This is a genomic window from Pectobacterium quasiaquaticum, assembly GCF_014946775.2.
Classification (GTDB): Bacteria; Pseudomonadota; Gammaproteobacteria; order Enterobacterales; family Enterobacteriaceae; genus Pectobacterium; species Pectobacterium aquaticum.
Window position 1 is genome coordinate 1035849 of the sequence record NZ_CP065177.1, and the last position, 57671, is coordinate 1093519.

A 57671-nucleotide genomic window follows, 5' to 3' on the forward strand; every position below is an offset into this window, starting at 1 on the left:
AGGGTTCGCCAACCGGACGCTGGGCTATCGTCTGCCATCGAAGAAGCTGAAAGACGGTGCGGCCATCCGAGCGCAGTTGCAGGCCATCGGGGTGATGCGTTCATCCGGCCATGAGCATCTGGCGGGTTCATTAGTCGTTCCGGTTATCGACCTTAACGGTCAGGTGCGGGAGTTATATGGCCGCAAGGTGGGCGACCGTCTGCGTGCCGGCACACCGAATCATCTGTATCTGCCGGGGCCACACGGCGGGGTGTGGAACGAGCAGGCACTGGTTGCAAGTAAGTCGGTCATCTTATGTGAGTCGTTACTCGATGCGATGTCGTTCTGGGTAGCGGGCTTCCGCAATGTCACCGCCGCCTATGGGGTGAACGGGTTCACAGAGGAAATGCGCCAGTCGCTTATCCGTCACGGCGTAAAACAGGTGCTCATCGCGTTCGATAACGATGCGGCAGGGGATGAGGGCGCGGTGAAACTGGCTGAGTCCTTAGCGGCTGACGGTATCGTGCCGTTCCGGGTGGTGTTCCCGGCGGGCATGGATGCGAATGAATACCTGTGTAAGGTCTCGGAGCCTGAACGGGCGTTCCGTGCGGCGGTAGAAGGCGCCATGGCGATGGGGGAAGCGGTGAGTGCTGAACCTGAATCCGTGCCACAACGGAAAGCTGCGCCACAGCCTGAAAAGCCGTCTCAACCTGCTGCTTCCTTAGCTGCGGGTGTAGTGGTTGAAGCCCTGCCAAACGGTGAGCTTGATATCGCGTTGTCCGGCCAGCAGTGGCGCATCCGGGGCATGGCGTCGGTGAAAGCGGGTAGCGGCGTGATGAAGGTGAACGCGCAGGTACTGGATACGGAAAGCGGCGTGGTGTTCGCCGACAGCATGGACATGATGAGCGCCCGTAGTCGGGTAGGTTATGCGCGGTTAGCGGCCAGTGAGTTAGGGCTGGCCGAAAGCGACATCAAACGCAGCTTAGGCCGTGTGCTGCTGGCACTGGAAAGTCATCTGAGCCAGCCGGAAATCCACGGTGAAACTGCGCAGGATATTACCGATGAACAGCGGAATGAGGCGCTGGCGTTGCTGCAAGACCCGAATCTTATCGGCAGGCTGACGGATGACCTTGCGGCCTGCGGCGTGGTCGGCGAATCGACCAACTTAGTGGCGGGGTATCTGGCGGCGGTGTCGCGCAAGCTGGACAGGCCGTTAGCGGTGTTAATCCAGAGCAGTTCGGCGGCGGGAAAATCCTCGCTGATGGATGCGGTGCTGAACCTCATCCCACCGGAAGAGCGGTTGCAATACTCAGCCATGACCGGGCAGAGCCTGTTCTATCTGGGCGAAACCAACCTGCAACACAAGATACTGGCAATAGCGGAAGAGGAAGGCGTGCGGCAAGCCGCCTATGCGTTGAAGCTGTTGCAGAGTGATGGGGAACTGACCATTGCTTCAACGGGCAAGGATGATGCGACGGGAAACCTCGTCACCAAACAGTACACGGTAAAAGGCCCGGTGATGCTGATGTTAACCACTACGGCCATCGATGTGGATGAAGAGCTGCTGAACCGTTGTCTGGTTCTCAGCGTAAACGAATCCCGCGAACAGACGGAAGCTATCCACGCCTTGCAGCGCCACAAGCAAACGCTGGAAGGCTTGCTGATGGAGAACGAGAAGGGCTATCTGACGGAGTTACACCAGAATGCGCAGCGGCTGTTACGCGCGCTTAAGGTCGTGAATCCGTTCGCCAGCCAGTTGACGTTCCTGAGCGATAAAACCCGCACCCGCCGTGACCATATGAAATACCTCACCCTGATACAGAGCATCGCCCTGTTGCACCAGTACCAGCGGGAGGTTAAAACCGTCTCGCACCGTGGACAGGTTATCGAGTATATCGAGGTGGAACGGTCGGATATCGTGCTGGCGAACCGGTTAGCACACGAGATATTAGGCCGGACGCTGGACGAGATGCCGCCACAGACGAGCAAGCTGTTGCGGCTGATACAGGGGATGGTGAACCAGTTGGCGCATACGCAGAGCAAAAAACCGAGCGAGGTGCGCTTTACCCGGCGGGATATCCGCGATGCGACGCAGTGGAGTGACAGTCAGCTTAAGCTGCACTGCCTGCGACTGGCTGAAATGGAATACCTGCTGGTTCATGGCGGGAGCCGTGGGCATCTGCTGCAGTACGAACTGCTGTGGGATGGCACCGTGCCGGAAGGGGCGCACCTGTGCGGGTTAATCGAGCCGGAACTGAATGAAAAAGACGGGTACGACTCGGGCAAGTCTGGGTCTGGAAATGGCAAGTCGGGGTCAAGTCTGCCCCAAGTCGGGGCTAAGTCTGGGTCAACAAAACCGCGCCAAGCCGCAGTCGATAAGGGTTCATCTGTCGCAAGTCGGGTTAACGGTAAAAGCACGGTTCCGGCAAAGCCAGCTAAGCGCATCACATCGTAGTTCCCTTCTTCTCACTCCGCAGGACGCGCTGCCATGACCCGACCCAAACCACCCAGTCCCGAAGCCACTTATCTTAGCGGCCTGTCACAGGCGCTGCGCCAGTACACCACGGCGTATCTTGAACACCTGACGGCCACAAACCACAGCCCGCGCACAATCGAATCCTACAGCGAACGGCTGCGCCCGTTCGTGACGTGGTGTGAAGAGCGGGGACTCACGCAGGCGGCACAGGTGAGCCTGTCGGTGCTGGAAGCGTACCAGCGGCATCTGCACGGCTACCGCAAAGCCGACGGGAAACTGCTGGCACAGGGTGGACAGCTTAACCGTCTGACGGCCATCCGTATGCTGTTCCGCTGGCTGCTGCACCGGCATCATATCCTGTACAACCCCGCCGAACAGATGGCGCTGCCGAAAGCGGAAAAGCGGCTTCCGGCACAGATACTGAGCGAGGAAGAAACCGAGGCGGTGATGGCCGCGCAGGACACGGAAACGCTGACCGGACTGCGTAACCGTGCCGTACTGGAAATGCTGTGGAGCACGGGGCTGAGGCGGTCAGAGCTTGCCGGGCTGATGCTGGCCGATGTGGACGTGGGGCGCGGGGTTCTGGTGGTGCGGCAGGGCAAGGGGAACAAAGACCGGGTGGTGCCAGTGGGGTTGCGGGCGCTGGTCTGGGTACAACGCTATCTGGATGCGGTACGGCCACGGCTGACGACAAAGCACGACAGCGGCTATCTGTTCGTCACGATATGGGGCAAGCGGCTGGGACGGTCAACGCTGACGATACTGGCAGGCCGGGCGATACGGGATGACGCGCACCTGAAGAAAGCCGGGGCGTGTCATGTGTTCCGGCACAGTATGGCGACGCAGATGCTGGAGAACGGGGCGGACACGCGACACATCCAGGCTATCTTAGGCCATGAAAAGCTGGAGACGACGCAGATATACACGCGGGTTGCTATCGGGCATCTGAAACAGGTGCATGAGAAGACGCATCCGGCAGAGCGGAAGCCGAAGTCACGCCGAAAGAAAGCAACGCGGGTCGCCCCTGACAAGGGATAAAAGAATGAGTATGATTAAATCCTACTTGGCGGGAGAAAGGGGTTACCAATGAGAACGACACAGCAGATGAGCATCACGTTGCCGAATGAGATGGCGGCACTGGTCAAAGCGCGTGTTGCCAGCGGCGAATATGCGTCGGAAAGCGAAGTTATCCGAGAAGGACTTCGGGCGCTGCTGGCGCGTGATAATGCGGTGGAGAAGTGGTTGCAGGAGCAGGTTGTTCCGGCATGGAATGCGCTGCAACGGGGTGAAACGGACAGCCTCAGCGGTAACGACATAAGAAACCGACTGAAATCCGAGCATAAGAAGGCGACCGGAGAGTCATAATGGAGTATCAGGTGGTGTTCGCACCCGAAGCGGAAGATCAACTTGCCGCGTTGTATGGTTATATCGCGGAGGCGGCGACACCGAATACGGCGCTGAGCTACACGGAAAGCGTGGTTGATTACTGTGAGTCACTGGCGCTGTTCCCGGAGAGGGGAAACACCCGTAATGACCTTCTGGCGGGGCTTCGCGTGACGAACTACCGTAAAAGAACGGTCATTGCCTTCATGGTGGAAGAAGACAAAAGGACGGTAACGGTGCTGGGCATCTGGCACGGTGGTCAGGACTATGAAAGCGACCTGCTGACGGATGATGCTGACTGAACGCAGACAGTCACAAAAAGTAGCTCACTCTCTTCAACATCGCAGGACGGTGCAGGGCAAACGGTGCGCCGTCCATGGCGCACCGCTTGCCTTATGTGGTCAAGGCGCTCCGGCGGTAAATGCCGCCCGGCCAGCGCTCACCGTCATCACTCTCTGCAACAATCGTTGCTGGCCTGTCGTCATTCAACATAATGTGGCATTACGCGAAAGCCGCTGAACGCGGCCAACGCGTAACACACATTATGTCTGCGCCGGTCGGGTAATGGGCGCGCTGCGGTTACTTCCACATCGGTGTGCGGCTGGCCGCCGGGGTTGTGCTCCTCAGAACAGCGTGGCGCACAGGGCTGCGCCCTCTGCTGTCGGCATCGCGCCCGTTCTTCGGCTTCCACGGTGTGGCCGCCCTCCCTGGCGGCGCAGGCTGCTGCGTCAATCCTCGACCAACGTCAACCCCAAAGCAGAAGCCGTTCCTTCGTCACGGCGCTTAACGGCTTCATGCCCGCCCGGCTGCGTCTGGCTGCGCGGGGTCGCAGTCGCAGGCTCCTTGCTCCTTCCCCGCTCGCCAGCTTCCGCAACCCGCCCAGTGTGGCGTGGTCATGCAAACCTGCGGTTCCCTCCGGCACTGTGCACCAGAGCGTCGCAGGCCGACGCTTGCGGACTCTTTGCCGCCCGCACCCGCAGAACCCGCACGGCTTCCCCAAGCGAGTTGCGGAAGCCGTGCGGGTTGAGGGGGTAAACCCAAAAGGCGAAACGACTAATGGCAGCGGCTGGCGCCGCTGCTATGATGTGACTTATGCAGACAGGGAAGTCACAGCATGGCGGTAGCGTGTTCGGGGCTAAAAGTGCGCGTCGGGGTGTTGGGGTTAATGTGGTGTTAAGTTGGCGAAAAACGCGACTTAAAAAGGCCGTTGCTTCAATGGGTTAAGTGCGCTAAAAAGTACGACCGTGTCAGGATCGTCCCTATGACCCGATAGGGTTGCTGGGTGGTATCCGGCCTCAAGCCTACGTTCACAATCCATTGGAGTGGGTAGACCCGTTGGGGTTGGCTGAATCTGCATGTGAACAGCGGCAGAGAGTGCTTGATAATATTGAGGCAAGTCGGAGAGCTAGAGAATCATCAAATCTTGGAGGAGCCTCACCTACTCCTGAAAGCCGAACAAGAGAAGGCTTCATGAAAGATCATGTATCTCCAGACTCTGAAACGACACTGCATACTAAATCTCCCGGTTTTAATACTGGTAAGAAAAATAAAGATGGACAATTTAAGCGTTACGGATTGGATTCTCACGGGGGGGCACGTATTCAATATGTAGATCAGGTCATTGCAGATAATGTTCACGCTCGATGAATGTGCCGATTATCTTGTCATGCATTTCCACTGATTTTGAGTACCCGATAGTTTTACGATTCAGTCGTTTTAACCGGTTGCGAAGATTCAGATTTTCACGTTCAATCCGCTGCGTGTAAAGCTTGCCAGTTATATGCTTTTTATCCGGCAACATCTCATAAGCACTGAAGTTATCCGTACACCAGAAAGCTATGCTGAAGCCTGAAAGCAATCCCAGTAATTTGCGCAACGTCTTTTTGTTCCGACGCCCAACAGCATGAGCAACAATACGTTTGAGACGAGGCTCCCATGCATACCACAACCAGCGTTGTTGCTTGTTGTTGCCAACAAACGACCACATTTCATCAACTTCGCAGATAAGCTGAATCTGGAGATTGTCCAGCGGAAGCGTGGTTACACATCGCGGCGCGAGTTTTTTAAGGTGCGTACAACGGCATTAATACTGATATGCAGCGCGCGTGCGGTATCGCGGATACCGGCATTGTTCATGGCAAGGTCAACAATTTTCTCTTTCATACCCTGCTGACAGGCACGATATTCATACTCAAGCTGAAAACTTCGACAACAGGTCTGACAGCGGAAGCGCTGATGACCGGTGCTTCCCAGTCCATGTTTTTTAACCGAGTCTGTTTGCTCACAAAACGGGCATTTTACCTCAACCGTTGCCATCAGGCTCTTCTTCTAAATATTTAGGAAAACAGATGAACATTCTACCTGACGATCACCGAGTTGAATGCGTGACCTAAAATCGAAATAAGTTCTCTATTTCAATAAGTAAAGTGGGATCCCGCCCTGCCCTGGTGGTTGATTAGCTTTTTCTGGGTAGTTCAATTTCCATTATAATTATTTCCTCTTTATTCATGGTATTGCCGGTGTTGTTAATGGTGTCTGCTGCATGATTATTTTCAATGCACAAAGGTGCTCTATTTTTTCTATATTAATTTTATGATCGGATTTAATTATTAGCAATGTAAATAAAAATACTGAATATGTTATTCAGTATTTTCTTTGTACGCATGGATGGTTTTTATTCTATTGTTTGTGCGTCGTAGCTATGTGGTTAATTCCATTTTTAAATTAATGTAAATTAATAAGGTTTTTTTGATATGATAAATAATGAATTAGTTTCATCGCTAATATTAAGTGAATTAATTCAATACCGACGTCGATTCACTCACTCGACGAAATCAGTGAATGAAGAAGAATCTCTGGTGACTCAGGTTCAATTACCCAGAATTCGTGCTTTTGTTGACGAAGGTCGTCGGATTGAGCTTATTCTGCCAGCGTTTCCCGTTAAATCTCCCAGCCCTTATAAAGTACTGGGGAGAATGCCAGACATGGCTGAGCGCTTGTCCCTGATATTTCTGAATTCGTTATGTCAGCGTATCCAGCTTTATTATGCGCCTGGCGCACATATCCGTATTTGCTCGGATGGGCATGTATTTGGCGATCTGATTGGGACCAGCGACGAAACCATTAATACCTATCAGGATGAGATCGAAAACTTATTGCATGAACTTGGAGCGGTTCATCTCAGCGTCTTTAATCTTAAGGATGTAGAGAATATGGCGGCACTCACCGCTGACTATGATCATCTTCGCCAACGGCTGGTTGAGGATTACGCCGAATCAGAAGAGGAGATTAAGGAGCAACTTATGCAGAGCGAAGAAGGTTTGCAGCTTTATCGTTCAATAACTCGCTTCCTCTATGAAGATAGCCTGCGGCCTGACTATACTGGCTCTAATACAGCCTTACAGAAGGATGCTAAAAAACGCGCATGTGGCGTTATTCAACGTAGCTGGGCGTGGGGCAATCTGCTTGCTGAGAATTTCCCAGACGCTATCCGTTTGTCTATTCACCCTCAACCTGCGGACAGCCTAAAACTGGGCATTCATATGATGCCCACCAAAGATGACTGGTTGACGCCTTGGCATGGTGTTGCCGCCAATGTTAATGGGCAGTTTGTGTTAATGAAGAATATAGAAGCACAGCAACTGGATGGCGAAATCGTGGAAATCCGCGGTATGCCTAGCCATTACTTAGTTAAACAGCCTGATCTGGCATAAGCGCGCTGTTCTCGCCTTATCGTTCACCGAGACATCGATATTGTCATCTTATAAAGGAATATACAGGGTGGAAAATAGCATGGACCGTCGCATTAAACCGCTTTCCCCTTTTGGTACGCTGCCGATCGAAGGTGTGTGCTTCCTTAATCAGCATGCGCTGGAATATCATCATGTCATGCCGGAAACGCAAAGCGCGTTTAGTAAGACGTTACGGCAAAATAACGCCTGAAATCCGTCACGCGTTATGGGGTAAAAGCGTGCCCCATAACGCTATTGCGAACCGTGTTTTTAAAATAAAATACGCGCATGGATGTTCTATCGCAGGGTTGCAGTAAATGAAGCTATTTTTGGCCGTGATTTTTTCAGTATTGATGATTCCCCAGACCGGTTTTTCAGCAACAAAAACGGATGCGCTGACGCTGCTGAAACATTTGGATGTGACTACTTTCCGCAGTTCTTTTGGACCAAAACATTTCCCGAAGGGGACGTTGCTGAAAGATACCGGTGATTATGTGTTTAGCCAGGAAAAAGACCGGGCAGAAGCAACAGACACAGATGGCAGTTGGACGTATTCGCTACGTATTATCTCGGAAAATGAAAAGGAGATCATTGCCTGTTTCGTGGATGATGCGAACATTGGGAGCTATTTTTCGACAAGTCCTTTCCTGATAAAGAAAACGAAAAATGCTCAGTCGTATTCGGTGACTGAGCTTGAGCACGACGTAGAAGGGTGTGAACTTTATCCCAAGGATCAATAATCCTGATTGATATGGGTAAATGAACGACGTTATCCGAACGTTGCTAAAAATAAGGAGCCGCTATAAGCCGCTCCTTTGTTGTTTCTATCTTGCCGTTTTACAGCGCTTTATCGGTCAACAATGCGACCTTGCTGGCTGTTGAGACACGATCAAGGTACGCCTGAACGTGAGGGCCAAATTGCACGCCTTTCACGATCGTGAGCGATAATAAAATAGGGAACAGAATAAAATCGGTGGTGGAAATGGCGCTGACGTTTGCCAGACGCGGTTCCAGCGCCTCGAGTTTCTGCTCCACTTCCGCAATCAATTCCGGTGTTTTCGCGAGCAGTGCATCCAGATCGCCGAAGGCTTTTTCTTCGCGCAGGATGTAGGCATGGCGCGCCTCCGGTGTGGAAAGCTCTTTGAAATCGACTTTCGTAAAACGGGGAACCGCAAGGTTAAACACCGCGCTGGAAACGGACTTACACCAGGCTTCAATCTCAGCATCAACCGGTTTATCGGCGATTAACGGCGCTTGCTTGCTGTCGACATAGTGGACGATATCCATGCTTTCCGGCATGAAGCTGCCGTCTTCTTTCTGCAGGATCGGCACCACTTTGCGGCCTACCATGCGTGTTGGCGTGTCGATGTCGCCTTCCATAATCACAGATTGCTCAACAGGCAGATCCTTCAGGCCAAAAATCATTCTGGCTCTGACACAGAATGGGCAGTGTTCGTAAATGAATAGTTTCATACATCGCCTCGTAATATTTTGAAAAAGGCGGCAAAAATTTGCCAGCCCTGTCATGACAAGTCATGGCATCAGAGTAATACCTGATGCGGTCGGCGGTAAAGTGAATGTGCCTGAAGAAGGCGATGGCAGGGAAAGGAAGGGCACGGTGTGAATCGCGTGACCCACACCAGATTACTGCATGATGCTGGGCAACCCGCGGTGTTCAAAGCCATCATGCAGCTTGAAAATCAGTTGGCAACGCCGCTTCTGCTTCGCTCTACCCGAGGCCTGACGTCGACAGAAACCGGGCAGAATTTTTATGAGCAAATCGCCCCGCGTTAAAGGTACTGGGGGATGCTCAAGAGCATGTGGTTAGCGGGAGGGGGCAATCATGGCGCTGCTGGTTGTGCTGATGAAACTCCAAAAAGCGCCATTGCGACCGAGGGAAAGCCAACTGAAATAGTCAGATAGGGCGGCCGGGAAGTCTCACCAATGTTGTTTTACAACCGATAGATTAACCTTACTTGCTGATGACAATACTATACATTTGACTTGCTATAGTCCTTACATCCCTTGTCAGTACCTCACATCCCTGTGAGTGTTGTGTTAGTTAACCATCCCTGTCATTAGAATGACCTTGGCCCGCCTTGCGCGGGTTTTTTTTGCCTGTATTCCCGCTTGTTGGATTCGTGTTGAGCGTGCCTATTCTGTGTCATGATTAACTGAGGCTATTTTGATAACGACTCGGCTTCTGCCTTCATACTCGGCCTGATAGAGGGCCTCGTCCGCGATTTTCAAGACGCTATCGATCTGCTCCGTTCCCAGAATAAAACAGGTGACGCCTAATGAAATCGTGATGGTTTCAGGAATCGGCAGTGGCATTTTTTCCACTTTTTACGCAACCATTCAGCAATATCAGCGGCCTGCGTCATGTCCGTATCGGGCAGAAGTGCGAGGAATTCCTCTCCGCCAGTACGGTAAATCAGATCGGATGCGCGCGAGCCCTGTTTTATGTTTTCTGCCAACAGCCTGATGACGTCATCGCCGATATTGTGTCCGTAGGCATCGTTCACGCATTTGAAATGGTCGATATCATTCAGATTTCCCGTAACGGGAATATAAGAATGGCTGATTAATGACTTTTGTTCCACGAGCGTCTGCTTGCTGGCATCAGAGGTCAGCGTACTTCCTTTCATGTTCAGCAAGGTTGGGTAGAACGCGTGTCTCTGATTCTGGGTATCTGCAACGAAAATAGAATTAAAGCTTCAACTTAATGCAGGGAATGTACGATCTCCAGCGTACCGTTAATGATGAACTGTACGCCCATGCACACCAGCAGGAACCCCATCAGTCGTGAAATGGCTTCAATGCCGCTTTTTCCGATAAGACGCATAATCAGACCCGAACTTTTCAGACTGAGCCAGACGATCAGGCTGATCAACATAAACGTGAGTACGGGGGCAACGGTAATCACCCATGGCGTGATATCGACGCCGCTCTTGATTTGTGAGGCAGAGCTAATGATTAGGGCAATGGTTCCTGGCCCTGCGGTGCTGGGCATCGCTAGCGGCACGAAAGCGATATTGACCTCATTGGCGGAGAAACTGTCGTTGATTTCTTCTTTTTTGCTTTTTACTTCAGGCGCATGCTCTGGCTTTTGCTGAGGAAAAAGCATGCGAAACCCGATAAATGCGACGATGAGCCCGCCGGCAATGCGCAATCCGGGAATGGATATTCCGAAGGTATTCATTACGACCTGACCTGCGTAGTACGCGACAGTCATAATGATGAAGACGTAGAGCGAAGCCTGAAAGATCTGGCGATTTCGTTCCCCCTGGCTCATGTTGCCGGACATCGCTAAAAATACCGCAACCGTTGTCAGTGGGTTCGCGAGTGGCAGGATTAACACGAGACCAAGACCAATGGTTTGAATCAATTCCAGCATTCTACGTTCCTTTTATTGGGGCGCTTTCGTTAGTTCAGGAAAACGGTCAATAGATGACCTGTCGCTACGGCGTTTGGCGCGGTTTAGGTCAGTTCATCCTCCGCTAATTTTTTAAAACGATAGAGTGTCTTTGTCAGCATATCGCGAGAAAACATATCAAACATTTGGCCGATTTTTTTCCCGATCAAGCCCCCAGGTGGGTTGTAGCGAATGGTCAGCGTTACGGTTGTACCCGCTTCCGATGTGGCCGGTTGAAAAGAAAGCCGGCCTTCATTCGGAACCCGCGCCCCTTCCAGCGAACGCCAGTGGATATACTCCCCCAGTTTTTCATCAATAATACGAGCCTGCCACTCAATGAGCGCGCCAATCGGCGTGTTAATCCGCCAATTAGAGTCGGTATAGTTTAGTATCTCGATACTGGCGAAGTGGCCCATCAGGATCGGCAACGTTTCCGGTTTGCGCCAGAGATCAAACAAACGTTCTGCTGGGCGATTGATCGTAATGCTGCTACTGATTTCATTGGCATAACTGCCGTTTTTCGCTGCGGTTCTTCTTAAGAAAGAGGGAAACACCCGTCATTCTCCCTAATGGATTATTACCCCTTTATGGGCATGTTCACGCCATTCTGACCGATCTCGACCAACAAGCAAAGCGGAGACGGTGGTGATAGGGTTGGCGCAGGCTATCACAGCAATCGTCAGAATCTTTATGCGCCTAATGTTGCGTTAATGTTCGTTCGGTAGTGTAAGAATCAGACAGAAGCCGAATGAAGTGCCGCAAAACACCAGGGTTTTTTACATAACGATAATAGCAGTACCCCGCCCACTATTTTTAGTGGGCTTTTTTTATTTGTACTTCTCTGTTTAGATATTTCATTGCTATATAAATTGATATTTATCAAGTTATCGTTAATGGTTTTGTACCTATTAAGATGTAATAAAATGGTATCCCTATTTTCTATTATTTAAATGGCGAGATGGTTGTGTGTAATTTACTTTATAGACATGTCGTGATACGTTTATAATCAGCTTTCATGCTGGTAGGAATAAATATGAGTAACCCATTTATTGCGAGGTGGAGCCGTAATGGTAACCTGCTTTGCCACGGTCACTGGTTAATATCTTATAAAGAAAACGATTTCACGTTACCGGAAAAATATAAAGAAAATCATATGGGAACGATGGGGATCTACTCTATCATCGATCCTGATGATGAAATGTACCGAGACGGACTCGATGAGGATGATTGGATTCTGGAAAATATCGACTGGTTGGCCGATAGCTTTGAAGAAAATAATGTCCCTATCGAAGAATGTTATTTCAGATATTTCTTTCAGGCTATAAATAAGCAGGACTGGCGATGCACCAGTTGTGCAGGCTGTATGTAAATTGCTCCATCATTATTAATTACTCCTATTCCTCTCTATTCCTGCTAGCCGACGATCTATTCGCGTCGTGCTATTTTCTCCCTGATTATTCGTCAGCGTTTAATGCGATTTCCCTCGATTTTCATCTTCTTTGCTATGCGCTTCGCATACCGCGCAGCGGAGCGTCTTTTTCAGGGAAAAGTGTTACCCTGACCCAACAATCCTTGATTAAGATGAGGCGGCAATGACGGAAGCTGACATTCTGCGGTTAAGTACTTTGGTGGGCGAAAAACTGAAGGCGCGTGGTGCCACGCTGACATGTGCGGAGTCCTGCACCGGAGGCTGGTTGGCTAAGTCTATTACCGATATCGCGGGTAGTTCTGGCTGGTTTGACTACGGCTTTGTGACATACAGCAATCTGGCCAAGCAGCGTCTGGTTAACGTGAACGCAGAGACACTGGAACAGCATGGTGCGGTGAGTGAAGCCGTCGTCAATGAGATGGCCGCAGGGGCTTTGCAGGCCGCCGATGCAGATTTCGCCATATCGGTAAGCGGCGTCGCTGGGCCAGACGGGGGAACCGAAGAGAAGCCTGTCGGCACGGTATGGTTTGGCTTCACAGACAAACAGGGTGGGGCATTCGCTCAGACAATGTGGTTCAGTGGAGACAGAAACGCGGTGCGTCTGCAATCGGTCCATTTTGCGCTGCAAACGTTGCTCGACACGTTTCTGAAAAAATAACCTTGATGCTGTATACGCATACAGTATAATGTCAGTAATTATTCGGCAATTCATGATTAAGCAGCCGCGTAGAGACAGCAGCTTTACGCCGCATGACAGGAGCAGAAATGGCTATTGATGAGAACAAACAAAAGGCACTTGCGGCAGCACTGGGTCAAATCGAAAAGCAATTTGGTAAAGGTTCTATCATGCGGTTGGGCGAGGATCGCTCAATGGATGTTGAAACCATTTCTACAGGCTCTTTGTCTCTAGATATCGCCTTGGGCGCCGGTGGTTTACCAATGGGGCGTATCGTTGAGATTTATGGCCCAGAATCTTCCGGTAAAACAACGCTGACCTTACAGGTTATTGCTGCCGCTCAACGCGAAGGCAAAACGTGTGCGTTTATCGATGCTGAGCATGCGCTGGACCCGATTTATGCGAAAAAGCTTGGTGTAGATATCGATAACCTGCTGTGTTCTCAGCCGGATACCGGCGAGCAAGCGTTGGAGATCTGTGATGCATTAACGCGCTCTGGCGCTGTTGACGTTATCATCGTCGACTCCGTTGCGGCACTGACGCCGAAAGCAGAAATTGAAGGTGAAATCGGCGACTCTCACATGGGGCTGGCTGCTCGTATGATGAGCCAGGCTATGCGTAAATTGGCGGGTAACCTGAAGCAAGCCAATACGCTGCTGATCTTCATTAACCAGATTCGTATGAAAATCGGTGTGATGTTCGGTAACCCTGAAACCACTACCGGTGGTAACGCGCTGAAGTTTTATGCTTCTGTTCGCTTGGATATTCGTCGTACTGGTGCAATCAAGGAAGGCGAAGAGGTTGTCGGTAGCGAAACCCGTGTGAAAGTCGTGAAGAATAAAGTGGCAGCACCGTTCAAACAGGCTGAATTCCAAATTCTGTACGGCGAAGGCATCAATATCCACGGTGAGCTGGTCGATCTGGGTGTGAAACACAAGCTGATCGAAAAAGCGGGTGCCTGGTACAGCTATAACGGCGACAAGATCGGTCAGGGTAAAGCAAATGCCTGTAATTTCCTGAAAGAGAACCCAGCGATTGCTGCGGAACTGGATAAGAAATTGCGTGAAATGCTGCTGCACAAAGGCAATGAGCTGGTGCCAGCCACAGCGGGAAATAGCCGTGACGAAGATGAATTCGCTGGTGAAGGTAACGAAGAGTTTTAATGGTGGCTGAATTATCGCCGACAGAGTATTTCAGCGGGTAGATGGATGAATAAACCATTACGCTATGCGATGAATGTGCTTTCTGTTCGCGATTATAGTGAAACCGAAATACGCCGCAAATGTGCGGCGTATTTATATAAGTCAGAAAGCGCAGAAGATGAAGCAGATGAAGCTACAGCCCGAGCTGCGGTGAAAGATGTGGAAGCGGCGATTGCGTACTGCAAGGAACATGGTTGGCTGGATGACGATCGCTATGCTCGCCGCTATATCAGCAGTCGGAGCCGCAAAGGCTACGGTGCTCAGCGGATCAAAATGGAGCTAAGCCAGAAAGGAATCGATAAGACAACGTTAGCCACTGCATTAAACGAGAGTGATATCGACTGGTGTGCGCTGGCGAAATCGGTTGTGGAACGAAAATTCGGGCATCCTCTGTCCGATGAATGGAAAGACAAAGTCAAACATCAGCGATATCTGCTCTATCGTGGCTTCTTTCATGAAGAAATCCAGTCAATTTATACGAATTTTTCAGATTGAACGCACACGGGATTTTACTTCCCATCGAAGAAAATTTATCTTATTCCCACTTTTTTGTTCGTGAGTTGCTCGGTAACGTCAGCATGCTGAACTAACCTTGCCCGCGATCTGTTCTTCTAGCTTGATTCCAGGACAATTATGAGCAAGAGCACCGCTGAGATCCGTCAAGCGTTTCTCGATTTTTTCCACAGTAAGGGACACCAGGTTGTTGATAGCAGCTCTCTGGTGCCGAACAACGATCCGACATTGTTATTCACCAATGCGGGTATGAACCAGTTCAAAGATGTGTTCCTCGGGCTGGATAAACGTAGCTATGTCCGAGCGACGACCTCGCAGCGCTGCGTACGTGCCGGTGGTAAACATAATGACCTGGAAAACGTAGGTTATACCGCACGTCACCACACCTTCTTTGAAATGCTGGGTAACTTCAGCTTCGGTGACTATTTCAAGCATGATGCGATTAGCTATGCGTGGGAATTGCTGACGTCTCCTCAGTGGTTCAATCTGCCGAAAGAAAAACTGTGGGTAACGGTATACGCAACAGATGATGAAGCCTACGACATTTGGGCTGACGAAGTTGGCGTGCCGCGCGAAAGAATTATTCGTATTGGCGATAACAAAGGCGGACCTTACGCCTCTGATAATTTCTGGCAGATGGGCGAAACGGGGCCATGTGGTCCGTGTACCGAGATTTTCTACGATCACGGTGAGCACATCGCAGGTGGCCCGCCGGGAAGCCCTGATGAAGACGGCGATCGCTATATCGAAATCTGGAACCTGGTGTTCATGCAGTTCAATCGTCAGGCTGACGGCACAATGCTGCCACTGCCAAAACCGTCCGTCGATACTGGCATGGGGTTAGAACGCGTTTCTGCCGTCTTGCAGCACGTCAATTCAAACTATGACATTGATTTGTTCAAAACGCTGATTGAGGCGGTAGCGAAAGCCGTCGGAACGACGGATTTAACCAATAAATCACTACGTGTTATCGCCGACCATATCCGCTCTTGTGCGTTCCTGATTGCCGATGGCGTGATGCCGTCTAATGAAAACCGTGGTTATGTTCTGCGCCGTATTATCCGCCGCGCTGCGCGTCACGGTAATATGCTGGGCGCTACGGATGCTTTCTTCTACAAACTGGTTGCGCCGCTGATTCATGTCATGGGGCCAGCAGCTGAAGAATTGAAAAAACAGCAGTCTGTGGTTGAGCAGGCGCTGAAGACGGAAGAAGAGCAGTTTGCCCGCACGTTGGAACGCGGTTTGTCTCTGCTGGACGAAGAAATTAAAAACCTGAAAGGGGATACGCTGGATGGCGAAACAGCCTTCCGCCTGTATGACACCTATGGTTTCCCTGTCGACCTCACTGCGGATGTGTGCCGCGAGCGCGGACTGAAAGTCGATGAAGAAGGTTTTGAAGCTGCGATGACGGCCCAGCGCCAGCGTGCGCGTGAAGCCAGCGGATTTGGCGTAGATTACAACAGCCTCATCCGTGTGGATGAAAACACGCCATTCTGCGGCTATGAAAAAACGCAGCAACAAGCGAAGGTTATTGCGATTTATCACAATGGAAACGCGGTCGATCAGATTGTAGCCGGTGATGAAGCGGTTGTGATTCTGAATGAAACGCCATTTTATGGTGAATCCGGTGGTCAGGTTGGCGATCAGGGTGAACTGAAAAATGCGGGCGTCAGCTTTGCCGTTCAGGATACTCAGAAATACGGTCAGGCAATTGGCCATGTCGGTAAACTGACTCAGGGCACGCTGCGTGTTAACGACAGTGTCGATGCAAACGTTGATAGTCAACGCCGCGATCGCATTCGTCTGAACCACTCTGCGACGCACTTGCTGCATGCTGCGCTGCGTCAGGTTCTGGGCGATCATGTCGCGCAGAAAGGCTCTCTGGTTAACGATAGCTATCTGCGTTTTGACTTCTCACATACGGAAGCGATGAAGCCTGAGCAGATTCGTCAGGTTGAGGATATCGTCAACGCTCAAATCCGCCGTAACCTTACCGTGCAAACGGATGTCATGGCGCTGGACGATGCGAGAGCGAAGGGCGCAATGGCGCTGTTCGGCGAGAAGTACGATGACCATGTCCGTGTTCTGACAATGGGGGATTTCTCGATTGAGCTCTGTGGGGGCACGCACGCAAGCCGTACTGGTGATATTGGCCTGTTCCAGATCATTTCTGAATCAGGTACTGCTGCCGGTGTGCGTCGTATTGAAGCGACCACGGGTGAGAATGCGTTGTCTGCACTGCATCGCCAGAGCGACGTTTTGCAAGACATTGCGCAACTGCTGAAAGGGGATAGTCACAACCTGACGGATAAGGTACGCTCTGTTCTGGATCGTGCCCGCGCGTTGGAGAAAGAGCTTCAGCAGTTGAAGGCTCAACAAGCGGCGCAGGAAAGCTCGTCGCTGTCCGGCAAAGCAAAAGAGATTAACGGTGTGAAGTTGCTGGTTACGCAACTGGACAACGTGGATCCTAAACTGCTGCGCACGATGGTTGATGACCTGAAGAATCAGCTTGGATCTGCTGTTATCGTCCTCGGAACGGCGGCAGAAGGCCGAGTTAGCTTGATTTCTGGTGTAACGAAAGATCTGACTGACCGCGTAAAAGCTGGTGAACTGATTGGGTTTGTTGCCCAGCAGGTTGGCGGTAAAGGCGGTGGTCGCCCAGATATGGCTCAGGCTGGTGGTTCAGATGTGTCTGCACTGCCAACTGCGCTGGCAAGCGTTGAATCTTGGGTTGCTGCTAAGCTGTAAAACGACAGATAACGTTTTATTCGCGTTATCCGACAAAACGCCATAACTTTCTGGTTGTGGCGTTTTTGTCTGCGGAAAAGGATCCGGCAAGCAGGATAGAAAGTGTGTTACCTTCAGATATTCTGAAGCTTTACATGCTCAGGCCTGTTGTTGTGATAACAAAAGCACGAGCTACTGATATCGACTAAACTAACAAGTAGTGACAAACCGGATTGTGATGGTGTGGTTATACCATCGTCTAGGTTTACGTTTTCACGACACATGATGGATAATGGCGGGGAGACAGAGAGACCCGACTCTTTATAATCTTTCAAGGAGCAAAGAATGCTTATTTTGACTCGTCGAGTTGGCGAAACCCTCATGATTGGCGATGAGGTAACGGTTACCGTATTAGGAGTGAAAGGCAACCAGGTGCGTATTGGTGTTAATGCGCCTAAAGAGGTTTCTGTCCACCGTGAAGAGATCTATCAGCGTATCCAGGCCGAAAAATCTCAACCGACGTCATATTGATTGACAATGCGTCTCGTGTTCGCGGGACGCAATTGTTATTTCCTGTTTTTCCCCCACACATTTATCGATATATCCATTTTTCCTATGCGCTACCTTTGGCAAGGTAACCACCTGTTTTTCTGTCGATAAAATAGACTTTTTGTTGTGAAAGTGCTCGTCTTGGGTGCGAATTGTTCAAACGAACACAAGGTGGGAAAAATTGTTTGACTTATAAGTCTGGGAAAGTAATATGTGCGCCACGCAGTACCGGTGAGCACTAACAAGAAGTTCTTAGTAGCAAATCAGGTAATGTAAGGTGAGGTGGCCGAGAGGCTGAAGGCGCTCCCCTGCTAAGGGAGTATGCGGTCAAAAGCTGCATCGAGGGTTCGAATCCCTCCCTCACCGCCATTTAATATGCATCCGTAGCTCAGCTGGATAGAGTACTCGGCTACGAACCGAGCGGTCGGAGGTGAATCCTCCCGGATGCACCATTAAATACCGCCTTTGCAAGGCAAGTAGTATTAGTGAAAGCAAGTTTTGTTGCAGATGAAGAATTATCAATGCATCCGTAGCTCAGCTGGATAGAGTACTCGGCTACGAACCGAGCGGTCGGAGGTTCGAATCCTCCCGGATGCACCATATTTCGATATGGGTAAGGTTGTTATCTTGTTCTTATAATCAGCTTATGCGGCCTATAAGTACAAGGGAGGAAAACGTTGCTTTAGCAACAGCCCGAAGGGCGAGGCGAAGCCGAGTAATCCTCCCGGATGCACCATTCTTAAGTATCTCGTTTAATTGCTCACCCCATTTATTTCTGCACCACACTCTGCATCCGTAGCTCAGCTGGATAGAGTACTCGGCTACGAACCGAGCGGTCGGAGGTTCGAATCCTCCCGGATGCACCATATTTCGATGTTAAATAAAATTCTTACCTTGGCGCGAACCAATAAGCGTAAGAATAACCGTGCTTTAACAACGACTCAAAATACTAAGCAAGAGACATAATTTTCTCCGATACGCATTTCTGTTTTACCCATCGCTTTCTACCCTGTTTTGTGCGCTCTAGCGGAACAACCTTCTATTTTTCTGATATCAGAACGATATTTTCTCATCACTTCTGTGTATTAATTCTTACCCCTCCCTTGCCTATATATTGAGATTACGCTGAAGCGTAAATGAAGGCTACCTACTACTATGGAGGTAATAACCTGTTTTTTATAAGGTTATTGAATAAGCGACAACGTTTTCACTTTACGATAAAGTAAGCTCTCTTTTCAGTGATCATGGAGTCATGATGTACGATCGCTATCAAGGGTTGATCTTTGATATGGATGGCACCCTGCTTGATACTGAACCAACGCACCATAAAGCGTGGGATCAGGTTCTTGCCCGATATGGTATGAAATATGATGCCAGTGCTATGGCTGCATTGAACGGCTCGCCCACCTGGCGTATTGCACAGCGTATTATCGACAGTCATCAGGTTGATATTGATGCTCACCAACTCGCGGCGGAAAAAACCGCTCTGGTTGAGGAAATGCTGCTGGATACCGTAAAACCACTGCCGCTGATTGATGTTGTTAAGCACTATCGCGGACGGCGTCCTATGGCAGTTGGTACGGGTAGCACGCATGGCATGGCTGATAGATTGCTAACGCATTTAGGGCTGCATGATTATTTTGATGCAATCGTTGGGGCTGATGATGTTATACAGCATAAGCCTTTCCCCGATACCTTTCTGCGTTGCGCTGCATTGATTTCTGTCGCACCAGAACACTGTATCGTGTTTGAAGATGCAGACTACGGCATTGAAGCCGCTAAGCGCGCTAACATGGCTGTGGTTGACGTTCGTATATCGTGAGTGAGTTCTGGGCCGCTTTTTCTCTTTTCTGGAGTAGCCTGCTCAGTGCAACACTGCTGCCTGGCAGTTCGGAAGTGCTGCTGGTAACGTTATTGCTTGCTGATAGCGCAAAACCCTACCTGTTGGTTGCTGTGGCAACGGTAGGAAATACGCTGGGCGGGTTAACAAATATTTTTATAGGGCGCTTACTCCCTCAGCCAAAACAACAAGCTGGGTATACGGTGGCCATGCACTGGTTACAGCGCTATGGCTGCGCTGCGCTGTTATTTAGCTGGGTGCCGGTAGTAGGCGATTTATTGTGCGTGTTAGCGGGTTGGCTACGCATGCCCTGGGTGCAATCGGCGGTTTTCATCGGTATTGGAAAAGCGCTGCGGTATATCGTATTGGCAGGTATAACGTTACAGGGGATGGCGTGGTGGTCTTAACCAGATGGCAATGCGAACTGGTGAGTGCTGCTGAGTTTCAATTATGCTTACAACCATTACATTTTAACAACGGGAGGTCGATTTGATCCCGGACATTTCAGAAGCACTTTCTTGGCTGGAAAAACACCCACTGGCAGTGAAGGGTATTCAGCGTGGAATTGAACGCGAAACATTGCGCGTAACAGCAAACGGACATCTTGCTACAACAGGACACCCAGAAATATTGGGCTCGGCGTTGGCACACCCGTGGATCACGACAGACTTTGCTGAAGCGCTGTTGGAGTTTATTACGCCAGTCGATAAAGATGTCGATCACCTACTGACGTTTCTGCGCGATATTCATCGTCACGTTTCCCGTAATCTGGGTGATGAGAGGATGTGGCCATTTAGCATGCCGTGTTTTATCGACAGTGAGCAAAATATCGAGCTGGCGCAGTATGGCTCATCAAATGCTGGGCGCTTCAAAACGCTTTATCGTGAAGGGCTGAAAAACCGCTATGGCGCGTTGATGCAGACTATTTCCGGCGTGCATTATAACTTCTCTCTTCCGCTGTCATTCTGGCAGGCGCGAGAGGGTATTGCTGATGAAGAAAGCGGGAAAAAAGCCATTTCTGCGGGATACTTCAGACTGATCCGCAACTATTATCGCTTTGGCTGGGTGATCCCTTATCTGTTCGGTGCTTCTCCTGCGATCTGCTCTTCGTTCCTGAAAGGGCGGGAAACCGCGCTGCCGTTTGAGCGTACGGAAAAAGGCATGCTTTATCTTCCTTATGCAACCTCTCTGCGGCTTAGTGATTTAGGCTATACCAATAAATCACAGAGCAATCTGGGGATTACGTTTAACGATTTGGATACCTATGTCGCCGCGTTAAAGCGCGCGATAAAAACGCCATCTGAGGAATATGCCGAGGTTGGTATGAAGAAAGAGGGTCGTTATCTACAATTGAATACGAACGTCTTGCAGATTGAGAACGAGCTGTATGCGCCGATTCGTCCGAAGCGTGTGACGCGTGCGGGTGAAACGCCATCTGATGCGTTGTTGCGTGGCGGAATCGAATATATCGAAGTGCGTTCATTGGATATTAATCCTTTCTCTCCGACTGGGGTGAGTGAAAGCCAGGTGCGTTTCCTGGATTTATTCCTGATCTGGTGTGCGCTGGCTGATGCGCCTGAAATGAGCGCGGATGAGCTACTGTGTACGCGTAAAAACTGGAACCGAGTGATCCTGGAAGGGCGTAAACCTGGTCAAACCGTGGGTATGCGGTGCGAAACCATCCAGCAGCCAATTGCTGAGGTGGGAAAATCTCTGTTTGCGGATTTACGCCGTGTTGCGGAAGTGTTGGACGCGGAAAACGATCAACCGCACTATCAGCAGGTATGTGACGAGCTGCTTGTTGGTTTTGACGATCCAGAAACGACGTTCTCTGGTCGACTATTAACGTTGATGAAGCAAGAAGGCAATGGTAGCGTGGGGCTGAATTTAGCGGAAGAATACCGCAAAATGCTCAGCAGCGAGCCGCTGCAGGTGTTGACGGAAAAACAATTGGCTGCTGCTAGCGAAAACTCCTGGCAGCGTCAACGTCAGATTGAGTCTGAAGATACGATGACTTTTGACGACTATCTGGCGACGCATTAAAAAGAAAAGGCCACAGAAACTGTGGCCAAATAAACATCTCTAATGGGGATGATGATAATAAATGCGCGTCTTTCAGTAAGTCAGACTCGCATAAAAAGGAAAAGTTCTCGGAAACGAGAAAAAATGAATTTTTTCTTTGAGGAGGTGGAATTATGCCGTTACTAGACAGCTTTACCGTTGACCATACTCGTATGGCCGCACCCGCAGTTCGGGTCGCTAAAACCATGAAAACCCCTCATGGCGACAATATCACAGTATTTGACCTGCGCTTCTGTCGTCCGAACATTGAAGTCATGCCAGAGCGTGGTATCCACACGCTAGAGCACCTGTTTGCGGGCTTTATGCGCGATCATTTAAACGGTGATGGCGTTGAAATTATCGACATTTCTCCGATGGGATGCCGTACGGGTTTCTACATGAGCCTTATTGGTACGCCGGATGAGCAACGTGTTGCTGATTCCTGGAAAGCGGCGATGGCTGACGTTCTGAAAGTGACCGATCAGCGTAAAATTCCTGAACTGAACGAATTCCAGTGTGGCACCTATGAGATGCACTCACTGAAAGAAGCGCAGGAAATTGCTCAACACATCGTGGATCGCGATATTGGTATCAACCAAAATGACGATCTGGCGCTGCCGAAAGATAAACTAGCCGAGCTACATATCTAGTTTCCTGGATATGCACAGATAAAAAAAGAGAACCGAAGTGGGTTCTCTTTTTTTTATGCTCGTGAACGCAGTCAGACTGCGAGAAAGTGCTGTATAACCCGGCTGCCAAAGTAGGACAGCGTCAGCATAAGGGCGCCGATCAGGCTGAACCAGACGACGCGTCGTCCCCGCCATCCTTCATGATAATGTCCCCAGAGCAACAGAATATAGATGAACCAGGCAAACAGGGAGAACACGGCCTTGTGCAGATTCTCTTTGTTATCGATCAGGTCATCCATATAGAACAAACCGGTACAAAGCGTTAATGTGAGCAGAATGGCGCCAATCTGCGTAATGTGAAACATCTTGCGCTCAATACCCATCAGCGGCGGCATGTCAGCGGCAAATCCCAGTTTTTTATTCTTGAGCAGATAATCAAGCCAGGCGAGCTGAAGCGCATAAAGGGCAGCAATTAGCAGCGTTGCATAGGAGAAAAGGGCAAGTCCGATATGGATCATCAAACCCGGTGACGCTTCCAGATGTGTAATAAATTCACTCGGCATTAAGCTGGCGAAGGCCAGATTGATCAGCGCAAAGGTATAGACGATAGGAAGAATAAACCAGCCGCGATCGCGCGCGGCGACAATAGTCATAACCGTGCAGATGATGAGGCTGACAAGCGAACCAATATTCAGCAGGCTCAGGTTTTGGCCGACCTGAACATCAAAAATGCGTTGATAGAGCGCCACTGCATGACAAATTAGCGCAGCGCTGGCCGAGAGTATTGCCAGCCGACGATATGCACTGTTCTTGCGTAGCAGACTGGGGATAATCAGTCCAAGGCTGAGTGTGTAGGCGACAAGCGCCACAATAGCGAAAACAGACATACAAATAGGCTATTAAATATCAACTAGGTAAAATAGAGAATCAGTATAGCGTTAGTCGCCGTGGGCACCAACAGTTCTCCGTCAGCAGCGCTGAGATCGTTGTCGCTTTTGTGTATAATCTCTTCCATTCGTGTCGCGCTGGCGGCCTGTCTTACGTTGAGCATGAGATATGTTTGAAAATTTAACCGATCGACTCTCGCGCACATTGCGCAATATCAGCGGCCGCGGGCGGTTGACTGAAGAAAACATCAAAGAAACGCTGCGTGAAGTGCGTATGGCATTGCTGGAAGCCGACGTCGCGTTACCCGTGGTGCGTGACTTTATCAATCGCGTGAAAGAGCGCGCTGTCGGACATGAGGTCAACAAAAGCCTGACGCCGGGCCAAGAATTCGTCAAGATTGTTAAAAATGAACTCGTTAGCGCAATGGGTGAAATCAACGCCGAGCTGAATCTTGCCGCGCAACCGCCTGCGGTTGTTCTGATGGCCGGTCTGCAAGGTGCGGGTAAAACGACCAGCGTAGGTAAGCTGGGTAAATTCCTGCGCGAAAAGCATAAGAAAAAAGTGCTGGTGGTATCAGCTGACGTTTATCGCCCTGCGGCGATAAAACAGTTGGAAACGTTGGCAGAGCAGGTAGGTGTCGATTTCTTCCCGTCAGACGTGCAGGAAAAGCCACTTGCTATCGTAGAACGTGCGTTACAACACGCTAAGCTGAAGTTCTACGATGTCTTGTTAGTCGATACCGCAGGTCGTCTCCACGTTGACGACGCGATGATGGACGAAATCAAGCAGGTTCACGCGGCGATTAAGCCGGTTGAAACGCTGTTTGTGGTTGATGCCATGACGGGGCAGGATGCGGCGAATACGGCGAAAGCCTTTAATGAAGCGCTGCCGCTGACCGGTGTGATCCTCACTAAAATTGATGGTGATGCCCGTGGCGGTGCGGCGTTGTCTATCCGCCATATTACTGGCAAGCCAATTAAATTCCTCGGTGTTGGCGAAAAAACCGAAGCGCTGGAGCCATTCTACCCTGAGCGCGTTGCCTCGCGAATTCTCGGTATGGGCGATGTGCTTTCACTGATTGAAGATATTGAAAGCAAGGTCGATCGTACACAGGCAGAGAAGCTTGCTAATAAACTGAAGAAGGGCGATGGGTTTGATTTGACCGATTTCCTGGACCAGCTCAAGCAGATGCGTAACATGGGCGGCATGGCAAGCATGATGAGCAAAATGCCGGGCATGGGCCAACTGCCTGATAATGTTAAATCACAAATGGATGACAAGGTGTTGGTGCGTATGGAGGCGATCATTAATTCGATGACGCGTCAGGAGCGTGCCAAACCTGAGATTATTAAAGGATCGCGTAAACGTCGTATCGCGCAGGGTTCCGGCATGCAGGTACAGGACGTGAACCGTCTTCTGAAACAATTCGATGATATGCAACGAATGATGAAGAAGATGAAAAACGGCGGTCTAGCGAAAATGATGCGCGGTATGAAAGGGATGATGCCACCTGGATTCCCAGGGCGTTAATCACCGAAATCGATGATGTAGAGAAACTCTTGGCGTGATTATACGCTTTAGATTGCTTTTTGCGCCAAAATGAGTAAAATTTTCGGGCTTTTTATATGACATACTGGGCTCCGTTCCTCGATGGGGCCCAGTTGTTTTATTCACTAAAGAGGATGTTATGGTAACAATTCGTTTGGCACGTGGCGGCGCGAAAAAACGCCCCTTCTATCAAGTAGTCGTGACCGATAGCCGCAATGCGCGTGATGGTCGTTTCATCGAGCGCGTAGGTTTCTTCAACCCAATCGCATCTGGTCAAGCAGAAGCCCTGCGTCTGGATCTGGACCGTATCGAGCATTGGCTTGGTCTGGGTGCAACTGTGTCTGATCGCGTATCTTCGCTGATCAAAGACGCTAAAAAAGCAGCATAACCTGTTGCGGTGGTGATAATGAGCAATCAACTCAGCCCAAAACCTCCCGTTAACCCGATTGTGATGGGGAAGATAGGATCGGCATATGGCATCCGAGGTTGGCTCAGAGTGTTTTCATCCACCGAAGATGCCGAGAGCATTTTTGATTATCAACCTTGGTTCATCCAGAGTAAAAGCGGTTGGCAGCTTGTCGAGATTGAAGGCTGGAAGTATCACAATCAGGATCTGATCATCAAAGTGAAAGGTGCTGATGACCGTGATGCGGCTAATTTACTGACCAATTGTGAAATTGTCGTAGATTCGTCACAACTGCCCGATCTGGGCGAAGGTGATTATTACTGGAAGGATCTTATTGGCTGTCAGGTCGTGACCGTAGCCGGTTACGAGTTAGGTAAAATCATCGATATGATGGAAACCGGCTCGAACGATGTGATGGTAATAAAGGCCAACCTGAAAGATGCCTTCGGAGTCAAGGAACGGCTGGTTCCGTTCCTCACCGAACAGGTTGTTAAGCGCGTCGACCTTTCTGCTCAAATTGTTGAAGTAGATTGGGATCCTGGTTTTTGAACTCTGAATCGATCAGTAGTACCCAGCGGTACGAGACTATGTGGATTGGGGTGATTAGCCTGTTTCCAGAGATGTTCCGTGCGATTACTGATTACGGAGTCACTGGCCGGGCAGTTAAAAATGGCCTGCTGAACGTACAGTATTGGAGTCCTCGCGATTTCACTTACGATCGGCATCGCACCGTGGACGATCGGCCTTATGGCGGCGGCCCCGGAATGTTGATGATGGTGCAACCTTTGCGGGATGCGATCCACGCAGCAAAAGCAGCGGCAGGCGAAGGCGTGAAAGTGATTTATTTATCACCTCAGGGCCGTAAATTAGATCAGCAAGGCGTACATCAACTCGCTACGAACCAGAAAATGATTCTGGTCTGTGGACGGTACGAAGGGATTGATGAGCGCGTAATTAAAACCGAAATCGATGAAGAATGGTCGATAGGGGATTACGTACTCAGCGGTGGGGAACTGCCAGCGATGACCCTGATTGACTCCGTCGCCCGCTTTATACCGGGCGTTCTGGGACATCATGCTTCAGCAGAAGAAGATTCTTTTGCCGATGGGTTGCTGGACTGTCCTCATTTCACTCGCCCTGAAATACTGGAAGGCATGGACGTTCCGGCAGTGTTATTGTCTGGCAACCATGCGGAAATACGCCGCTGGCGATTGAAGCAGTCGCTGGGCCGAACGTGGCTTAGAAGACCTGAACTTCTGAAAAGCCTAGCTCTGACTGACGAGCAAACAAGGTTGCTGGCTGAATTCCAACGTGAATATGAGTCTGAGCAACGAGAGTATTAGATGGTTACGCCAATTTACTGCGCGAACCCAACTATCAGTTTACCTAGGGTAAGAGACATATTATGAGCAACATTATTAAGCAAATCGAAGACGAACAAATGAAGCAGGACGTACCTGCATTTCGTCCGGGTGATTCCGTAGAAGTGAAGGTATGGGTTGTTGAAGGTAGCAAAAAACGTCTGCAGGCATTCGAGGGCGTGGTTATCGCTATTCGTAACCGCGGTCTGCATTCTGCATTCACTGTTCGCAAAATTTCTAACGGCGAAGGCGTGGAGCGTGTATTCCAGACTCACTCTCCGGTTATTGATAGCATTACTGTTAAACGTCGTGGTGCCGTGCGTAAGGCCAAACTGTACTACCTGCGTGAGCGTACTGGTAAGTCTGCTCGTATCAAAGAGCGTCTTAACTAAGATAGCGCTTTCGCAACATCCGAAAGTTGTTATTGATAAGGGGTTTAGCCAAAGGCTAAGCCCTTTTTTGTGCCTGTTGGCAGTAAAAAGCCCACCATCTTGGTGGGCTTAGCTTTCCCTGGTGCCATCATTATTGTTTGAATTTCAGTACCATGATGACATTAGGTGTGGTTATTTTATAAACGTTTATACAGATCAATTTTTCAATATTGATCGGTTACGGCGATCAAAATATCGTGTTGATACCGTTTTTACCCTGTTCAGAACGGCTTATTCGCGATGACCGTGGGGTACATATGCATACGATCGTTAATGAACTGAATATCTGTGAATCCTGCCTGCTCTAGCTGCGACAGTGTTTGTTTGTGTGTACGAAATGCTGTCCATGTTGCACCAATAATGCGTGAGAAAAGCACAGATTGGAGGGCTAGCAATTTTGGATCAGTGTTTATCCATGGGGAATCTTGTGACAGCGTAGGAGGAGGAGTCATAAAGCTGGTTATTAACGTACCTCCAGGTTTCAGCCCAGAGTAGAACACGCGGTAAAGCTCAGTAACTTTGTCATCATCTTGTTCATAGACGTTGAGCCCGTTGCTGGTAATCACATCTGCCTGTGCTGCCAAATCAATTGTCCAGGCATCAGCCAGTACCAACGATATCTTATTTTCCAGCCCTTTCTGACTGGCAAGTTTATAAGCTTCTTCCAGCGCCTGTTTATCTAGATCGATCCCGATTAATTTCACATCTCGATGCCGCGTATAGTCCAACAGCAATAAGTCGGCCATAACACCGCAGGGGACAGATACCATGATAGCGTCGGGGCGCAAGAGTTCTTGAAGCAGACGTTGGAAAATACCAAATCGTTCACGTGTTGCCAAAACGCTGGGGAGCTGTGTGTAGATGATTTCTTCGAGAGGATTAACATAGTGGGCTGGCTGATGTGCTATCACATTATGCGTCCAGTGCGCATTTAACCCGTGATGTTTTAGTAAAAACTGGCCTAGCTCAAGGTGAGAGAAAGCGTCCAGAAGCGCGAGTTGTTCCTCTACGGAAATGCTGGGATGGTCCCCAGACTCGATAATGTTGTTCTTTATCGCAGCGACTCGTTCATCGTGGCTTTCCTGTGATGAGGTAGCGTGTGATAAGAGTCTTGAACTGTTATTTAGAGACGGGTTATGAGGTTTGCTTGAACCGGACATATGAGCACTCCATAATATCAATCGCTATCAGGAATAATAGATTTAACTCTCAGTGAGATATTAATTTTCGTTATCTCAGCATCAGGTTGTTAATAACTTAATGTGATTATTTAATGTGAGCGATAATAGAGGGGAGATATGTCTGACGTATTTCTGTACGAGTACAAAAGTGAGTGGAATTGTTACCAGATGCGATGAACCATAGCGTTTTGCCAGCTAAATTGCTGATGAGTATGGGCCATCGTTTATCTTCGGGAGGATGTTAAGGCAGGCTCTGTTGCCAGCGAGTTCGCAGTATTTCAGCATTCTCTACGCCATCGCAACTGGCGGGAAAGTTTTTCCCTGCTTTTCCCCATTCTTCCATGTTATCTGTACCGCAAAAAGCCGACTGTCCGGCCTGATAGCCACGTAGGTAGGTTTCACGGTCAACTTGAGGGTTACCAAACCATTCCTGCAAAGTGCTATTGTCCTTTACGACCATGCCAGAGATGGCATCCTGATAACCTGTTTCGTACCAGAAGCCCGACTCACTTTTAGCGGGTAGCGACGGGACGTTGCTTTGGCATGCTGTCATTAAAAGAACTACAGCCAAGACATAACTGTATTTCATCATCAAACCTTCAATGTTGCGGCCATTGGCCTGAAGAAGCACCGCATCAGGCGATGCCTAATTTTTCTTTCAGTAACTTGAGATAGCGGCGACTGACGGGGATGTGTTTTCCCGTATGCGTCAATACTTCTGCTGCGCCGTTTTCCATTAACTGGATTTCTTTCAACTGTTCCGTATTAACCATATATTGACGATGGCAACGGACGAAGGGCGTTTTCTCTTCCAGCGTTTTCAGTGAAAGTTGGGTATAGCCGGACTGGCTGACGCCCACGACGTGCACGCCGCTGAGTTCTGAACAAAGATACTCGACTTCCTCAATCTTGAGCAAAAAAATACGATTGTGTCCGTTACAGGGAATATGGCGGAGTAAGGGCTCTGAAATTGCCTGTACGTTTTTATTTACACTAACGCCGCGGCGTAAACGATTTAGCGTTTTACTGAGTCGCTGTGCATCCAGCGGTTTAAGTAAATAGTCAAAAGCATGTTCTTCAAATGCCCTCACTGCGTACTCATCATAGGCTGTCACGAAGACGACATAAGGCATATTTTCTGGATCCAACATGGCGACCAGCTCTAATCCGCTGACCTTTGGCATTTGTATATCCAGAAAGATCACATCGGGTTGCAGCCGGTGGATAGCCGGTATCGCCTCCAGCGCATTGCTGCACTGTGCAATGATGGTGATATCAGGCTCGTTTTCCAGTAGCAGGCTGAGCTCTTCGCGTGCCAGCTGTTCGTCATCGATGATTATGGCTTTCAGCATCCTTCCCCCTTGTTGGCGTGATTCTATCACTATTCACGCCTGGGATTAGCATGGTTGCATCGGGAAGTGATAGAGCAGACAGATATCGTTTTTCTGGCAATATTTAGGGTGGTAATTTTTTATTTACACTAAGTGGATTGAAATCTTTACGGTTCGTGTTATGGTGTAAACATCACGCGTAGGCAGGTTGTACAGACAGTAGTCTTTACAGACGATCGCGAATATACCGAACTTTTCAGGAATGGGATCATGCAAAAAGATTCACTTAACAATATTAATATCAGTGCAGAGCAGGTTTTAATTACTCCCGATGAATTAAAAGCCAAATTTCCGCTTAACGACGCAGAACAGCGCGATATTGCGCAAGCGAGAGCGACCATTGCGGATATCATTCATGGTCGTGATGACCGGTTGCTGATCGTCTGCGGGCCTTGCTCGATTCATGACACGGATGCTGCGCTTGAATACGCGCGCCGCCTGCAGTCGCTTGCCGCTGAATTAAACGATAGCCTCTACATTGTCATGCGTGTTTATTTTGAAAAACCGCGTACCACCGTGGGCTGGAAAGGGCTCATCAACGATCCGTTCATGGATGGTTCATTTGATGTGGAGTCAGGATTGCACATCGCGCGTGAGCTGCTGCTGGAACTGGTGAATATGGGACTGCCGCTGGCGACCGAAGCGCTTGATCCGAACAGCCCGCAGTACCTAGGCGATTTATTCAGCTGGTCGGCTATCGGTGCACGTACAACAGAATCACAAACGCACCGTGAGATGGCTTCCGGCCTGTCGATGCCTGTTGGGTTCAAAAACGGCACGGATGGCAGCCTGGGAACGGCGATCAACGCGATGAGAGCCGCTGCAATGCCGCATCGCTTTGTGGGTATCAATCAAACCGGTCAGGTCTGTCTGCTGCAAACGCAGGGGAACATTGATGGTCATGTGATTCTGCGTGGCGGTAAAAACCCCAACTACAGTGCGCAGGATGTCGCCGAATGTGAAAAACAGATGCAGGAAGCGGGACTGAGACCTGCGCTGATGATAGATTGTAGTCACGGAAATTCGAATAAAGACTACCGCCGTCAGCCACTTGTTGTTGAATCTGCGATTGAACAAATCAAGGCGGGAAATCGTTCCATTATAGGTTTGATGCTGGAAAGCCACCTTAACGAAGGAAGCCAGTCTTCAGAACAGCCGCGTTCAGATATGCGTTACGGTGTATCAGTCACGGATGCCTGTATCAGTTGGGAAAGCACAGAGACGTTGCTGCGTTCCGTTCATCAAGAGCTGAGCGCTGCACGAGTGAAACATTCAGGAGAGTAACAAAATATGGTAGCTGAACTGACCGTATTGCGTGATCAGATAGATGAGGTAGATAAGGAGCTTGTCGCGCTTTTATCACGTCGGTTGCGTTTAGTGGCGGAAGTGGGTGAAGTGAAAAGCCGCCATGGTTTGCCCATCTATGCGCCCGATCGTGAAGCGGCCATGCTCAGCTCACGTCGTAAAGAAGCTGAGTCGATGGGCGTTCCGCCGGATCTTATTGAGGATATCCTGCGGCGTACCATGCGTGAATCCTACACCAGTGAAAACGACAAAGGCTTTAAAACGCTGTGCCCGCAGCTGCGTCCCGTTGTTATCATCGGTGGCCGCGGGCAAATGGGTAATCTGTTTGAGAAAATGCTGACGCTGTCGGGCTATCAGGTGAGGATTCTGGAGCAAGATGACTGGCCGCGCGCGGATGAACTGTTGTCTGATGCCGGCATGGTGATTGTTAGCGTGCCGATTCACGTGACTGAACAGGTGATTGCCCGTCTGCCTGCTTTGCCGGATGACTGTATCTTGGTTGATTTGGCATCGGTAAAAAATGGCCCGCTTCAGGCGATGCTGGCGGTGCATAGTGGCCCGGTACTTGGGTTACACCCTATGTTCGGGCCAGACAGCGGCAGCCTTGCCAAGCAGGTTGTCGTCTATTGTGACGGCCGGCAGCCAGAAGCCTACCAGTGGTTACTGGAACAGATTCAGGTGTGGGGCGCGCGTCTGCATCGTATCAGCGCGGTCGAACACGACCAGAATATGATGTTCATTCAGGCGCTGCGTCACTTCGCGACATTTGCCTATGGTCTGCATTTAGCGGAAGAGAATGTACAGCTTGAACAGCTATTAGCGCTGTCATCGCCAATCTATCGTCTGGAATTGATCATGGTTGGACGGCTGTTTGCGCAGGATCCGCAGCTGTATGCCGATATCATTATGTCTTCAGAGGATAATCTGGCGTTGATTAAGCGTTACTACAAACGTTTTGGCGAGGCGATTGAGCTACTGGAGCAGACGGATAAGGCAGGATTTATCAACAGCTTCAAGAAGGTCGAACACTGGTTTGGCGACTATGCCAAACGTTTTCAGGCGGAGAGCCGTGTGCTTTTGCGTCAGGCAAACGATATTCGTCAATAAGCACGTTTACTATCTTGGTTGTGTTTAAGAAGCCATCCCAGAGATACCAGGATGGCTTTTTCAATTATTCGTTCACATCGACTATTCGTTCACGTCCACGGGTACGACGTTTTCACTCGGGTAGCAGCCCAACACTTTTAATGAGCGGGTGATGGGGGCTAATCCTTTTAGCGCTTTCTGCATGGCATCGCTGCGCAGGTTGGCCTGTACGTCCAGATAGAACATCTCTTCCCACGGGTTACCGTTGATCGGTCTGGATTCCAGCTTGGTCATCACAATGCCGTTATCACGCAATACCAACAGAGCTTCTACCAGCGCACCTGACTGTTGACCTGTTGCCATAATTAGCGTGGTTTTTGCCGGCACTTGTTCCGTCACATCAATGGGCTTGCGTGCTAATACAATGAAGCGGGTGATGTTTTGCGACTGATTTGCCAGATCGTGTTCCAGCACCTGTAGCTGATAAAGCTGACCACCGGCTTCGCTGCCGAGTGCTGCTGCTTTTGGCGAGTTGAGCGCCGCGACTTTTTCCATCGCCGCAGCCGTGCTCTCACAATATTCAATCTTCCAGTGTGGAAAACGATTAATGAAATGGCTGCACTGCTGGAACGGTTGCGGGTGGCTGTAAACCGTTTCGATCTGTTCCAATGATGTATCGGTGGCAACTAAAACGCAGTGATTTATCGGATTGGTTAATTCGCCGACGATGGATAAAGCCGTGTGTTGCAGCAGATCGTAGACATCGTTAATCGAACCAGAGCTGGTGTTTTCAATTGGCAGAACGGCATAGTCCGCTTGCCCTGTTTCCACCATGTTGAAGATGTCCTGAAATTTCTGGCAACCACACTCGATAAATTGTTCGAAGTGTCGCGCGGCATATTGGCGGGCCGCGAGATGGGAATAAGAACCTTTCGGACCGAGAAAGGCAATGCGGGCAGAGTGTGACGTTGTTTGGTTGAGGTGATGCTGTAAGAGTGCCTGCTGCGTCAGTACCGAATCTTCAATGATGAGCTGGAATAAGCGGGTAATGTAGTGACCATCAAGATGATGCTTTTTCCCAGCGGCAGTCAGTTTGTCCAGCAAATCACGCTCACGCTCTTTATCACGGATTGGACGATGCGAATGCAATTTGCTGCGGGCAACGTCCAACGCGAGTTCTCGTCTTTGTGCCAACAATTCAATTAATTGCAGATCCAATGCGCTGATGCGTTCTCGCAGTGCCAGTAATGGGTTGTCTGTCATGATGCTGTTACCTGTCTTATGTTCTTATATAAAAAAAGCCTCCTGGTCAGGAGGCTTTTTTGTTCGTCTTCGTATTCTTGCTCTTACGACGAATCGCCTCCCAACTCAGGGGAAGGTGAAAAAGAATACGAAGAAGAACAGTTTATTTGTCATGTTTACTCGGTTAGTCAGGAAGATATCCAGATTCTGAGTAGGTAAGGTAACTGTTGGCTTTTCATCCTGTCAATACAAAATCGCCGAGCGTAATTTTAAACGAGGTATCGCGTTGGCTCTTTAGGACGTGGGTGACGACGCCTGGAATGCAAAAACGCGCCCTCAGGCGCGTTATATTGAGGTAAAGAGGGCGAGTTACTCTTCTTGAGTCGGCTGGAGATTCGCTTCTTTGACACTAGCTACCGCGCGTCTGGCTTCACCTTTATGCTGGAGTTTGTCCAACTGGCGTTCCAACTTGGCAATCAGCTCGTTGATGGCGGCATACATATCATCATGCTTGGCGCTGGCAACCAGCGGGCCATTTGGCGTACTGATAGTGGCATCGGCCACAAAACCCTGTGGTTCTTTTGACAAAATAATATGTGGGTTAATCAGCTGGGTTTGCCACTTGTCCAGCTTAGAAAGACGGTCTTCGACATGTTGACGAATTGCGGGGGTGATATCCATTTGCTTACTGGTAATATTAATAGTCATACAAACTTACCTCTCTGCCTATGTCCGTCTTGGATAATTTCAGCATACAGTGAGTCGTGACAAAAAGCGTGATGTTGGTCGCTTTTTTTCGTCACTTTTTGTCAAGAAAATGCGATTTGTGAAGCATCATCGGGAATAGGACGGAAGTACTTGAGAGGGCATCTGGCCTGTGCCATTATTGATAGGATGTATTGACGCTACCGCGCTGTTGTTGACTCATGCCAACCTGTTTTTTTGCCCATCTATGCATAACCAACCGGTCTAACCATAAAAACGGCAACCGAAGCTGCCGTCTTGGGCCTGTGTGTCACTTATCGTTTATGCTGGGTTCGCCGCGATGACTTTTACGACTTTATCCGCTTGCGCGGCCAGTTGCAGTTCGCGATAAGCATTCTCCATTAACGGCAGGGCATTTTTTGTTGCCTGGGCATCTGGGTAATCACGCAGCATTTGCTCAACGCGATTAACTACTGCCACATAAGCGCCGCGTTTCGTGTAGTATTGCGCGACAGAAAGTTCATACTTGGCCAGACGCTCTTTGAGGTAAACCAAACGCTTGTTTGCGTCGGTGGCGTATTGGCTGTTCGGATATCCCTGAATGAGCTTACTGAAATCCCGAAATGCGGTACGGGCATACTGCGGATCGCGATCGGAACGATCAACGCCGAAGAAGCCTTGTAACGCACTATCATCCAGCGCCATGTCGGTCAGGCCGCGAATGTACAGGACATAATCCACATTTGGATGGGTTGGGTTGAGTCGCAGGAAGCGGTCAATAGAAGCTTGGGCCAATGGCAGCTCTGCGGATTTGTAATAGGCGTAGATCAAATCCAACTGTACTTGCTGCGAGTAGGGGCCAAAGGGATACCGGTTATCCAGTGCTTCCAACTGCGTGATGGCTGCTTTAAAGTTGCCGTCTTGCAGTTTTTGTTGAGCATTGGCATAGATTTCAGATGGCGGACTATCAGGAACCGCATCTTTGGAATTGCTGGAGCAACCAGCCAGCGCCAGGCTCAACGTGGCGGCAGCCACCAGATATTTCATACGCGTCATGACGTTTTGATTATCCTCAGAATGTTATTCCGGGAGACTGTCCGTGAAGCTCCCGATTTAGACCAGCTACAATAGTACATTATTTTAAACGGCGTCGCCGTCAAAACCCAACGTTAACGAAGAAGCTGCATAATATGGCACAACAAGTACAACTCACCGCAACGGTGGCCGAATCTCAACTCGGACAACGTTTAGATCAGGCTTTGGCCGAATTGTTCCCAGATTATTCACGATCCCGCATAAAAGAGTGGATTCTTGAGAATCGAGTACAGATTAACGGCAATGTCATCAATAAGCCAAAAGAGAAAGTACTTGGCGGCGAATCGGTAGCCATTGATGCATTGATTGAAGAAGAAGCTCGCTGGGAAGCTCAGGATATCAAGCTGGATATCGTGTATGAAGATGAGGATATCCTGGTCATCAATAAACCCAGAGATCTGGTGGTTCACCCCGGTGCGGGTAACCCAGATGGCACGGTATTGAATGCCTTGCTGCATCACTATCCTGAGATTGCCGATGTGCCCCGTGCTGGGATTGTGCACCGACTTGATAAAGATACGACAGGGCTCATGGTGGTCGCGAAAACGGTACCCGCACAGACGCGTTTAGTTGAGGCGCTACAGGCGCGTGAAATTACGCGTGAATATGAAGCCGTGGCGATTGGCTCGATGACCGCGGGTGGTATGGTCGAGCAGCCTATCGCTCGTCACTCAACCAAACGTACTCATATGGCCGTTCACCCCATGGGTAAGCCTGCTGTGACACATTATCGCATCATGGAACATTTCCGTGCGCATACCCGTTTGCGGTTGCGTCTGGAGACGGGGCGCACCCATCAGATTCGCGTGCATATGGCGCATATCAATCATCCTCTGGTTGGTGATCAGCTATACGGTGGCCGTCCGCGCCCGCCAAAAGGCGCTTCGGAGGATTTCATTGAGATGCTGCGTGGGTTCGATCGTCAGGCGCTGCATGCCACTATGTTACGTTTCTACCATCCTATTACGGGCATTCACATGGAATGGCATGCGGAATTGCCACAGGATATGGTCGATCTGATTAATGCGCTGAAGGCCGATACTGAAGCGTTTAAGGATCAGCTCGACTGGTAATATATTCAATACGATAAGTGCCGATTTATAGAGGTGACGGACTATGCTGATATACCCCGACTGGCCTTTGCCAGAAAGTGTGAAATCTTGTAGTACGACGCGTGTTGGCGGACGTAGTGGTGCACCTTATGATTCGCTGAATTTAGGGAATCATGTGGGCGATGAGCCTGCGCACGTTACCGTAAATCGGCAAGCGCTGGTGGAGATGGCTGGCCTTCCCACTATGCCGCATTGGTTGGAACAGGTTCATGGCACCGATGTGATTCGTATTGGCGAGACGTCCCCAACGTCTGTTTGCGGTGATGCCGCTTATACGGATCAGAAAGGGAAGGTCTGTGCGGTGATGACGGCTGACTGCTTGCCCGTGCTTTTTTGTGAAATCAACGGCGACGAAGTCGCTGCCGCCCATGCTGGCTGGCGCGGATTGCACGCGGGAGTATTGGAAGAAACGTTAGCCTGTTTCCGAGCACAACCCGCACAAATTATGGCGTGGCTGGGGCCTGCTATTGGGCCTGATGCCTTTGAGGTCGGTCCTGAAGTCAGGGATGCCTTTATTCAGCATGATATGGCTGCGGCCTCAGCATTTCGGCCTGAAGGAAATAAATTTTTTGCCGATATCTACCAACTGGCAAGTCTGCGCTTACGTGCCGCAGGGATAACGCAAATTTTTGGTGGAAATGCCTGTACTGTGAGTGAGTCTCACAAATTTTTCTCTTATCGGCGTGATGGTGTGACTGGACGTATGGCAAGTTTAATCTGGCTGATATAACCTATTGAATTAAGACGATCCAAGACAAGTAACGTTTAAATCCTGTCACGACTGGCAAAATAACCTTGAAATTTTTGAGGGATGACCTCATTTAATCTCCAGTAGCAATTTTGACCAGTGTACGGGAGGTGTTATGCGTCTGGATCGTCTTACCAACAAATTCCAACTTGCTCTGTCTGATGCCCAGTCTCTTGCCCTTGGGCGCGATCACCAGTTTATTGAACCACTTCATTTGATGAGTGCTTTACTTCATCAGGATGGTGGGACTGTTGGTCCACTTCTGACTGTTGCTGGAGCCAATCTTAATTACCTCAAAGCTGAAATCGACCAGGCAATCACGCGTTTGCCTCAGGTTGAAGGCACTGATGGTGATGTTCAACCTTCGAACGAGTTAGTCCGCGCATTGAATATGTGCGACAAATTTGCGCAAAAGCGTGGCGATACCTTTATTTCCTCGGAACTTTTCGTGCTTGCTGCGTTGGAGTCTCGCGGCACGCTGGGGGATATATTGAAAAAGGCCAGTGTCACGCAGCAAGGTATAACAAACGCCATCGATCAAGTAAGAGGAGGGGATCAAGTGAACGATCAGGGGGCTGAAGATCAGCGCCAGGCATTAAAAAAATTCACGATTGACCTCACGGAACGTGCGGAACAAGGCAAACTCGATCCAGTGATTGGGCGTGATGAGGAAATTCGCCGCACTATTCAGGTTTTGCAACGTCGAACCAAAAATAACCCGGTGTTAATCGGTGAACCCGGCGTGGGTAAAACCGCGATAGTAGAAGGGTTAGCCCAGCGTATCGTTAATGGTGAAGTGCCTGAAGGCCTGAAAAACAAGCGCGTGCTTTCGCTGGATATGGGCGCGCTGGTGGCGGGGGCGAAATATCGTGGTGAGTTTGAAGAACGTTTGAAAGGTGTGCTCAACGATCTGTCTAAACAGGAAGGCAATGTCATTCTGTTTATTGATGAACTCCATACGATGGTGGGGGCAGGTAAAGCCGATGGCGCGATGGATGCCGGCAATATGCTAAAACCCGCGCTGGCTCGTGGTGAGTTGCATTGCGTCGGGGCGACAACGCTCAATGAGTATCGGCAATATATTGAAAAAGATGCGGCCCTTGAGCGCCGTTTCCAGAAAGTGTTTGTCGCTGAACCGACCGTTGAAGACACGATTGCGATTCTTCGCGGGCTGAAAGAGCGCTATGAATTGCACCATCATGTACAAATTACTGACCCAGCAATTGTTGCGGCAGCCATGCTATCCCATCGCTATATCGCGGATCGTCAGTTGCCGGATAAAGCGATTGACCTGATTGATGAGGCGGCATCCAGTATTCGTATTCAGATTGACTCGAAACCAGAGCCCCTTGATCGGCTTGAACGCCGAATCATACAGTTAAAGCTGGAACAGCAGGCGCTGAAAAAAGAATCTGATGAAGCCAGCCAAAAGCGACTTGAATTGCTGAGTGCTGAACTTGACCAAAAAGAGCGTGAATATTCTCAACAAGAAGAAGAGTGGAAAGCAGAAAAAGCATCACTCACGGGAACGCAGAATATTAAAGCGTCTTTAGAGCAGGCGAAAATTGCGCTGGAACAGGCTCGTCGTCAGGGCGATCTGGGAATAATGTCTGAGCTGCAATACGGTAAAATCCCTGAGCTGGAGAAACAGTTGGCAGCAGCAACGCAGCAGGAACGGAAGACGATGCATTTGCTGCGTAATCGAGTAACGGATGTTGAAATCGCTGATGTGCTGGCGCGTTGGACTGGGATTCCTGTTTCTCGCATGTTGGAAAGCGAGAAAGAAAAATTATTACGTATGGAGGATGAACTGCATCAGCGTGTAATCGGTCAGAACGAAGCCGTTGAGGCGGTAGCGAATTCTATTCGCCGTAGTCGGGCTGGGCTATCCGACCCTAACCGTCCGATTGGGGCGTTCCTGTTTCTTGGACCAACCGGTGTTGGGAAAACGGAGCTGTGCAAAACTCTGGCGACTTTCCTCTTCGACAGTGATGACGCCATGGTGCGCATCGATATGTCTGAGTTTATGGAGAAACACTCGGTTTCACGTTTGGTCGGTGCGCCTCCGGGATATGTCGGCTACGAAGAAGGGGGCTATTTAACGGAAGCGGTGCGTCGTCGTCCTTATTCGGTTATTTTGCTGGATGAGATCGAAAAGGCACACCCTGATGTATTCAATATCCTACTTCAGGTATTGGATGATGGCCGCCTTACTGATGGCCAGGGCAGAACGGTCGACTTCCGTAATACTGTGGTCATTATGACGTCAAACTTGGGCTCTGACCTTATTCAGGAACGTTTTGGTGAGCGTAGCTATACCGGAATGAGAGATATGGTACTTGAAGTTGTTAGCCACAGTTTCCGCCCTGAATTTATTAACCGTATCGATGAGGTCGTGGTATTCCACCCATTGGGAAGGGCGCATATTACGTCGATCGCACAAATTCAACTTCAGAGACTATACAAACGTCTTGAAGAGCGCGGATATAGCGTCACGATTACGGATGCAGCTTTAGATATGCTCGGGGAAATCGGGTTTGATCCTGTCTATGGTGCGCGTCCGCTTAAAAGAGCGATACAGCAACTGATAGAGAACCCACTCGCTCAGCAGATGCTGGGGGGGAAATTGATACCTGGTAAACCGATCACATTAGATATTGAAGGCGAACAGATAGTCGCTCGGCAAGAATAATGTGAGTGAACGGGTAAGCGATCAACGGGGGCATTCGTTAATGGATGCTCCCGTTTTCACATTATGAGCTCAGGTTGTATTCACTTTTTGTATGTGAAGTGTGCGAAATGGTGTCTTTTGGCTTGTTTTTGAACGGTTGGAAAATAATTTGCATTTAGCGCTTGTCAGTGGCCGAGAAGTCCCTATAATGCGCCTCCACTGACACGGCAACAGCGACTTACGAAGTTGGTGTGACAGAAAAAGATTCACCGAAGGCGGTCAGTAATGACTTGACTTCACAGCGGAAAAGCATAATATATGCGGCCCGCGCCACGGAAGATGTGGCACTGCTCTTTAACAATTTAATCAGACAATCTGTGTGGGCACTCACAAGACCGTATCTTAACGATATAAAAAAGTCTTGAAGAGTGAACAACAGTAAATTCATTACGAATAAACAGTTACTAATTCTTTGAGCATCGCTGACGAGTTCAGCAAATCAAACAAATCTTAAATTGAAGAGTTTGATCATGGCTCAGATTGAACGCTGGCGGCAGGCCTAACACATGCAAGTCGAGCGGTAGCACAGGAGAGCTTGCTCTCTGGGTGACGAGCGGCGGACGGGTGAGTAATGTCTGGGAAACTGCCTGATGGAGGGGGATAACTACTGGAAACGGTAGCTAATACCGCATAACGTCTTCGGACCAAAGAGGGGGACCTTAGGGCCTCTCGCCATCGGATGTGCCCAGATGGGATTAGCTAGTAGGTGAGGTAATGGCTCACCTAGGCGACGATCCCTAGCTGGTCTGAGAGGATGACCAGCCACACTGGAACTGAGACACGGTCCAGACTCCTACGGGAGGCAGCAGTGGGGAATATTGCACAATGGGCGCAAGCCTGATGCAGCCATGCCGCGTGTGTGAAGAAGGCCTTCGGGTTGTAAAGCACTTTCAGCGGGGAGGAAGGCGATGAGGTTAATAACCTTATCGATTGACGTTACCCGCAGAAGAAGCACCGGCTAACTCCGTGCCAGCAGCCGCGGTAATACGGAGGGTGCAAGCGTTAATCGGAATGACTGGGCGTAAAGCGCACGCAGGCGGTCTGTTAAGTTGGATGTGAAATCCCCGGGCTTAACCTGGGAACTGCATTCAAAACTGACAGGCTAGAGTCTTGTAGAGGGGGTAGAATTCCAGGTGTAGCGGTGAAATGCGTAGAGATCTGGAGGAATACCGGTGGCGAAGGCGGCCCCCTGGACAAAGACTGACGCTCAGGTGCGAAAGCGTGGGGAGCAAACAGGATTAGATACCCTGGTAGTCCACGCTGTAAACGATGTCGATTTGGAGGTTGTGCCCTTGAGGCGTGGCTTCCGGAGCTAACGCGTTAAATCGACCGCCTGGGGAGTACGGCCGCAAGGTTAAAACTCAAATGAATTGACGGGGGCCCGCACAAGCGGTGGAGCATGTGGTTTAATTCGATGCAACGCGAAGAACCTTACCTACTCTTGACATCCAGAGAACTTAGCAGAGATGCTTTGGTGCCTTCGGGAACTCTGAGACAGGTGCTGCATGGCTGTCGTCAGCTCGTGTTGTGAAATGTTGGGTTAAGTCCCGCAACGAGCGCAACCCTTATCCTTTGTTGCCAGCGATTCGGTCGGGAACTCAAAGGAGACTGCCGGTGATAAACCGGAGGAAGGTGGGGATGACGTCAAGTCATCATGGCCCTTACGAGTAGGGCTACACACGTGCTACAATGGCGTATACAAAGAGAAGCGACCTCGCGAGAGCAAGCGGACCTCATAAAGTACGTCGTAGTCCGGATTGAGTCTGCAACTCGACTCCATGAAGTCGGAATCGCTAGTAATCGTAGATCAGAATGCTACGGTGAATACGTTCCCGGGCCTTGTACACACCGCCCGTCACACCATGGGAGTGGGTTGCAAAAGAAGTAGGTAGCTTAACCTTCGGGAGGGCGCTTACCACTTTGTGATTCATGACTGGGGTGAAGTCGTAACAAGGTAACCGTAGGGGAACCTGCGGTTGGATCACCTCCTTACCAAGAAGATGTGCGTTAAGTGAAGTGCTCACACAGATTGTCTGATGAAAATACTGAGCAAGCGCACCTGTTGATGCGATGAGTGTAAACTCATGCTGACGCGAGCGTGCCAGGTTTATGACCTGGTGCGGATTTTTCGTGTCCCCATCGTCTAGAGGCCTAGGACACTGCCCTTTCACGGCTGTAACAGGGGTTCGAATCCCCTTGGGGACGCCAATCCGATAATGAGTGAAAGACATTATCATGAATATCTTAAAGATGATTCTTCGGAGTCATGTTTACGATATTGCTCTTTAACAATCTGGAACAAGCTGAAAATTGAAACATGACAGCTGAACATGCATGACAGCCTTCGGGTGTGTCATGGTGAGTCAGTCTGTCAATGAGTCTCTCAAATAATCGCAGCGCGACAGTGACTTTGATTTATCAAAGACACCTTCGGGTTGTGAGGTTAAGCGACTAAGCGTACACGGTGGATGCCTAGGCAGTCAGAGGCGATGAAGGGCGTGCTAATCTGCGATAAGCGTCGGTAAGCTGATATGAAGCGTTATACCCGACGATACCCGAATGGGGAAACCCAGTGTGTTTCGACACACTATCATTATGTGAATACATAGCATAATGAGGCGAACCGGGGGAACTGAAACATCTCAGTACCCCGAGGAAAAGAAATCAACCGAGATTCCCCCAGTAGCGGCGAGCGAACGGGGAGGAGCCCAGAACCTGAATCAGTTTGTGTGTTAGTGGAAGCGTCTGGAAAGTCGCACAGTAAAGGGTGATAGTCCCGTACACAAAAATGCACAAGGTGTGAGTTCGATGAGTAGGGCGGGACACGTGACATCCTGTCTGAATATGGGGGACCATCCTCCAAGGCTAAATACTCCTGACTGACCGATAGTGAACCAGTACCGTGAGGGAAAGGCGAAAAGAACCCCGGCGAGGGGAGTGAAATAGAACCTGAAACCGTGTACGTACAAGCAGTGGGAGCCTACTCGTTAGGTGACTGCGTACCTTTTGTATAATGGGTCAGCGACTTATATTCTGTAGCAAGGTTAACCGAATAGGGGAGCCGCAGGGAAACCGAGTCTTAACTGGGCGTTAAGTTGCAGGGTATAGACCCGAAACCCGGTGATCTAGCCATGGGCAGGTTGAAGGTTGGGTAACACTAACTGGAGGACCGAACCGACTAATGTTGAAAAATTAGCGGATGACTTGTGGCTGGGGGTGAAAGGCCAATCAAACCGGGAGATAGCTGGTTCTCCCCGAAAGCTATTTAGGTAGCGCCTCGTGAATTCATCTTCGGGGGTAGAGCACTGTTTCGGCTAGGGGGTCATCCCGACTTACCAACCCGATGCAAACTCCGAATACCGAAGAATGTTATCACGGGAGACACACGGCGGGTGCTAACGTTCGTCGTGAAGAGGGAAACAACCCAGACCGCCAGCTAAGGTCCCAAAGTCATGGTTAAGTGGGAAACGATGTGGGAAGGCATAGACAGCCAGGATGTTGGCTTAGAAGCAGCCATCATTTAAAGAAAGCGTAATAGCTCACTGGTCGAGTCGGCCTGCGCGGAAGATGTAACGGGGCTAAACCATGCACCGAAGCTGCGGCAGCGACACTTAGGTGTTGTTGGGTAGGGGAGCGTTCTGTAAGCCGTCGAAGGTGGCCTGTGAGGGCTGCTGGAGGTATCAGAAGTGCGAATGCTGACATAAGTAACGATAATGCGGGTGAAAAACCCGCACGCCGGAAGACCAAGGGTTCCTGTCCAACGTTAATCGGGGCAGGGTGAGTCGACCCCTAAGGCGAGGCTGAAAAGCGTAGTCGATGGGAAACAGGTTAATATTCCTGTACTCGGTGTTACTGCGAAGGGGGACGGAGAAAGCTAGGTTATCCGGGCGACGGTTGTCCCGGTTTAAGCGTGAAGGTGGATGACCTTGGTAAATCCGGGTCGTCATTAACACTGAGGCGTGATGACGAGTCACTACGGTGATGAAGTAACCGATGCTACGCTTCCAGGAAAAGCCTCTAAGCTCCAGGTAACATCAAATCGTACCCCAAACCGACACAGGTGGTCAGGTAGAGAATACTCAGGCGCTTGAGAGAACTCGGGTGAAGGAACTAGGCAAAATGGTGCCGTAACTTCGGGAGAAGGCACGCTGATGGTAAGTGAAGTGACGTGCTCACGGAGCTGAAATCAGTCGAAGATACCAGCTGGCTGCAACTGTTTAATAAAAACACAGCACTGTGCAAACACGAAAGTGGACGTATACGGTGTGACGCCTGCCCGGTGCCGGAAGGTTAATTGATGGGGTCAGCCGCAAGGCGAAGCTCTTGATCGAAGCCCCGGTAAACGGCGGCCGTAACTATAACGGTCCTAAGGTAGCGAAATTCCTTGTCGGGTAAGTTCCGACCTGCACGAATGGCGTAATGATGGCCAGGCTGTCTCCACCCGAGACTCAGTGAAATTGAACTCGCTGTGAAGATGCAGTGTACCCGCGGCAAGACGGAAAGACCCCGTGAACCTTTACTATAGCTTGACACTGAACCTTGAGCCTTGATGTGTAGGATAGGTGGGAGGCTTTGAAGCGTGGACGCCAGTCTGCGTGGAGCCGACCTTGAAATACCACCCTTTAATGTTTGATGTTCTAACGTGGGCCCGTAATCCGGGTTGCGGACAGTGTCTGGTGGGTAGTTTGACTGGGGCGGTCTCCTCCCAAAGCGTAACGGAGGAGCACGAAGGTTAGCTAATCCTGGTCGGACATCAGGAGGTTAGTGCAAAGGCATAAGCTAGCTTGACTGCGAGAGTGACAGCTCGAGCAGGTGCGAAAGCAGGTCTTAGTGATCCGGTGGTTCTGAATGGAAGGGCCATCGCTCAACGGATAAAAGGTACTCCGGGGATAACAGGCTGATACCGCCCAAGAGTTCATATCGACGGCGGTGTTTGGCACCTCGATGTCGGCTCATCACATCCTGGGGCTGAAGTAGGTCCCAAGGGTATGGCTGTTCGCCATTTAAAGTGGTACGCGAGCTGGGTTTAGAACGTCGTGAGACAGTTCGGTCCCTATCTGCCGTGGGCGTTGGAAGATTGAGAGGGGTTGCTCCTAGTACGAGAGGACCGGAGTGAACGCACCACTGGTGTTCGGGTTGTGATGCCAATTGCATTGCCCGGTAGCTAAGTGCGGAAGAGATAACCGCTGAAAGCATCTAAGCGGGAAACTTGCCTCGAGATGAGTCTTCCCTGGGCACTAGATGCCCCTGAAGGGCCGTTGAAGACGACGACGTAGATAGGCTGGGTGTGTAAGCGTAGCGATACGTTGAGCTAACCAGTACTAATGACCCGAGAGGCTTAACCTTACAACACCGAAGGTGTTTTAAAGACTCATAGAGAACGATATTCAGCTTGTTTAGAGATTGGTTCTGGTGGTTACGGAGATGAAAGAGAAAGTCATGTAAAGTAACGGCTGGAATGAAACAGAATTTGCCTGGCGGCGATAGCGCGGTGGTCCCACCTGACCCCATGCCGAACTCAGAAGTGAAACGCCGTAGCGCCGATGGTAGTGTGGGGCTTCCCCATGTGAGAGTAGGGAACTGCCAGGCATCAAATTAAGCAGTAAGCCGGAGCAATCTGGTAATTGTAGAAAAACTCGGTGGAGCGGTAGTTCAGTTGGTTAGAATACCTGCCTGTCACGCAGGGGGTCGCGGGTTCGAGCCCCGTCCGTTCCGCCACTTATTATGCAAAAGCCCTAAGCGTTAGCTTAGGGCTTTTGCATATTTGAATATTAGAATTTTTAGATGAACCCGTTTCTTCCTCTGCCTTTTGTGTTTTCCGATCATTTCATTTTTCCTCTACTATCGCCGTGCGGGTAATGACTTTAATTAGTTGAATTGATGTATACTACTCTCTTTTGCGTACTCTGATGATTCCGGCGATTTCGATCGCGCTTCTCGCGCTGATTATTTCTTACTTTAGTTTTTAACTCGTCTGATCGGTTTGCGCCTGTTTACGCATTGATTCACCTCTGAGCTCAACGCGGTGCCCGTTATGCAGAAGCCGGTCCATCAGCGCATCGGCAACCGTCGGGTTACCCACCAGTTTGTACCATTCGCTCACTGGGAGCTGGCTGATGATGATAGTGCTTCCCCGCTGGTATCTGTCTTCCATCTCCTCCAGCAGGTCTGAGGACTGCCGAGGATTCAGTTTTTCAAGACCCCAGTCGTCAAGGATCAGCAGCACCAGTCAGCAACTGAACGAGTAACTGTCGGTTCAGCCCCCGTTCCGGCCGGTAGTCAAGCTGCGAAGGCTGCGCATCCAGCCTCAGTTTCGACTGTCTTCGCAGGCGATTGACCTTCGAGACCTCACGCTGTAGCAGTTCGTGCTCCAGCAGAAGCCCCAGACGCTCCTCGAAGCTCAGCGAGGTATAGGTCATCGGCTGTGACCATTGCAGCTCCAGCGCGTTACTCATGTGCCCTAGCCGCAGGGCGCGTATCTGTTCCAGCAGGTTGTTGTGCATGATTGTTTCCTCAGTGGTAGTACCCAGCACCGCGTACATTGCTGTGCCCTACAGGGGATTCATCCGGCGCTTCATCTTTCAGCCGGTCCCGGTTGTTGGTTAGCAGATTCAGGATCACCTGCCGCCAGGGTCTCTCCAGTAACAGCGCCTGCTGGCAGGCATTCTCCAGTCAGGCATCGCTATATTCCCGGCTAAGATTGAGCAGTCCCAGGCAGGTCCGGTAAGCCTGTTCCGGATGTGCCCGGTGGTGCATATGCCAGGCCACCACGGCACGGGTGGCACTGCCGATGCTTTCTCCCCAGGACAGCAGCCTGTCCGGGCTCCAGCGTTGCTGCCGGTGCGACTCCGGCATATTTCTGCCTGCGTGGTGAAGCCACGCTGTTGCTGCGCCCGTGGATGCTGGGCAACCAGCGTTCCCCGGTGATAGAGACGAACAAGCCTGGCACCTGCCTCGATATCGATATGGCTGCCAACCAGTGCGTGGAGGACCGAGTACGCATGTTTGCCGTACAGCACGTGGTAGTCTGGGCCGACCTTTGCCCGACGGATATCAACGTATTCGTACCGGTATGGCGGGAGTGCCTTCAGCGCGGGTTTATCCAGTTGTTCATACAGGCTTTTCCGGCAACCCGGTAACCGACGGAACGACCGCTTCGCTCACTGATGGCCAGATTTGGCCGGAACAAATCGGAATCCGCGGTCGAATTAAATCGGAAAGTGCGATCGGATTACATCAGAATCAATGATCGGTTTGGGTCGGAATATGCAGGCTACTTGCGAAGCTGCGTCAAGACCTTCTATGCGATTCGTGACCCCGAGAACGGAAGACTAGCAGGTGATGTCAGCTTTGCATCGCGTTCGTGATGCTCTCGTCATGGACTGGGTTAAAACCACCAATCAGATGCATGCTTTCCTGCTGAAGTTTGGCATTAGCATGCCGCGCGGCATCGCGGTTATCAGGCGTTTTGCCGTGGTGCTTGAAGAGCACTAGCGGCCGCCTTATTTAGCGCGGTTGCTTATGCGACTCCACCAACACGCCTACCTCACAGAATAAATTGAGGAGGTCGTACAAGAGCTAAAAAACCATATGGCTGAAGACGATACAGCCCAGCGTTTATTGACTATTCCCAGCGTCGGGCTTATCACAGCCATCACGGCCAGCCTTTTAGCCACGACGCCGAGCGTAACACCTGACTCTCCGTACCCGAATCAAGAGGCTGGCTCGCAAAACGATTTGCTTCTCGCGTTCAATAGAGATCCACGAAAAAGTCATTGGAGCCTTCATCGAAAAATATATGTTCTACTCATTGGAGGCATTGCCGCCGAACGTACATTGCAAGTCTGCGATAAAATTCTTATAACAGAAGAGAGTTCTTTTTTGATAGGGTATTTTGTGTATTGAAACGGAGAGTGGATTAGGCGTGCGGAAAAAAACCTATGCAATGAGGTATGTTGCTGGCCAACCAGCTGAACGTATCTTTCCTCCTAGGGAAATGCATTATCTAGGGCAAGTGCTACCGACAGGCTCATTGTTGCTGGAGGGGGATATTTTACGCGTAATGGTGTGGAATATTTTTAAGCAGCAACGAATGAACTGGCTTTCCGTGTTGCAAAATTTCGGTAAAGGTACCCAGCTCGTCCTGTTGCAGGAAGCGCAAAGTACGCCAGAGCTCATCCGTTTTGCAACCACCAACTATCTCTCAGCCGATCAGGTCCCCGCCATTATCCTCCCGCAACATCCATCTGGAGTGATGACACTATCAGCAGCCCAGCCCGTATATTGCTGCCCTTTACGTGAAAGGGAGCCTTTACTGCGTTTGGTTAAGTCCTCTTTGGTAACGGTCTATGCGCTTCAGAGTGGTCAGAGGCTGATGGTTATCAATATCCATGCGGTTAACTTTAGTTTTGGTGTTGAGGTTTATACCAAGCAGTTGGCTGCGATTGGGGAACAACTTGTACATCACCAGGGGCCGGTTATTATGGCTGGAGATTTTAATGCATGGAGTCAGCAGCGTATTAACGCACTTAATCGGTTTGTGGTAAAGATGAGGTTGCAGGAGGTACATTTCGTTGATGACCAACGGCGAAAGGCGTTTGGGCGACCGCTCGATTTCGTCTTTTACCGTGAGCTGATCGTTAACCAGTCTTCTATATTGGTGACTCAGGCCTCAGACCATAATCCACTACTCGTTGAATTTAGCCTGAGTTAATCGCTATAAAAAAACAGCCCTCTACATCTGTAGGAGGGCTGTTTCTCGTTACTGGTTTTGAATGACGTTAAGAATCAGGTTTTATGTTACTGCTAACATAAAGCGTCAGACGATCACCTGGCTGAATGTTGGCATTCTTGTTGATAAGCGTATTCCAGCGCATCACATCAGCGATATTTACGCCATGGCGTTTAGCAATGCTTGCCAGCGAATCACCCTTCCGAACTTGATAGGTGATAGAGCTGCTATTGCCTGACGCTTTGGCAACTTGCAACGTTTGACCAACCTTGAGCGCACCAGCGCTACGCAGATTGTTCCAACTCTGCAAATCTTTCGTGCTGACATTAAGCCGTGCCGCAATAGCTGATAAGGTATCACCTGAGCTTACCTTATACTGCTGCGATGCTGGTTTTGGCTGTGTTTGCGCTAAGCGTGTTGGTTGAATCGCTGTGATGTCACCATCAGCTAGTGAATCTTTCAACTGCTCAACATGAGCTTTAGGTACCATGATGTAATGTGGCCCATTTGGTGCGGTAACATTACGTTTATAGCCCGAGTTATAGCTCTTCAGCTTATTCAACGACAGTCCAGCCATCTCAGCCGCTTGTGTCAACTCTATCTGTTGACCCAGTTCAACCTTTGCTAATGCGCGGCTTTCATTGGGCTGCGGTAGACTTACGCCATACTTCTTGCTGTTTTTAAGAATATCGCTCAAGGCCAGCATTTTGGGAACATAGATTGACGTTTCACGCGGCAACGCCAGTGCCCAGAAGCTGGTTGATTTCCCTTTCGCTTTATTCGCCTTCATCGCCTCCATGACGCGGCCTTCACCACTGTTATATGCAGCAACAGTCAATAACCAGTCGCCATCAAACATTGTGTTAAGCCGTTGCATCATATCCAGCGCAGCGGTTGTAGACGCAATCACATCGCGACGTCCGTCGTACCACTGGTTCTGTTTCAAACCATAATTACGTCCTGTGCCAGGGATAATCTGCCATAGCCCAGCGGCATTGGCGGATGATGTGGCACTTGGATCAAAAGCGCTCTCCACTATGGGTAGCAGTACCAGTTCCATCGGCATTTTACGTTGCTTAATCTGCTCGACTATCCAGTACATGTACGGCTCTGCCCGTAATGTTACATCGTGGAGATAGCTCTTATTCTTCAAATAACGCATTTTTTGTTCGCGGACCCGGGCGTTTTCCGGAACCTCCATCTTCAGCTCGTCGCCAATGAAGTTCCACAGATCTCGCTGCGTGAGGCTATCGTCATCTAGCCATCGCGCAGAGGCCTCTCGACCATCTGTGTACTTTCCTGCTTCACTTTGACTTGCCGAAGACAAACTCTGTGCATGCTGTTTGGATTGCGAGGTGTCATGCGGTGAGACCTGACAACCCGCCAGCAAGACTGAGGCGATAATCATCGCTTTAGCCTTCATATGTTGGTCAATAGTTGCTTAAAAGACGAGCAAGGATACTTTGGTTAGAGGAATTGCACAACCTAAACCTTCAAAAGCAGTCTTTCTTGCTACGTAGCATCTCAAAAACTTGCCAATTCTCTATATTTTCAGGTTCTTTTGATAATTTCCTTTTTAAATCAATTTCATGGCAGCGAAGAAATAGGTTAATTCTCCTCTCCAGGCCCAGCGATGTAGGCAAACTAGACAGTGATTTTTCTCGTATCTGACTGATTTTATGGAGATAAGATTTAATTTCTGGATCTTCAGGCCAAATAACATTAGAAAATTTTAAGTTTGAGAGGGTGTATTCATGAGCACAACACACTACTGTGTCATCAGGAAGTTGTGATATTTTTTGAATTGATTCATACATTTGTTTCGGTGTGCCTTCAAAAATACGACCGCATCCCGCCGAAAAAAGGGTATCGCCACAGAACAAAAATGGCGCGTTATAGTAGGCAATATGACCAGATGTGTGCCCTGGTACCTCAATTACAGAAAATTCCGAATTTAACAAAGAGACGGTATTTCCTTCCTCTACCAGGTAGGTTGCGCCGCACTTAGCGGTTTCTTTTGGGCCAAAAACAGGCAGGTTGGAGTAATGCTTGAGGAGTTCACCGACGCCTCCAACATGATCATTATGGTGATGCGTGAGCAAAATTGCTTCAGGGAAAAGTGAGTGTTGATCGAGCGTATTAAGCACTGGAGTTGCCTCTCCGGGATCGACGATCACACAGCGGTTTTCTTTATTGCTTAATAACCAAATGTAGTTGTCCTGAAGTGCAGGGATACTGATAAGATTCATTCATCACCTCTTTTTGCTAGTAGCCTGAGGACGAGAACAGAAGATGAAATCGGCACAAATCCCTCAGACCATTGTGGCACCTGATTCATGGGATGATATCACCTGCGGGCAATTTTATCGCGAGTCGCTTGAACTGGCCTTGCTGCCATGGTGGCCAAAACTTTTTGGTTTTCATCTTATCAAGGTAGGGGCACTGAGTGCGGGAATCCACATAACAGAGTGCGCGATTGCGCATCAGGTTAATGTTGCTCCACATGGCGATAATCTTCAGGTAATTGCAGATGCTCATCAATTACCTTTCTCTGAAAAGTCGATCGATGCCTGCCTGCTCGCTCAAACGCTGTCTTATTCATCGGACCCGCATCGCATTCTGCGGGAGGTTGATCGCGTCTTGATCGACGATGGTTGGCTAATATTGAGTACGTTTAATCCGCTCAGCCTGGTGGGTCTTGGCAAACTGATTCCCAGACTCAATAAGAAACACCCTTATTGCAGCCGTATGTTTACTCAAATGCGTATTACGGACTGGCTGGGGCTATTGAACTATGAGGTTATCCATCAGGCCCATTTTCACGTTACGCCATGGCGAAGAAACAAAGGGAAGTTGAATAAACATATTCCGATGCTGGGATGCCTGACGTTGATTATTGCCCGAAAGCGCACAATTCCACTGACATTTACCCCAATGAGAGCGAGGTTGCGTAAAGCCTCAGTGCGCCGCACGGTGGGCGCAACAAAGATATATCGGAGATGAGGCGAACGTCTACGGTGATTTACTCAGCCTGATAGCCGGTGTCTTCAAGCGTTGGTGCACTTGCTGCAGCGCGCGCGAGTTCATCACAGCGCTCGTTTTCCGGATGTCCGGCGTGTCCTTTTACCCATTCCCATTGCACGGAATGGTGTTGAATCGCGGCATCCAGTTTTTGCCAGAGATCGACGTTTTTGACCGGTTTTTTGTCGGCGGTTTTCCAACCACGTTTTTTCCAGTTATGAATCCAACTGGTTATCCCCTGCCGAACATATTGGCTGTCAGTGCAGAGCACCACATCGCACGCGGTAGTCAGCGTTTCAAGCGCTGCAATCGCAGCCAGCAGCTCCATTCTGTTATTCGTCGTAAGACGATAACCTGCACTTAACGCTTTTTCGTGCTGCTTGTAGCGCAGCAGGGCGCCATAGCCGCCGGGACCGGGATTACCGAGGCAAGATCCGTCGGTGAAAATTTCTACCTGTTTGCGCATCTCTGGTAGACTCTCCCTTATGGTAAAAACGGCAAGTCTGACATAAAACGAAAACGATGAGCACTGAAATTACGCGGCAAATCGTCCTGGATACAGAAACCACCGGTATGAATAAGCTGGGGGTTCACTACGAAGGGCATAAAATTATCGAGATCGGTGCGGTCGAAGTGATTAACCGGCGCCTGACTGGTCGTCATTTTCATGTCTACATCAAACCCGATCGTTTAGTGGATCCAGAAGCCTATAACATACATGGTATCAGCGATGAGTTTCTGGCTGATAAACCGACGTATGCGGATGTCGTGGATGATTTCCTCGATTTTATCCGTGGCGCGGAATTAGTCATTCATAACGCTACGTTTGATATCGGCTTTATGGATTACGAATTCCGGTTGCTGAATCGTGATATACCGAAGACTGAAACGTTCTGTAAGATCACTGATAGCCTGCTTATGGCGCGGAAGATCTTTCCCGGCAAGCGTAACAGTTTGGATGCACTCTGCGATCGCTACCTGATAGATAACAGCAAGCGTACGCTGCACGGCGCATTGCTCGATGCCGAGATTTTGGCAGAAGTTTATCTGGCGATGACCGGTGGTCAGACGTCACTGACTTTTTCGATGGAAGGTGAAACGCAGCAGAAGAGCGAGAATACCGAAACGATCCAGAGAATCGTCCGCCCTCAATCTGCGTTAACGGTGCTTTACGCTGATGAGGCTGAGCTGTTAGCGCATGAACAACGTCTGGATCTGATTGCTAAAAAAGGCGGTAGTTGCCTGTGGCGGGCTGAATAGCACCGCCGTAATATCGTCCTTCGCGCAGTAAAAAGAATCGGTTGATCGCACTGCGGGTGAGAGAATAGTCAGTAAGATGAAATTATAAGCAAACAGAAACGGTTAGTTATAAAAAGCATTGACGTAATAGTGCCATCATCTTAGTATTCATCCCGCTCAGTGAGCACGAGTGGAGCGGTAGTTCAGTTGGTTAGAATACCTGCCTGTCACGCAGGGGGTCGCGGGTTCGAGCCCCGTCCGTTCCGCCACTTATATGAAGGCCCTGAACCAGAAATGGTTCAGGGCTTTTTCATTTCTGGCTCTGTAGAAAAAGGGCTGTAGAAAAAATATGGCCACCCAGAACTCGGTGGCTGTTTTTTAGAAGTCCCAGTCTTCATCTTCAGTATTGACGGCTTTACCGATCACATAAGATGAACCCGAGCCAGAGAAGAAGTCGTGGTTCTCATCGGCGTTTGGCGATAGCGCCGAGAGAATAGCGGGATTCACATCCGTCATGCTTGCGGGGAACAACGCTTCATAGCCCAAATTCATCAGCGCTTTGTTCGCGTTGTAGTGGAGGAATTTCTTCACATCTTCCGTCCAGCCGACGCCGTCATAGAGTTCCTGCGTATATAACACCTCATTGTCATACAAATCCTGTAGCAGATCGTAGGCGAAATTTTTCACCTGCTGCTGACGAGCGGAATCGACCTTCGCTAACCCGCGCTGGAATTTATAGCCAATATAATAGCCGTGTACCGCTTCGTCGCGGATGATAAGCCGGATCAAATCCGCTGTGTTGGTCAGCTTGGCACGGCTTGACCAGTACATCGGCAGGTAGAACCCCGAATAGAACAGGAACGACTCCAGAAACACGCTGGCGACTTTCTTCATCAGTGGATCGTCACTGCGATAGTGCGACAGAACAATGTCGGACTTTTTCTGTAGCGCCGTATTCTCTTCGCTCCAGCGATACGCATCATCGACTTCGCTGGTTAGACACAGCGTCGAGAAAATAGAGCTGTACGAACGGGCATGCACCGCTTCCATAAAGCTGATGTTAGACAGCACGGCTTCTTCATGTGGCGTCACTGCATCGGGCATTAGTGTTGGTGCGCCTAGCGTATTTTGGATGGTATCTAACAGCGTTAGTCCAGTGAAGACGCGGATCGTCAACTGACGCTCGCGAGCGTTCAGCGTACTCCACGACGGAATATCGTTAGAAAGTGGCACCTTTTCCGGCAGCCAGAAGTTAGACGTCAGCCGATTCCAGACCTCCAAATCTTTGTCGTCTTCAATTTTGTTCCAGTTAATCGCCTGGACGCGAGTGAGTACGGTCATGCTTCGATTTCCTTCCGCGATGGCTTAGAGCGCACAGGACACACAGCCCTGAACTTCGGTACCTTCCAGCGCCATCTGCCGTATACGAATGTAATAAATAGTCTTAATGCCTTTGGTCCAGGCGTAGATCTGCGCTTTATTGATGTCGCGCGTGGTGGCGGTATCGCGGAAAAACAGCGTCAGCGACAGCCCCTGGTCGACGTGCTGCGTCGCGGCGGCATAGGTGTCGATAATCTTCTGCGGCCCAATCTCATAGGCATCCTGGTAATACTCGAGATTGTCATTGTTCATGTAAGGGGCAGGGTAGTAGACGCGACCAATCTTGCCCTCTTTACGAATTTCGATACGTGACACAATCGGGTGGATGCTAGACGTCGAGTGGTTGATATACGAAATCGAACCGGTCGGCGGAACTGCCTGCAAGTTCTGATTATAAATGCCGTGCGCCATCACGGATTCGCGCAGCGCCGCCCAATCTTGCTGAGTAGGGATGTGGATGCCAGCCTGTTCAAACAGCTCACGTGTGCGTGTTGTTGTGGATTCCCAGATTTGCTCGATGTACTTATCAAAATACTCACCCGTGGCGTATTTTGAGAGTTCAAAGCCTGAGAAGCGCTGGTTCCGCTCTATCGCTAACGCATTCGATGCCCGAATGGCGTGGAAAGCGACGGTGTAGAAATAAATGTTGGTGAAATCGATGGCTTCTTCTGTGCCGTAAAAAATACGCTCTTTCGCCAAATAGCCGTGCAGGTTCATCTGACCTAAACCAATCGCATGTGATTGGTCGTTGCCTTTTTCGATGGACGGCACAGAGCTGATGTGGCTCATATCGGAAACGGCGGTTAGCGCGCGGATTGCCATTTCAACCGTCTGGCCGAAATCGGGCGAGGCCATCGAATTGGCGATATTCATCGATCCGAGGTTACAGGAGATATCCTTGCCAATGTGGCTGTAGCCAAGATCGTCGTCGTACAGGCTTGCCTCGTTGACCTGCAAAATCTCAGAGCACAGGTTACTCATATTGATACGGCCGTGAATCGGGTTCGCGCGATTCACCGTATCCTCAAACATCATGTAGGGATAACCGGACTCGAACTGGATCTCAGCGAGGATCTGGAAGAATTCGCGCGCCTTAATTTGGGATTTACGGATGCGCTTGTCGTTGACCATCTCATGGTACTTTTCGGTGACGCTAATTTCTGACAGCGGCACGCCATACACCTGCTCGACATCATAGGGCGAGAACAGGTACATCACCTGATTATTCTTCGCCAACTGGAACGTGATATCGGGAATGACCACACCTAAAGACAGCGTCTTGATGCGGATTTTCTCATCGGCATTTTCCCGCTTGGTATCCAGAAAACGCAGAATATCGGGGTGGTGCGCATTGAGGTACACCGCTCCCGCACCCTGACGCGCTCCAAGCTGGTTGGCGTAGGAGAACGCATCTTCCAGCATTTTCATGATCGGAATGATGCCGGACGACTGGTTTTCGATACGTTTGATCGGCGCACCGGTTTCGCGGATGTTGCTGAGCATGAAGGCTACGCCGCCGCCGCGTTTTGAGAGCTGAAGCGCGGAGTTAATTGCTCGACCAATTGACTCCATATTGTCTTCAATGCGCAGCAGAAAGCAGGAGACCAGTTCGCCACGCTGCTTTTTACCGCAGTTGAGGAACGTGGGGGTGGCGGGCTGGAAGCGTCCGCTGATGATCTCATCGATCAGCGCGCTTGCGAGTGCGGTGTCCCCTTTGGCGAGGGTTAGCGCCACAAGACAGACGCGATCTTCGTAGCGCTCCAGATAGCGTTTGCCGTCAAAGGTTTTCAGCGTATAGCCGGTGTAGTATTTGAACGCACCCAGAAAGGTTTGAAAGCGGAACTTGTGAGCGTAGGCCTGCTGGAAAAGACTTTTGATGAAATCGAACTGATATTGATCCAGCACTTCCGCTTCGTAGTAGCCTTCTTCCACCAGATAACGCAGCTTTTCTTCCAGATTGTGGAAGAACACGGTGTTCTGGTTTACATGCTGTAGGAAATAACGGCGTGCCGCGAGCTTATCCATCTCGAACTGGATATTCCCCTCTGCGTCGTAGAGGTTAAGCATCGCGTTCAGCGCATGGTAGTCGAGTGAGTGGGCATCTGCGTCGGCCTTGGTTGCCTTTGCACTCACGTGGTCTGTTGTTGCCAAAATTCAGTTACTCCCTTACGCACGTTTGCAACGTCTTCTGCCGTGCCGAGCAATTCAAAGCGGTACAGGTAAGGCACCTGACATTTCTGCGCAATGATGTCGCCAGCGATGCAGTACGCTGCACCGAAATTGGTATTGCCTGCGGCAATCACGCCGCGCAGATAAGCGCGATTATGCGGATCGTTGAGAAAGATGATGACCTGACGCGGCACAGCCCCTTTCGTGCTGCCCCCGCCGTAGCTGGGGACAACCAGAATATAGGGGCGATCAACTTTCAATGCAGGCTGTTCTGTCGCTATCGGAATTCTCAGCGCTGGCAAGCCAACCCTGGAAATGAAGCGATGCGTGTTTTCCGACTGGCTGGAGAAATAGACCAGCGGGTTCATATTGCCCCCTTACTGCAATTGCAGGGCGGCGTTCAGAGTACTGATCTTATCCGGGCGGAAGCCGCTCCAATGATCGTCGGCCGTCATCACGACGGGTACCTGTTGATAGCCCAACGCTCTTACCTGCTGCAACGCCTGTTCATCTTCAGTTAAGTCCACCAGTTGATAGTGAATTCCTTGCTTATCCAGCGCACGGCATGTGGCGTTGCATTGAACACAATCTGGCTTAGTGAAAATAGTAATACGCATGATTCGTATTTACCCTTTGGCGTGAAAGAAGTATGTTGGAGCGGCTATCTTCAGGGCATGTGCACCCGAACCGATCCACTGGGTAGCGACTCCTTACGCGAGCGCCACACAAAGAATACTAGATGTGGGTGTTTTAAATTTCAACCACACAAGATATATGATTTTTAGTTGACCTTATACCCATTGACTCGAGCCCAGATGCAGCAAGGCTGTGAGAGAATGCAAGCAAAAAATGCAGAAAGAAATAAATGTGACGCGCATCATTTTTGACGAAATAGTGTGCGACAAAATGAAGGGTAATGTGGGAAAGACAAAAGCCAACATGACTAATCCAGCTTTCCTTTGGTAAAAGGTGGCTTCTTAGTAACGCTTTTTTATGCTGACTAAGAGACAGTTTCGTGCGCAATGATACCGGCATTTTCATGCTACTTCATCGCACGCGCCCGACGCAGGGCGCTCAAGCGCCGCCGCCCTGCGAACCCAGGCTTCCGGCTAAATTATGCCGCTGCGTGGTTCCATCGGTGCCCATGCCCGCTTTTCGAGCCGCCAGTGACGCGTTCCCGACGCGGCACTGGCTTTCGCGACGTCCTGTCGCTCACTCGGCGGTCAAGCACACCGCTGCATAATTTTCACGCCGGATAACGGCAAAATCCTTGATGCCCTTATATTTGTGA

Annotated in this window: 51 protein-coding genes, 7 tRNA genes, 3 rRNA genes, 5 pseudogenes and 1 other annotated feature (1 of these 67 only partly in view); of the genes and pseudogenes, 44 read left to right on the plus strand and 22 right to left on the minus strand. The window is 50.0% G+C overall.

The features are described from left to right. The 5 genes from IG609_RS04730 to IG609_RS04750 form a co-directional block, all read left to right on the plus strand. Window positions 1-2434: the 3' portion of a CHC2 zinc finger domain-containing protein gene (locus IG609_RS04730; RefSeq protein WP_250127240.1), read on the plus strand. 464 nt of this gene lie to the left of the window's left edge; 2434 of the gene's 2898 nt are visible here — the last part of the coding sequence; its start codon lies off the left edge, out of view; it ends in the stop codon at window positions 2432-2434. 33 nt (window positions 2435-2467) lie between these two features. Further along, the gene (xerC, locus tag IG609_RS04735; RefSeq protein WP_250127241.1) at window positions 2468-3493 is read left to right on the plus strand and encodes a site-specific tyrosine recombinase XerC; all 1026 of its coding nucleotides are present in this window, start codon (window positions 2468-2470) and stop codon (window positions 3491-3493) included. A 48-nt stretch (window positions 3494-3541) separates the two neighbouring features. Further along, entirely contained in the window at window positions 3542-3820 is a 279-nt protein-coding gene (locus IG609_RS04740) for a type II toxin-antitoxin system ParD family antitoxin (protein ID WP_102119017.1), read from the plus strand. Beyond that, on the plus strand, window positions 3820-4140 hold the full coding sequence (locus IG609_RS04745; RefSeq protein WP_102119016.1) for a type II toxin-antitoxin system RelE/ParE family toxin: 321 nt from the start codon (window positions 3820-3822) through the stop codon (window positions 4138-4140). The genes IG609_RS04740 and IG609_RS04745 overlap by 1 nt, the downstream gene beginning before the upstream one ends. Window positions 4141-5308: 1168 nt before the next feature. Continuing rightward, entirely contained in the window at window positions 5309-5485 is a 177-nt protein-coding gene (locus IG609_RS04750; protein WP_250116855.1) for a hypothetical protein, read from the plus strand. Here IG609_RS04750 and IG609_RS04755 read toward each other — a convergent pair. Further along, a protein-coding gene (locus IG609_RS04755; protein ID WP_250127212.1) for an IS1 family transposase occupies window positions 5457-6154 on the minus strand; the annotation gives its coding sequence in 2 pieces (ribosomal slippage) (window positions 5457-5905 and window positions 5905-6154; 699 coding nt in all). The genes IG609_RS04750 and IG609_RS04755 overlap by 29 nt on opposite strands. A gap of 437 nt (window positions 6155-6591) precedes the next feature. Here IG609_RS04755 and pvcA point away from each other — a divergent pair. The 3 genes from pvcA (at window position 6592) to IG609_RS04770 (ending at window position 8309) form a co-directional block, all read left to right on the plus strand. Beyond that, window positions 6592-7551, plus strand: coding sequence for an L-tyrosine isonitrile synthase (pvcA, locus tag IG609_RS04760; protein ID WP_193399558.1), 960 nt, complete (start codon window positions 6592-6594; stop codon window positions 7549-7551). Between the two features lie 79 nt (window positions 7552-7630). Further along, window positions 7631-7780, plus strand: a complete 150-nt coding sequence (locus IG609_RS04765; RefSeq protein ID WP_165572846.1) for a hypothetical protein — start codon at window positions 7631-7633, stop codon at window positions 7778-7780. A gap of 106 nt (window positions 7781-7886) precedes the next feature. Beyond that, the gene (locus IG609_RS04770) at window positions 7887-8309 is read left to right on the plus strand and encodes a bacteriocin immunity protein (protein WP_116156701.1); all 423 of its coding nucleotides are present in this window, start codon (window positions 7887-7889) and stop codon (window positions 8307-8309) included. A 97-nt stretch (window positions 8310-8406) separates the two neighbouring features. Here the strand turns inward: IG609_RS04770 and grxB are convergent, their stop codons facing one another. Then, window positions 8407-9042: a glutaredoxin 2 gene (grxB, locus tag IG609_RS04775; RefSeq protein WP_193399557.1), complete on the minus strand. Its 636-nt coding sequence runs from the start codon at window positions 9040-9042 to the stop codon at window positions 8407-8409. Between the two features lie 186 nt (window positions 9043-9228). Between grxB and IG609_RS04780 the strand changes: the two are divergent. Beyond that, window positions 9229-9410 (plus strand): annotated as a pseudogene (locus tag IG609_RS04780) (LysR family transcriptional regulator); the annotation flags it as partial. A 313-nt stretch (window positions 9411-9723) separates the two neighbouring features. Here the strand turns inward: IG609_RS04780 and IG609_RS20450 are convergent. The 4 genes from IG609_RS20450 to IG609_RS04795 form a co-directional block, all read right to left on the minus strand. After that, on the minus strand, window positions 9724-9903 hold the full coding sequence (locus IG609_RS20450) for a GGDEF domain-containing protein (protein ID WP_264177038.1): 180 nt from the start codon (window positions 9901-9903) through the stop codon (window positions 9724-9726). Further along, a complete protein-coding gene (locus IG609_RS04785; RefSeq protein ID WP_240349038.1) occupies window positions 9864-10217 on the minus strand; it encodes a GGDEF domain-containing protein in 354 nt (117 codons plus the stop codon). The genes IG609_RS20450 and IG609_RS04785 overlap by 40 nt, the downstream gene beginning before the upstream one ends. A 74-nt stretch (window positions 10218-10291) precedes the next feature. Then, a complete protein-coding gene (locus IG609_RS04790; protein WP_010307203.1) occupies window positions 10292-10966 on the minus strand; it encodes a MarC family NAAT transporter in 675 nt (224 codons plus the stop codon). 83 nt (window positions 10967-11049) lie between these two features. Continuing rightward, window positions 11050-11538 carry an SRPBCC family protein gene (locus tag IG609_RS04795; RefSeq protein WP_102119011.1) on the minus strand — a complete coding sequence of 163 codons (489 nt, stop codon included), beginning with the start codon at window positions 11536-11538 and terminating at the stop codon, window positions 11050-11052. A 479-nt stretch (window positions 11539-12017) separates the two neighbouring features. Here IG609_RS04795 and IG609_RS04800 point away from each other — a divergent pair, with 479 nt between their 5' ends. The 14 genes from IG609_RS04800 (at window position 12018) to luxS (ending at window position 22631) form a co-directional block, all read left to right on the plus strand. Continuing rightward, entirely contained in the window at window positions 12018-12353 is a 336-nt protein-coding gene (locus IG609_RS04800; RefSeq protein ID WP_010285350.1) for a hypothetical protein, read from the plus strand. 223 nt (window positions 12354-12576) lie between these two features. Then, on the plus strand, window positions 12577-13071 hold the full coding sequence (pncC, locus tag IG609_RS04805; RefSeq protein ID WP_116155135.1) for a nicotinamide-nucleotide amidase: 495 nt from the start codon (window positions 12577-12579) through the stop codon (window positions 13069-13071). Window positions 13072-13178: 107 nt separating this feature from the next. Further along, window positions 13179-14252, plus strand: a complete 1074-nt coding sequence (recA, locus tag IG609_RS04810) for a recombinase RecA (RefSeq protein WP_116155136.1) — start codon at window positions 13179-13181, stop codon at window positions 14250-14252. Window positions 14253-14297: 45 nt separating this feature from the next. Beyond that, window positions 14298-14786 (plus strand): recombination regulator RecX, encoded by a 489-nt coding sequence (gene recX / locus IG609_RS04815; protein ID WP_116167219.1) that lies wholly within the window; start codon window positions 14298-14300, stop codon window positions 14784-14786. A gap of 138 nt (window positions 14787-14924) precedes the next feature. Beyond that, the gene (gene alaS, locus IG609_RS04820) at window positions 14925-17552 is read left to right on the plus strand and encodes an alanine--tRNA ligase (RefSeq protein ID WP_193399556.1); all 2628 of its coding nucleotides are present in this window, start codon (window positions 14925-14927) and stop codon (window positions 17550-17552) included. Window positions 17553-17876: 324 nt separating this feature from the next. Beyond that, window positions 17877-18062, plus strand: a complete 186-nt coding sequence (gene csrA, locus IG609_RS04825) for a carbon storage regulator CsrA (RefSeq protein WP_005972168.1) — start codon at window positions 17877-17879, stop codon at window positions 18060-18062. Window positions 18063-18356: 294 nt separating this feature from the next. Beyond that, window positions 18357-18449: transfer RNA gene (locus IG609_RS04830), tRNA-Ser, on the plus strand. An 8-nt stretch (window positions 18450-18457) separates the two neighbouring features. Beyond that, window positions 18458-18532 (plus strand) — tRNA-Arg (locus IG609_RS04835). Between the two features lie 71 nt (window positions 18533-18603). Then, window positions 18604-18680: transfer RNA gene (locus IG609_RS04840), tRNA-Arg, on the plus strand. A gap of 189 nt (window positions 18681-18869) precedes the next feature. Continuing rightward, window positions 18870-18946 (plus strand) — tRNA-Arg (locus IG609_RS04845). Window positions 18947-19335: 389 nt separating this feature from the next. After that, window positions 19336-19902 (plus strand): fructose-1-phosphate/6-phosphogluconate phosphatase, encoded by a 567-nt coding sequence (gene yqaB / locus IG609_RS04850; RefSeq protein WP_193399560.1) that lies wholly within the window; start codon window positions 19336-19338, stop codon window positions 19900-19902. Then, the gene (locus tag IG609_RS04855) at window positions 19899-20327 is read left to right on the plus strand and encodes a YqaA family protein (RefSeq protein WP_116156399.1); all 429 of its coding nucleotides are present in this window, start codon (window positions 19899-19901) and stop codon (window positions 20325-20327) included. Before yqaB ends, IG609_RS04855 begins: the two co-directional genes overlap by 4 nt. A gap of 82 nt (window positions 20328-20409) precedes the next feature. Continuing rightward, window positions 20410-21963 carry a glutamate--cysteine ligase gene (gshA, locus tag IG609_RS04860; protein ID WP_193399561.1) on the plus strand — a complete coding sequence of 518 codons (1554 nt, stop codon included), beginning with the start codon at window positions 20410-20412 and terminating at the stop codon, window positions 21961-21963. A gap of 152 nt (window positions 21964-22115) precedes the next feature. Then, the gene (gene luxS, locus IG609_RS04865) at window positions 22116-22631 is read left to right on the plus strand and encodes an S-ribosylhomocysteine lyase (RefSeq protein WP_193399562.1); all 516 of its coding nucleotides are present in this window, start codon (window positions 22116-22118) and stop codon (window positions 22629-22631) included. 71 nt (window positions 22632-22702) lie between these two features. On the opposite strand, the gene IG609_RS04870 is transcribed toward luxS, so the two are convergent. Beyond that, window positions 22703-23497 carry a cytochrome C assembly family protein gene (locus IG609_RS04870; RefSeq protein WP_193399563.1) on the minus strand — a complete coding sequence of 265 codons (795 nt, stop codon included), beginning with the start codon at window positions 23495-23497 and terminating at the stop codon, window positions 22703-22705. A gap of 169 nt (window positions 23498-23666) precedes the next feature. Between IG609_RS04870 and ffh the strand changes: the two genes are divergently transcribed. The 5 genes from ffh (at window position 23667) to rplS (ending at window position 27205) form a co-directional block, all read left to right on the plus strand. Beyond that, window positions 23667-25028, plus strand: a complete 1362-nt coding sequence (ffh, locus tag IG609_RS04875) for a signal recognition particle protein (protein ID WP_102119001.1) — start codon at window positions 23667-23669, stop codon at window positions 25026-25028. 157 nt (window positions 25029-25185) lie between these two features. Beyond that, the gene (gene rpsP / locus IG609_RS04880) at window positions 25186-25434 is read left to right on the plus strand and encodes a 30S ribosomal protein S16 (RefSeq protein WP_010285998.1); all 249 of its coding nucleotides are present in this window, start codon (window positions 25186-25188) and stop codon (window positions 25432-25434) included. Window positions 25435-25452: 18 nt separating this feature from the next. Beyond that, entirely contained in the window at window positions 25453-26001 is a 549-nt protein-coding gene (gene rimM, locus IG609_RS04885; protein WP_193399564.1) for a ribosome maturation factor RimM, read from the plus strand. 38 nt (window positions 26002-26039) lie between these two features. Continuing rightward, the gene (gene trmD, locus IG609_RS04890) at window positions 26040-26795 is read left to right on the plus strand and encodes a tRNA (guanosine(37)-N1)-methyltransferase TrmD (RefSeq protein WP_193399565.1); all 756 of its coding nucleotides are present in this window, start codon (window positions 26040-26042) and stop codon (window positions 26793-26795) included. Window positions 26796-26857: 62 nt separating this feature from the next. Further along, window positions 26858-27205, plus strand: coding sequence for a 50S ribosomal protein L19 (gene rplS, locus IG609_RS04895; RefSeq protein ID WP_039483928.1), 348 nt, complete (start codon window positions 26858-26860; stop codon window positions 27203-27205). Between the two features lie 260 nt (window positions 27206-27465). Here the strand turns inward: rplS and IG609_RS04900 are convergent, their stop codons facing one another. From IG609_RS04900 to btsR, 3 genes are all read right to left on the minus strand, one after another. Then, the gene (locus IG609_RS04900; RefSeq protein ID WP_193399566.1) at window positions 27466-28404 is read right to left on the minus strand and encodes a class I SAM-dependent methyltransferase; all 939 of its coding nucleotides are present in this window, start codon (window positions 28402-28404) and stop codon (window positions 27466-27468) included. A gap of 262 nt (window positions 28405-28666) precedes the next feature. Further along, window positions 28667-28978 (minus strand): DUF2799 domain-containing protein, encoded by a 312-nt coding sequence (locus tag IG609_RS04905; protein ID WP_431041052.1) that lies wholly within the window; start codon window positions 28976-28978, stop codon window positions 28667-28669. A gap of 82 nt (window positions 28979-29060) precedes the next feature. Continuing rightward, window positions 29061-29777 (minus strand): two-component system response regulator BtsR, encoded by a 717-nt coding sequence (gene btsR / locus IG609_RS04910; protein ID WP_193399568.1) that lies wholly within the window; start codon window positions 29775-29777, stop codon window positions 29061-29063. 249 nt (window positions 29778-30026) lie between these two features. Between btsR and IG609_RS04915 the strand changes: the two genes are divergently transcribed. Continuing rightward, entirely contained in the window at window positions 30027-31100 is a 1074-nt protein-coding gene (locus IG609_RS04915) for a 3-deoxy-7-phosphoheptulonate synthase (RefSeq protein ID WP_193399569.1), read from the plus strand. Window positions 31101-31106: 6 nt separating this feature from the next. Next, on the plus strand, window positions 31107-32228 hold the full coding sequence (gene tyrA, locus IG609_RS04920) for a bifunctional chorismate mutase/prephenate dehydrogenase (RefSeq protein WP_116156569.1): 1122 nt from the start codon (window positions 31107-31109) through the stop codon (window positions 32226-32228). A gap of 81 nt (window positions 32229-32309) precedes the next feature. On the opposite strand, the gene pheA is transcribed toward tyrA, so the two are convergent. From pheA to bamD, 3 genes are all read right to left on the minus strand, one after another. Continuing rightward, window positions 32310-33470, minus strand: coding sequence for a bifunctional chorismate mutase/prephenate dehydratase (gene pheA / locus IG609_RS04925; protein WP_102118996.1), 1161 nt, complete (start codon window positions 33468-33470; stop codon window positions 32310-32312). A 28-nt stretch (window positions 33471-33498) separates the two neighbouring features. After that, window positions 33499-33624 (minus strand) — a sequence feature (Phe leader region). Between the two features lie 194 nt (window positions 33625-33818). Beyond that, the gene (gene raiA / locus IG609_RS04930; RefSeq protein ID WP_102118995.1) at window positions 33819-34157 is read right to left on the minus strand and encodes a ribosome-associated translation inhibitor RaiA; all 339 of its coding nucleotides are present in this window, start codon (window positions 34155-34157) and stop codon (window positions 33819-33821) included. A 318-nt stretch (window positions 34158-34475) separates the two neighbouring features. Next, complete coding sequence (gene bamD / locus IG609_RS04935) at window positions 34476-35210, minus strand: outer membrane protein assembly factor BamD (protein ID WP_102118994.1); 735 nt, start codon at window positions 35208-35210, stop codon at window positions 34476-34478. Window positions 35211-35344: 134 nt separating this feature from the next. Between bamD and rluD the strand changes: the two genes are divergently transcribed. From rluD to IG609_RS04975, 8 genes are all read left to right on the plus strand, one after another. Continuing rightward, a complete protein-coding gene (gene rluD, locus IG609_RS04940) occupies window positions 35345-36322 on the plus strand; it encodes a 23S rRNA pseudouridine(1911/1915/1917) synthase RluD (RefSeq protein ID WP_193399570.1) in 978 nt (325 codons plus the stop codon). Window positions 36323-36365: 43 nt separating this feature from the next. Continuing rightward, a complete protein-coding gene (yfiH, locus tag IG609_RS04945) occupies window positions 36366-37091 on the plus strand; it encodes a purine nucleoside phosphorylase YfiH (protein WP_193399571.1) in 726 nt (241 codons plus the stop codon). 133 nt (window positions 37092-37224) lie between these two features. Continuing rightward, the gene (gene clpB, locus IG609_RS04950; protein WP_193399572.1) at window positions 37225-39801 is read left to right on the plus strand and encodes an ATP-dependent chaperone ClpB; all 2577 of its coding nucleotides are present in this window, start codon (window positions 37225-37227) and stop codon (window positions 39799-39801) included. Between the two features lie 491 nt (window positions 39802-40292). Next, a 16S ribosomal RNA gene (locus IG609_RS04955) occupies window positions 40293-41832 on the plus strand. A gap of 140 nt (window positions 41833-41972) precedes the next feature. After that, window positions 41973-42048 (plus strand) — tRNA-Glu (locus IG609_RS04960). Window positions 42049-42281: 233 nt separating this feature from the next. After that, window positions 42282-45186 (plus strand): 23S ribosomal RNA (locus IG609_RS04965). Window positions 45187-45313: 127 nt separating this feature from the next. Continuing rightward, window positions 45314-45429: ribosomal RNA gene (gene rrf, locus IG609_RS04970) — 5S ribosomal RNA — on the plus strand. The 16S, 23S and 5S rRNA genes sit together here with 2 tRNA genes alongside, the layout of an rRNA operon. Window positions 45430-45481: 52 nt before the next feature. Further along, window positions 45482-45558: transfer RNA gene (locus tag IG609_RS04975), tRNA-Asp, on the plus strand. A gap of 247 nt (window positions 45559-45805) precedes the next feature. On the opposite strand, the pseudogene IG609_RS04980 reads toward IG609_RS04975, so the two are convergent. Together IG609_RS04980 and IG609_RS20570 are read right to left on the minus strand one after the other, a co-directional pair. Then, window positions 45806-46343, minus strand: a pseudogene (locus IG609_RS04980) (ATP-binding protein). A gap of 114 nt (window positions 46344-46457) precedes the next feature. Continuing rightward, complete coding sequence (locus IG609_RS20570; RefSeq protein ID WP_431041418.1) at window positions 46458-46958, minus strand: Mu transposase domain-containing protein; 501 nt, start codon at window positions 46956-46958, stop codon at window positions 46458-46460. 151 nt (window positions 46959-47109) lie between these two features. On the opposite strand from IG609_RS20570, the pseudogene IG609_RS04985 reads away from it, so the two are divergent. From IG609_RS04985 to IG609_RS04995, 3 genes and pseudogenes are all read left to right on the plus strand, one after another. Then, window positions 47110-47517: pseudogene (locus IG609_RS04985) on the plus strand (transposase); the annotation flags it as partial. Between the two features lie 13 nt (window positions 47518-47530). Next, window positions 47531-47704 (plus strand): annotated as a pseudogene (locus IG609_RS04990) (IS1 family transposase); the annotation flags it as partial. A gap of 60 nt (window positions 47705-47764) precedes the next feature. Beyond that, complete coding sequence (locus IG609_RS04995) at window positions 47765-48553, plus strand: endonuclease/exonuclease/phosphatase family protein (RefSeq protein WP_193397736.1); 789 nt, start codon at window positions 47765-47767, stop codon at window positions 48551-48553. Window positions 48554-48620: 67 nt separating this feature from the next. Here IG609_RS04995 and mltD read toward each other — a convergent pair whose 3' ends face one another. Both mltD and gloB read right to left on the minus strand, forming a co-directional pair. Beyond that, window positions 48621-49994 carry a murein transglycosylase D gene (gene mltD, locus IG609_RS05000; RefSeq protein ID WP_193397735.1) on the minus strand — a complete coding sequence of 458 codons (1374 nt, stop codon included), beginning with the start codon at window positions 49992-49994 and terminating at the stop codon, window positions 48621-48623. A 70-nt stretch (window positions 49995-50064) separates the two neighbouring features. After that, a complete protein-coding gene (gloB, locus tag IG609_RS05005) occupies window positions 50065-50820 on the minus strand; it encodes a hydroxyacylglutathione hydrolase (RefSeq protein ID WP_193397734.1) in 756 nt (251 codons plus the stop codon). Between the two features lie 43 nt (window positions 50821-50863). On the opposite strand from gloB, the gene IG609_RS05010 reads away from it, so the two are divergent. Next, entirely contained in the window at window positions 50864-51574 is a 711-nt protein-coding gene (locus IG609_RS05010; protein WP_102118601.1) for a class I SAM-dependent methyltransferase, read from the plus strand. A 19-nt stretch (window positions 51575-51593) separates the two neighbouring features. On the opposite strand, the pseudogene rnhA reads toward IG609_RS05010, so the two are convergent. Continuing rightward, window positions 51594-52161, minus strand: a pseudogene (gene rnhA / locus IG609_RS05015) (ribonuclease HI). On the opposite strand from rnhA, the gene dnaQ reads away from it, so the two are divergent. Then, entirely contained in the window at window positions 52115-52852 is a 738-nt protein-coding gene (gene dnaQ / locus IG609_RS05020) for a DNA polymerase III subunit epsilon (RefSeq protein ID WP_193397732.1), read from the plus strand. The pseudogene rnhA and the gene dnaQ sit on opposite strands and share 47 nt — an antisense overlap. 171 nt (window positions 52853-53023) lie before the next feature. After that, window positions 53024-53100 (plus strand) — tRNA-Asp (locus IG609_RS05025). Window positions 53101-53209: 109 nt separating this feature from the next. Here IG609_RS05025 and nrdF read toward each other — a convergent pair. The 4 genes from nrdF to nrdH form a co-directional block, all read right to left on the minus strand. Next, window positions 53210-54172 carry a class 1b ribonucleoside-diphosphate reductase subunit beta gene (gene nrdF, locus IG609_RS05030; protein WP_193397731.1) on the minus strand — a complete coding sequence of 321 codons (963 nt, stop codon included), beginning with the start codon at window positions 54170-54172 and terminating at the stop codon, window positions 53210-53212. 24 nt (window positions 54173-54196) lie between these two features. Beyond that, on the minus strand, window positions 54197-56278 hold the full coding sequence (gene nrdE, locus IG609_RS05035; RefSeq protein ID WP_240348883.1) for a class 1b ribonucleoside-diphosphate reductase subunit alpha: 2082 nt from the start codon (window positions 56276-56278) through the stop codon (window positions 54197-54199). 62 nt (window positions 56279-56340) lie between these two features. Further along, window positions 56341-56748 carry a class Ib ribonucleoside-diphosphate reductase assembly flavoprotein NrdI gene (nrdI, locus tag IG609_RS05040; protein WP_010280810.1) on the minus strand — a complete coding sequence of 136 codons (408 nt, stop codon included), beginning with the start codon at window positions 56746-56748 and terminating at the stop codon, window positions 56341-56343. Between the two features lie 9 nt (window positions 56749-56757). Further along, a complete protein-coding gene (gene nrdH / locus IG609_RS05045) occupies window positions 56758-56997 on the minus strand; it encodes a glutaredoxin-like protein NrdH (protein ID WP_039352306.1) in 240 nt (79 codons plus the stop codon). Between the last annotated feature and the right edge of the window lie 674 nt (window positions 56998-57671).

Coding starts and splice junctions, on each gene's coding strand:
- luxS (WP_193399562.1), top strand. CDS start 22,116: ATGCCGTTACTAGACAGCTTTACCGTTGACCATACTCGTATGGCCGCA.
- IG609_RS20450 (WP_264177038.1), bottom strand. CDS start 9,903: ATGCCACTGCCGATTCCTGAAACCATCACGATTTCATTAGGCGTCACC.
- recX (WP_116167219.1), top strand. CDS start 14,298: ATGAATAAACCATTACGCTATGCGATGAATGTGCTTTCTGTTCGCGAT.
- yfiH (WP_193399571.1), top strand. CDS start 36,366: ATGCTGATATACCCCGACTGGCCTTTGCCAGAAAGTGTGAAATCTTGT.
- pheA (WP_102118996.1), bottom strand. CDS start 33,470: ATGACAGACAACCCATTACTGGCACTGCGAGAACGCATCAGCGCATTG.
- pncC (WP_116155135.1), top strand. CDS start 12,577: ATGACGGAAGCTGACATTCTGCGGTTAAGTACTTTGGTGGGCGAAAAA.
- bamD (WP_102118994.1), bottom strand. CDS start 35,210: ATGACGCGTATGAAATATCTGGTGGCTGCCGCCACGTTGAGCCTGGCG.
- xerC (WP_250127241.1), top strand. CDS start 2,468: ATGACCCGACCCAAACCACCCAGTCCCGAAGCCACTTATCTTAGCGGC.
- mltD (WP_193397735.1), bottom strand. CDS start 49,994: ATGAAGGCTAAAGCGATGATTATCGCCTCAGTCTTGCTGGCGGGTTGT.
- IG609_RS05010 (WP_102118601.1), top strand. CDS start 50,864: ATGAAATCGGCACAAATCCCTCAGACCATTGTGGCACCTGATTCATGG.
- IG609_RS04900 (WP_193399566.1), bottom strand. CDS start 28,404: ATGTCCGGTTCAAGCAAACCTCATAACCCGTCTCTAAATAACAGTTCA.
- trmD (WP_193399565.1), top strand. CDS start 26,040: ATGTGGATTGGGGTGATTAGCCTGTTTCCAGAGATGTTCCGTGCGATT.
- yqaB (WP_193399560.1), top strand. CDS start 19,336: ATGTACGATCGCTATCAAGGGTTGATCTTTGATATGGATGGCACCCTG.
- recA (WP_116155136.1), top strand. CDS start 13,179: ATGGCTATTGATGAGAACAAACAAAAGGCACTTGCGGCAGCACTGGGT.
- pvcA (WP_193399558.1), top strand. CDS start 6,592: ATGATAAATAATGAATTAGTTTCATCGCTAATATTAAGTGAATTAATT.
- raiA (WP_102118995.1), bottom strand. CDS start 34,157: ATGACTATTAATATTACCAGTAAGCAAATGGATATCACCCCCGCAATT.
- IG609_RS04870 (WP_193399563.1), bottom strand. CDS start 23,497: ATGTCTGTTTTCGCTATTGTGGCGCTTGTCGCCTACACACTCAGCCTT.
- ffh (WP_102119001.1), top strand. CDS start 23,667: ATGTTTGAAAATTTAACCGATCGACTCTCGCGCACATTGCGCAATATC.
- IG609_RS04905 (WP_431041052.1), bottom strand. CDS start 28,978: ATGACAGCATGCCAAAGCAACGTCCCGTCGCTACCCGCTAAAAGTGAG.
- IG609_RS04800 (WP_010285350.1), top strand. CDS start 12,018: ATGAGTAACCCATTTATTGCGAGGTGGAGCCGTAATGGTAACCTGCTT.
- rplS (WP_039483928.1), top strand. CDS start 26,858: ATGAGCAACATTATTAAGCAAATCGAAGACGAACAAATGAAGCAGGAC.
- rpsP (WP_010285998.1), top strand. CDS start 25,186: ATGGTAACAATTCGTTTGGCACGTGGCGGCGCGAAAAAACGCCCCTTC.
- grxB (WP_193399557.1), bottom strand. CDS start 9,042: ATGAAACTATTCATTTACGAACACTGCCCATTCTGTGTCAGAGCCAGA.
- dnaQ (WP_193397732.1), top strand. CDS start 52,115: ATGAGCACTGAAATTACGCGGCAAATCGTCCTGGATACAGAAACCACC.
- IG609_RS04750 (WP_250116855.1), top strand. CDS start 5,309: ATGAAAGATCATGTATCTCCAGACTCTGAAACGACACTGCATACTAAA.
- IG609_RS04915 (WP_193399569.1), top strand. CDS start 30,027: ATGCAAAAAGATTCACTTAACAATATTAATATCAGTGCAGAGCAGGTT.
- IG609_RS04740 (WP_102119017.1), top strand. CDS start 3,542: ATGAGAACGACACAGCAGATGAGCATCACGTTGCCGAATGAGATGGCG.
- nrdH (WP_039352306.1), bottom strand. CDS start 56,997: ATGCGTATTACTATTTTCACTAAGCCAGATTGTGTTCAATGCAACGCC.
- IG609_RS04790 (WP_010307203.1), bottom strand. CDS start 10,966: ATGCTGGAATTGATTCAAACCATTGGTCTTGGTCTCGTGTTAATCCTG.
- nrdI (WP_010280810.1), bottom strand. CDS start 56,748: ATGAACCCGCTGGTCTATTTCTCCAGCCAGTCGGAAAACACGCATCGC.
- csrA (WP_005972168.1), top strand. CDS start 17,877: ATGCTTATTTTGACTCGTCGAGTTGGCGAAACCCTCATGATTGGCGAT.
- clpB (WP_193399572.1), top strand. CDS start 37,225: ATGCGTCTGGATCGTCTTACCAACAAATTCCAACTTGCTCTGTCTGAT.
- nrdF (WP_193397731.1), bottom strand. CDS start 54,172: ATGACCGTACTCACTCGCGTCCAGGCGATTAACTGGAACAAAATTGAA.
- gloB (WP_193397734.1), bottom strand. CDS start 50,820: ATGAATCTTATCAGTATCCCTGCACTTCAGGACAACTACATTTGGTTA.
- IG609_RS04770 (WP_116156701.1), top strand. CDS start 7,887: ATGAAGCTATTTTTGGCCGTGATTTTTTCAGTATTGATGATTCCCCAG.
- rluD (WP_193399570.1), top strand. CDS start 35,345: ATGGCACAACAAGTACAACTCACCGCAACGGTGGCCGAATCTCAACTC.
- btsR (WP_193399568.1), bottom strand. CDS start 29,777: ATGCTGAAAGCCATAATCATCGATGACGAACAGCTGGCACGCGAAGAG.
- IG609_RS04765 (WP_165572846.1), top strand. CDS start 7,631: ATGGACCGTCGCATTAAACCGCTTTCCCCTTTTGGTACGCTGCCGATC.
- tyrA (WP_116156569.1), top strand. CDS start 31,107: ATGGTAGCTGAACTGACCGTATTGCGTGATCAGATAGATGAGGTAGAT.
- alaS (WP_193399556.1), top strand. CDS start 14,925: ATGAGCAAGAGCACCGCTGAGATCCGTCAAGCGTTTCTCGATTTTTTC.
- IG609_RS04745 (WP_102119016.1), top strand. CDS start 3,820: ATGGAGTATCAGGTGGTGTTCGCACCCGAAGCGGAAGATCAACTTGCC.
- nrdE (WP_240348883.1), bottom strand. CDS start 56,278: ATGCTTAACCTCTACGACGCAGAGGGGAATATCCAGTTCGAGATGGAT.
- IG609_RS04785 (WP_240349038.1), bottom strand. CDS start 10,217: ATGAAAGGAAGTACGCTGACCTCTGATGCCAGCAAGCAGACGCTCGTG.
- rimM (WP_193399564.1), top strand. CDS start 25,453: ATGAGCAATCAACTCAGCCCAAAACCTCCCGTTAACCCGATTGTGATG.